The 57,671-nt window shown below is 45.2% G+C and carries 50 protein-coding genes and 2 pseudogenes (1 of these 52 running past the window's edge); 10 read left to right on the top strand and 42 right to left on the bottom strand.

The features are described 5' to 3' along the window. The 4 genes from carB to D8Y20_RS00260 form a co-directional block, all read right to left on the bottom strand. On the bottom strand, nt 1–2,285 hold the 5' portion of the coding sequence (gene carB / locus D8Y20_RS00275; protein ID WP_121541027.1) for a carbamoyl-phosphate synthase large subunit. 934 nt of this gene lie to the left of the window's left edge; 2,285 of the gene's 3,219 nt are visible here — the first part of the coding sequence; the start codon lies at nt 2,283–2,285; its stop codon lies off the left edge, out of view. A 289-nt stretch (nt 2,286–2,574) separates the two neighbouring features. Further along, a complete protein-coding gene (locus D8Y20_RS00270; protein ID WP_121541026.1) occupies nt 2,575–2,880 on the bottom strand; it encodes a YajD family HNH nuclease in 306 nt (101 codons plus the stop codon). Further along, nucleotides 2,877–3,254: an STAS/SEC14 domain-containing protein gene (locus D8Y20_RS00265; RefSeq protein WP_121541025.1), complete on the bottom strand. Its 378-nt coding sequence runs from the start codon at nt 3,252–3,254 to the stop codon at nt 2,877–2,879. The genes D8Y20_RS00270 and D8Y20_RS00265 overlap by 4 nt, the downstream gene beginning before the upstream one ends. 110 nt (nt 3,255–3,364) lie before the next feature. Continuing rightward, complete coding sequence (locus tag D8Y20_RS00260) at nt 3,365–4,147, bottom strand: endonuclease (protein WP_201265477.1); 783 nt, start codon at nt 4,145–4,147, stop codon at nt 3,365–3,367. Between the two features lie 297 nt (nt 4,148–4,444). Between D8Y20_RS00260 and D8Y20_RS00255 the strand changes: the two genes are divergently transcribed. Next, nucleotides 4,445–5,776 carry a hydantoinase/carbamoylase family amidase gene (locus tag D8Y20_RS00255; protein ID WP_121541024.1) on the top strand — a complete coding sequence of 444 codons (1,332 nt, stop codon included), beginning with the start codon at nt 4,445–4,447 and terminating at the stop codon, nt 5,774–5,776. Between the two features lie 114 nt (nt 5,777–5,890). Here the strand turns inward: D8Y20_RS00255 and groL are convergent, their stop codons facing one another. From groL to htpX, 8 genes are all read right to left on the bottom strand, one after another. Beyond that, on the bottom strand, nt 5,891–7,531 hold the full coding sequence (groL, locus tag D8Y20_RS00250; protein ID WP_121541023.1) for a chaperonin GroEL: 1,641 nt from the start codon (nt 7,529–7,531) through the stop codon (nt 5,891–5,893). 112 nt (nt 7,532–7,643) lie between these two features. After that, entirely contained in the window at nt 7,644–7,940 is a 297-nt protein-coding gene (gene groES / locus D8Y20_RS00245; RefSeq protein WP_121541022.1) for a co-chaperone GroES, read from the bottom strand. Between the two features lie 324 nt (nt 7,941–8,264). Further along, nucleotides 8,265–8,708 (bottom strand): hypothetical protein, encoded by a 444-nt coding sequence (locus tag D8Y20_RS00235; protein WP_121541020.1) that lies wholly within the window; start codon nt 8,706–8,708, stop codon nt 8,265–8,267. 162 nt (nt 8,709–8,870) lie between these two features. Beyond that, entirely contained in the window at nt 8,871–9,131 is a 261-nt protein-coding gene (locus tag D8Y20_RS00230) for a hypothetical protein (RefSeq protein WP_147433998.1), read from the bottom strand. Between the two features lie 75 nt (nt 9,132–9,206). Then, a complete protein-coding gene (locus tag D8Y20_RS00225) occupies nt 9,207–9,527 on the bottom strand; it encodes a hypothetical protein (RefSeq protein WP_147433997.1) in 321 nt (106 codons plus the stop codon). A gap of 342 nt (nt 9,528–9,869) precedes the next feature. Continuing rightward, on the bottom strand, nt 9,870–10,355 hold the full coding sequence (gene rraA, locus D8Y20_RS00220; RefSeq protein WP_121541017.1) for a ribonuclease E activity regulator RraA: 486 nt from the start codon (nt 10,353–10,355) through the stop codon (nt 9,870–9,872). After that, the gene (locus D8Y20_RS00215) at nt 10,352–11,167 is read right to left on the bottom strand and encodes a hypothetical protein (RefSeq protein WP_121541016.1); all 816 of its coding nucleotides are present in this window, start codon (nt 11,165–11,167) and stop codon (nt 10,352–10,354) included. The genes rraA and D8Y20_RS00215 overlap by 4 nt, the downstream gene beginning before the upstream one ends. 159 nt (nt 11,168–11,326) lie before the next feature. Beyond that, the gene (gene htpX / locus D8Y20_RS00210; protein ID WP_121541015.1) at nt 11,327–12,232 is read right to left on the bottom strand and encodes a protease HtpX; all 906 of its coding nucleotides are present in this window, start codon (nt 12,230–12,232) and stop codon (nt 11,327–11,329) included. A gap of 109 nt (nt 12,233–12,341) precedes the next feature. On the opposite strand from htpX, the gene lon reads away from it, so the two are divergent. The 3 genes from lon to pflA all read left to right on the top strand — a co-directional run bounded on the left by lon (nt 12,342) and on the right by pflA (nt 18,364). Next, complete coding sequence (gene lon, locus D8Y20_RS00205; RefSeq protein WP_121541014.1) at nt 12,342–14,801, top strand: endopeptidase La; 2,460 nt, start codon at nt 12,342–12,344, stop codon at nt 14,799–14,801. 280 nt (nt 14,802–15,081) lie between these two features. After that, a complete protein-coding gene (pflB, locus tag D8Y20_RS00200) occupies nt 15,082–17,334 on the top strand; it encodes a formate C-acetyltransferase (RefSeq protein ID WP_255418396.1) in 2,253 nt (750 codons plus the stop codon). Between the two features lie 235 nt (nt 17,335–17,569). Continuing rightward, on the top strand, nt 17,570–18,364 hold the full coding sequence (pflA, locus tag D8Y20_RS00195) for a pyruvate formate-lyase-activating protein (RefSeq protein WP_121541013.1): 795 nt from the start codon (nt 17,570–17,572) through the stop codon (nt 18,362–18,364). Between the two features lie 37 nt (nt 18,365–18,401). Here the strand turns inward: pflA and D8Y20_RS00190 are convergent, their stop codons facing one another. From D8Y20_RS00190 to D8Y20_RS00170, 5 genes are all read right to left on the bottom strand, one after another. Continuing rightward, nucleotides 18,402–20,897 (bottom strand): fatty acid cis/trans isomerase, encoded by a 2,496-nt coding sequence (locus tag D8Y20_RS00190; RefSeq protein ID WP_161957544.1) that lies wholly within the window; start codon nt 20,895–20,897, stop codon nt 18,402–18,404. A gap of 74 nt (nt 20,898–20,971) precedes the next feature. Further along, a complete protein-coding gene (locus tag D8Y20_RS00185) occupies nt 20,972–22,906 on the bottom strand; it encodes an EAL domain-containing protein (protein WP_121541011.1) in 1,935 nt (644 codons plus the stop codon). 40 nt (nt 22,907–22,946) lie between these two features. Continuing rightward, nucleotides 22,947–23,573 carry a transglutaminase-like cysteine peptidase gene (locus D8Y20_RS00180; protein WP_236075152.1) on the bottom strand — a complete coding sequence of 209 codons (627 nt, stop codon included), beginning with the start codon at nt 23,571–23,573 and terminating at the stop codon, nt 22,947–22,949. 245 nt (nt 23,574–23,818) lie between these two features. After that, complete coding sequence (locus D8Y20_RS00175; protein WP_121541009.1) at nt 23,819–25,483, bottom strand: CHASE2 domain-containing protein; 1,665 nt, start codon at nt 25,481–25,483, stop codon at nt 23,819–23,821. A gap of 49 nt (nt 25,484–25,532) precedes the next feature. After that, the gene (locus D8Y20_RS00170; protein WP_121541008.1) at nt 25,533–25,844 is read right to left on the bottom strand and encodes a hypothetical protein; all 312 of its coding nucleotides are present in this window, start codon (nt 25,842–25,844) and stop codon (nt 25,533–25,535) included. A 447-nt stretch (nt 25,845–26,291) separates the two neighbouring features. Between D8Y20_RS00170 and D8Y20_RS00165 the strand changes: the two genes are divergently transcribed. Together D8Y20_RS00165 and D8Y20_RS13995 are read left to right on the top strand one after the other, a co-directional pair. Next, on the top strand, nt 26,292–27,197 hold the full coding sequence (locus tag D8Y20_RS00165; RefSeq protein ID WP_121541007.1) for a FecR domain-containing protein: 906 nt from the start codon (nt 26,292–26,294) through the stop codon (nt 27,195–27,197). A 546-nt stretch (nt 27,198–27,743) separates the two neighbouring features. Continuing rightward, a pseudogene (locus D8Y20_RS13995) lies at nt 27,744–28,025 on the top strand (DUF4372 domain-containing protein); the annotation flags it as partial. A gap of 127 nt (nt 28,026–28,152) precedes the next feature. Here D8Y20_RS13995 and D8Y20_RS00155 read toward each other — a convergent pair. Continuing rightward, a pseudogene (locus tag D8Y20_RS00155) lies at nt 28,153–29,305 on the bottom strand (IS3 family transposase). 409 nt (nt 29,306–29,714) lie between these two features. Between D8Y20_RS00155 and D8Y20_RS00145 the strand changes: the two are divergent. Together D8Y20_RS00145 and D8Y20_RS00140 are read left to right on the top strand one after the other, a co-directional pair. Then, complete coding sequence (locus D8Y20_RS00145) at nt 29,715–30,509, top strand: hypothetical protein (protein WP_121541005.1); 795 nt, start codon at nt 29,715–29,717, stop codon at nt 30,507–30,509. An 87-nt stretch (nt 30,510–30,596) separates the two neighbouring features. Further along, complete coding sequence (locus tag D8Y20_RS00140) at nt 30,597–32,018, top strand: O-antigen ligase (protein WP_121541004.1); 1,422 nt, start codon at nt 30,597–30,599, stop codon at nt 32,016–32,018. A 24-nt stretch (nt 32,019–32,042) separates the two neighbouring features. On the opposite strand, the gene D8Y20_RS00135 is transcribed toward D8Y20_RS00140, so the two are convergent. From D8Y20_RS00135 to vapB, 7 genes are all read right to left on the bottom strand, one after another. After that, nucleotides 32,043–32,765 carry a hypothetical protein gene (locus tag D8Y20_RS00135; RefSeq protein WP_121541003.1) on the bottom strand — a complete coding sequence of 241 codons (723 nt, stop codon included), beginning with the start codon at nt 32,763–32,765 and terminating at the stop codon, nt 32,043–32,045. Beyond that, nucleotides 32,752–33,483: a tyrosine-protein phosphatase gene (locus D8Y20_RS00130; RefSeq protein WP_121541002.1), complete on the bottom strand. Its 732-nt coding sequence runs from the start codon at nt 33,481–33,483 to the stop codon at nt 32,752–32,754. Before D8Y20_RS00130 ends, D8Y20_RS00135 begins: the two co-directional genes overlap by 14 nt. 167 nt (nt 33,484–33,650) lie before the next feature. Continuing rightward, a complete protein-coding gene (locus D8Y20_RS00120; RefSeq protein ID WP_161957542.1) occupies nt 33,651–35,612 on the bottom strand; it encodes a polysaccharide biosynthesis tyrosine autokinase in 1,962 nt (653 codons plus the stop codon). Nucleotides 35,613–35,624: 12 nt separating this feature from the next. Beyond that, on the bottom strand, nt 35,625–36,335 hold the full coding sequence (locus D8Y20_RS00115; RefSeq protein WP_121540999.1) for a polysaccharide biosynthesis/export family protein: 711 nt from the start codon (nt 36,333–36,335) through the stop codon (nt 35,625–35,627). Between the two features lie 150 nt (nt 36,336–36,485). Next, entirely contained in the window at nt 36,486–38,099 is a 1,614-nt protein-coding gene (locus D8Y20_RS00110; protein WP_121540998.1) for an outer membrane beta-barrel protein, read from the bottom strand. Between the two features lie 373 nt (nt 38,100–38,472). Beyond that, nucleotides 38,473–38,871 (bottom strand): type II toxin-antitoxin system VapC family toxin, encoded by a 399-nt coding sequence (locus D8Y20_RS00105; RefSeq protein WP_121540997.1) that lies wholly within the window; start codon nt 38,869–38,871, stop codon nt 38,473–38,475. Further along, nucleotides 38,872–39,105 (bottom strand): type II toxin-antitoxin system VapB family antitoxin, encoded by a 234-nt coding sequence (gene vapB, locus D8Y20_RS00100; protein ID WP_121540996.1) that lies wholly within the window; start codon nt 39,103–39,105, stop codon nt 38,872–38,874. It abuts the gene before it with no gap. Between the two features lie 364 nt (nt 39,106–39,469). On the opposite strand from vapB, the gene D8Y20_RS00095 reads away from it, so the two are divergent. Beyond that, nucleotides 39,470–39,715 carry a type II toxin-antitoxin system ParD family antitoxin gene (locus D8Y20_RS00095; protein ID WP_121540995.1) on the top strand — a complete coding sequence of 82 codons (246 nt, stop codon included), beginning with the start codon at nt 39,470–39,472 and terminating at the stop codon, nt 39,713–39,715. After that, nucleotides 39,708–39,998 carry a type II toxin-antitoxin system RelE/ParE family toxin gene (locus D8Y20_RS00090; protein ID WP_121540994.1) on the top strand — a complete coding sequence of 97 codons (291 nt, stop codon included), beginning with the start codon at nt 39,708–39,710 and terminating at the stop codon, nt 39,996–39,998. Before D8Y20_RS00095 ends, D8Y20_RS00090 begins: the two co-directional genes overlap by 8 nt. A gap of 501 nt (nt 39,999–40,499) precedes the next feature. On the opposite strand, the gene D8Y20_RS00085 is transcribed toward D8Y20_RS00090, so the two are convergent. The 17 genes from D8Y20_RS00085 to D8Y20_RS00005 all read right to left on the bottom strand — a co-directional run. Beyond that, nucleotides 40,500–40,964, bottom strand: coding sequence for a hypothetical protein (locus tag D8Y20_RS00085; protein WP_121540993.1), 465 nt, complete (start codon nt 40,962–40,964; stop codon nt 40,500–40,502). Next, nucleotides 40,961–41,269 (bottom strand): nucleotidyltransferase domain-containing protein, encoded by a 309-nt coding sequence (locus D8Y20_RS00080; RefSeq protein WP_121540992.1) that lies wholly within the window; start codon nt 41,267–41,269, stop codon nt 40,961–40,963. Before D8Y20_RS00080 ends, D8Y20_RS00085 begins: the two co-directional genes overlap by 4 nt. Before the next feature lie 646 nt (nt 41,270–41,915). Beyond that, a complete protein-coding gene (locus tag D8Y20_RS00075) occupies nt 41,916–43,622 on the bottom strand; it encodes a glycosyltransferase family 4 protein (protein ID WP_121540991.1) in 1,707 nt (568 codons plus the stop codon). Nucleotides 43,623–44,528: 906 nt separating this feature from the next. Then, nucleotides 44,529–44,696, bottom strand: a complete 168-nt coding sequence (locus D8Y20_RS13695; protein ID WP_201265476.1) for a hypothetical protein — start codon at nt 44,694–44,696, stop codon at nt 44,529–44,531. A gap of 132 nt (nt 44,697–44,828) precedes the next feature. Then, complete coding sequence (locus tag D8Y20_RS00065; protein WP_121540990.1) at nt 44,829–45,104, bottom strand: type II toxin-antitoxin system RelE/ParE family toxin; 276 nt, start codon at nt 45,102–45,104, stop codon at nt 44,829–44,831. Further along, on the bottom strand, nt 45,097–45,324 hold the full coding sequence (locus D8Y20_RS00060; protein WP_121540989.1) for a ParD-like family protein: 228 nt from the start codon (nt 45,322–45,324) through the stop codon (nt 45,097–45,099). Before D8Y20_RS00060 ends, D8Y20_RS00065 begins: the two co-directional genes overlap by 8 nt. A 170-nt stretch (nt 45,325–45,494) precedes the next feature. Next, nucleotides 45,495–46,469, bottom strand: coding sequence for a UDP-glucose 4-epimerase GalE (gene galE / locus D8Y20_RS00055; RefSeq protein ID WP_121540988.1), 975 nt, complete (start codon nt 46,467–46,469; stop codon nt 45,495–45,497). Next, nucleotides 46,469–47,233 carry a WecB/TagA/CpsF family glycosyltransferase gene (locus D8Y20_RS00050; RefSeq protein WP_121540987.1) on the bottom strand — a complete coding sequence of 255 codons (765 nt, stop codon included), beginning with the start codon at nt 47,231–47,233 and terminating at the stop codon, nt 46,469–46,471. The genes galE and D8Y20_RS00050 overlap by 1 nt, the downstream gene beginning before the upstream one ends. Continuing rightward, a complete protein-coding gene (locus D8Y20_RS00045) occupies nt 47,234–48,379 on the bottom strand; it encodes a glycosyltransferase family 4 protein (RefSeq protein ID WP_236075151.1) in 1,146 nt (381 codons plus the stop codon). 53 nt (nt 48,380–48,432) lie between these two features. After that, entirely contained in the window at nt 48,433–49,002 is a 570-nt protein-coding gene (locus tag D8Y20_RS00040) for a serine O-acetyltransferase (protein WP_121540985.1), read from the bottom strand. A 4-nt stretch (nt 49,003–49,006) separates the two neighbouring features. Next, nucleotides 49,007–50,200, bottom strand: a complete 1,194-nt coding sequence (locus D8Y20_RS00035) for an O-antigen ligase (RefSeq protein ID WP_121540984.1) — start codon at nt 50,198–50,200, stop codon at nt 49,007–49,009. A 29-nt stretch (nt 50,201–50,229) separates the two neighbouring features. Beyond that, nucleotides 50,230–51,057, bottom strand: a complete 828-nt coding sequence (locus D8Y20_RS00030) for a glycosyltransferase family 2 protein (protein WP_121540983.1) — start codon at nt 51,055–51,057, stop codon at nt 50,230–50,232. Between the two features lies 1 nt (nt 51,058). Beyond that, nucleotides 51,059–52,333: a glycosyltransferase gene (locus D8Y20_RS00025; protein ID WP_121540982.1), complete on the bottom strand. Its 1,275-nt coding sequence runs from the start codon at nt 52,331–52,333 to the stop codon at nt 51,059–51,061. Further along, a complete protein-coding gene (locus tag D8Y20_RS00020; RefSeq protein ID WP_121540981.1) occupies nt 52,330–53,634 on the bottom strand; it encodes a hypothetical protein in 1,305 nt (434 codons plus the stop codon). Before D8Y20_RS00020 ends, D8Y20_RS00025 begins: the two co-directional genes overlap by 4 nt. A 153-nt stretch (nt 53,635–53,787) precedes the next feature. Next, complete coding sequence (locus tag D8Y20_RS00015) at nt 53,788–54,711, bottom strand: class I SAM-dependent methyltransferase (protein WP_161957541.1); 924 nt, start codon at nt 54,709–54,711, stop codon at nt 53,788–53,790. A 47-nt stretch (nt 54,712–54,758) separates the two neighbouring features. Continuing rightward, nucleotides 54,759–55,646: a hypothetical protein gene (locus D8Y20_RS00010; RefSeq protein WP_147433996.1), complete on the bottom strand. Its 888-nt coding sequence runs from the start codon at nt 55,644–55,646 to the stop codon at nt 54,759–54,761. A gap of 73 nt (nt 55,647–55,719) precedes the next feature. After that, the coding region (locus D8Y20_RS00005; RefSeq protein ID WP_147433995.1) for an acyltransferase family protein at nt 55,720–57,671 on the bottom strand (1,952 nt) is incomplete at its 5' end.

Here is a 57,671-nt window from a genome sequence, read left to right as displayed (position 1 = left end):
TCCACATCCAATTCAATGGCAGCGTTCAAGAAGCGATCCAATAGTACTGGATGATCGGGGGATGCCTGCACAGCCTCTTTCATATAACGCAGCAGACCCTTCTCATTGTGAACGATTTGCATCGCACGGCCACCGAGCACATATGATGGGCGCACAACAACCGGATAACCGATTTCACACGCAACAGCGACAGCTTCTTCGGTTGAACGGGCAGTGCCATTTTCAGGCTGCTTCAATTCAAGATCATGTAACAGTTGTTGAAAACGTTCACGGTCTTCTGCCAGATCGATCATATCAGGACTGGTGCCGACAATTGGTACTCCGGCAGCTTCCAGTGATTCTGCTAATTTCAATGGTGTCTGACCACCAAACTGCACAATCACACCGACAGGCTTCTCCACATCAACAATGGCCATCACATCTTCAAATGTCAGCGGCTCAAAATAGAGACGATCGGATGTATCATAATCGGTAGAGACCGTTTCAGGGTTACAATTTACCATGATGGTTTCATAGCCATCATCAGAGAGTGCAAATGCTGCATGTACACAGCAATAATCAAACTCAATACCCTGTCCAATACGGTTGGGGCCACCACCAAGCACCATAATTTTCTTCTTATCGGTCGGTGCGGCTTCACATTCATCTTCATAAGCTGAATAGAGATATGGTGTTTTCGCTTCAAACTCAGCTGCACAGGTATCGACACGTTTAAAGACAGGGTTCACACCGGCAGCAGATCGTGTTGAACGCACCGTACTTTCATCACAGCCAAGCAACATAGCCAGACGCATATCAGAAAGACCTTCTCGCTTGAGATGTTTCCACTCAACAGCAGAAAGCTCATCCACCTTACGACCTGCCAATGATGTTTCCATGGCAATCACAGTAGCAATTTCACGCACAAACCATGGATCGATATGGGTTACATCAAACACTTTCTCTTCTGACCAACCCGCTCTGAGTGCTTCACCGACCCACCACAAACGTTCGGCACCCGGTACTGCTAACATCTCCTGAAAAAAAGCAGCCGCATCAACATCATCCGGCACCTGTTTATCAAAACCACAAGAACTTACTTCCAAGCCACGCATGGCTTTACCAAGGCTTTCAGTGAATGAACGGCCAATGGCCATCACTTCACCCACTGATTTCATCTGGGTAGTCAGACGCGCATCTGCACCGGGGAACTTTTCAAAGGCAAAACGCGGTAGTTTGGTAACCACATAATCAATCGTTGGTTCAAATGCTGCATAGGTTTCACCGGTAATATCATTACGGATTTCATCCAGGGTATAGCCAACCGCCAACTTGGCAGCGATTTTAGCAATCGGGAAACCGGTAGCTTTTGAAGCAAGCGCTGACGAACGCGACACACGCGGGTTCATTTCAATGATAATCAGGCGACCATCTTTAGGATTGACTGCAAACTGCACATTGGAGCCGCCTGTTTCCACGCCAATTTCACGCAGGATCGCAATCGAAGCATCACGCATACGCTGATACTCTTTATCGGTAAGGGTCTGAGCCGGAGCAACAGTAATCGAATCACCGGTATGCACGCCCATCGGATCCAGGTTTTCTATGGAGCAGATGATTACGCAGTTATCGGCGTGATCGCGCATCACTTCCATCTCATACTCTTTCCAGCCAATGATCGATTCTTCAATCAGAATTTCATCAGTCGGAGAAGCATCCAGACCGGATGCCGCTATCTGTTCAAACTCTTCAGGATTGTATGCGATACCACCACCGGAACCACCGAGCGTGAAGGATGGGCGTATAATAATCGGGTATCCAATATTTGCCGCAATCTCACGCGATTCCTGCATCGAGTGACCAAAGCCACCGCGCGCCATTTCAAGTCCAAGATCATCCATAGCCCGTTTAAAACGTTCCCGATCTTCGGCCTTATCAATGGCATCAGGCTGCGCACCAATCAGCTGCACACCAAACTTTTCAAGAATACCGTGCTTATTCAACGAGAGTGCGCAGTTCAGTGCGGTCTGTCCGCCCATGGTTGGCAGAATCGCATCCGGCCGTTCTTTCTCAATAATACTTGCGACTACTTCCCAAGTCACCGGCTCGATATAGGTAGCATCGGCAAATTCCGGGTCAGTCATAATAGTCGCCGGGTTAGAGTTCACCAGAATCACCCGGAATCCCTCTTCTTTGAGGGCTTTACAGGCTTGGACGCCTGAATAATCGAATTCACAAGCTTGACCAATAACAATTGGACCAGCCCCTAAAATCATAATGGATTGAATATCATTTCTACGTGGCATGCGTTTAATTCAACTCCTATACATGGAAGGATTCGGTTGCAAACACCTCATTCAGACAAGCTATCTAAATAATCTATTTCCAAACAATCTTATTTCAAACAATCTGTTTCAGACACAAAAAAAGGGTAAGTTCGCAACTCACCCATCAATTTTGCGGATACTAACGCGATAGTATTCATGGGGAAAGACAGATCTCAAAATCACATCGTTTCAAACGCATTTATGATGCAATCAACCAATCTCATCAACACACATTTCTCTAAGGACAACAGTAATCGTCAAGTCAGCGTCATTTATCGGAACTGTTTAATAGATCCTTGAGCCCGGCCAGCCCTTTAAATGTCGACCCCGTTCCCTCATCTCGCTGCAATGACCCCTGGGCATCTGCCTCCATATAACGCTGATGTTCATTATCATGGCAGTAGATACAGAGCAGTTCCCAGTTACTACCATCCGGTGGATTATTGCTGTGATTATGGTCCTTATGATGCACTGTGAGTTCACGTAGCTGCTTGCCAGCAAAATCCCGACCACAGCGACCACACACCCATGGGTAGAGTTTTAATGCCTGCTCCCTGTAACTCTCGTTGCTCATGCTCCCTCCTCATCAACAATAATCCATGCCATGGCTTCATCATATGCGTCAAAGTGGAAATGTTTGAGTTCAGCACGGATAAAGTGAGCAGCAATATGGGGAAAGATGGTCAACACACTCGAATCTGACACCACAGCAACTTTTTTGACATGCTGATGATGATCCCGAATAAATTTAAAGTGCTCAAGCAAGGCGGCAAAATCATGCCAACCGGGAAAAGATTCTGCCTGAATAATTATGCCGGTCAGATCACCGTTTTTCGCAATAAGCGGATCAACCAGCACGGCAGCTTTAACAAAATCATGTTGGCTCAATGGTCCCACCGGCCTGATAGTGAGCACCGAATGTTTAATATTCATTTCAACTTCGATCATGTTTGCCTCCCTGGTCGATTCATTTTTTTGCACATTACAGTATATGCACAGCCTTCACATGATCAATCAGTGGTTTCAAGGAAAGCGCATAGATCAGATAATAATTTGAATCACTCAGTTCTTTTTACCGTTTTCACACTGGCAGCAAACCTAGCTACAAATGGATTGCTATTACCCTGAAGTGCCATAATTTTTTTATTGCGCCACACTTCCCAGGCATCAACCGGATCTTCTCTATTCCACACATCAAACAGGCGACGTTGTTTTTTACTGATATTCAAACCATATACCTTTTCCATATAGAAATAGGTTCTGGCAATATCACCGCGCACATTCATTGCAGGTTCAGCAACGCGATGTTTGAAATCCACCTCAAAATCTACATCCCCGTAACGCCGCGATTCACCACTGATCATGCCATAACGAAAGTTTGAACGATCACCGTTTAACTCACCAATAGCCGGCACCAAATTATGCATATCCGACTCCATAGCACGGAATGTATCATTAGAACGCCCGCAACATTTGCGCCCCTTATATGCTTTACCTTTGGATGTCGTGCAGACCGTGTTTTGCCAGCACTGCAAGGCATGGCCAAAAGCCCAGGCGGGCACCACATGCTCCCATTCAATTTTCTTACCGCGTTTTTTGTTTTTTCGCGCCTTATATCCGCAGGAACTCGCTTTGACATGTCCTTTTTTTCCATATGCACAGCCAGCATAAAAGCTTGTACGGTGATCGGAATAGACATGCACCAACTGCTTTTTTGCTTGCCTGAAACTGTTACCGGACACATTGCCCGATGTATCAGCAAAAGCAGTTATCGGCATCAAACCAATGATAGCGAGCAGCATGCACGCTTTATGCAATAAGGAGACTTCCCTGTCGTTCATACATCACTTCCATGTGGTACAGATTCACCAGCTCTGTGGCAGGTACGAAGATTAGCGTATCATCATGAACTCTGTCTGTTTTTATGTGATGCAGAGATTCCCTAAAAAAGTCAGAGGATCCGCTTAGGCCATGGATGGCCTGCCATAATCATACCCACAAGTGCTTGATGTTTGTGAGCAAAGGGAAAATCGCACTTTTTCCCTTGTGTGCTGAAAAACTACATGGACGTAGTTTTTCAGAGCATCTTTAGATCTCTGCTTCAATAATTGCATGCCATGCATAGGCTCTGAGATCCTATGACAAACGACATGATCATCTCAGCACAAAATATTGCAGACCATTATGCTGTGCTTAACCGCATAGGTGCACTGGGCGATCATCCGGGCGCAGGCTTTCATCGTCCCGCATATTCCGATGAAGAGACAGCCGTCATGATCTATTTTGAAACGCAGGCTAAGCGAGCTGGCTTGAAGGCACGCTGGGATGCAGTGGGAAACCTGTTTATTGAAACAACGGATACGCAGGAGCAGTGGATGGAATGCGGTTCACATGTTGATACCGTGCCCGACGGTGGCAACTTTGATGGTCTTGCAGGAGTAGTAGCCGGATTCACAGCCATTGCGGCATTGCATCATAAACCACGTTCACATGGCCTCAGGTTACGCATCTGGCGTGGTGAAGAGTCTGCCAGTTTCGGCATCACCTCTATCGGTGCCTCCGCTGCTTTGGGAACTCTAGCTGCATCTGCATTAGACAAACGCCATGCAGGGCGCTCTTTACGCCAAGCCATGCAGGAACAAGGTGCAGATCCAGATATCATTGCATCAGCTCAGCGCACCATCGAACAAGATGAGATAGATCAGATATCAGCCCATCTGGAACTGCACATTGAGCAGGGTATCGTACTGGAAAAAAAAGGCGTGGATATTGGTATCGTCACAGGTATTCGTGCAGCCAGTCGTGACTGGATCTCGCTACACGGTGAATTTGATCACTCCGGTGCAACACCGATGGGCAACGAATACCGACGTGATGCCAACCTGGCTTTGGCCCATATACTGGTAAATCTGGATGCGTTATTTCTCAGCCATCAAGAAGAAGATTGCGGACTTGATCTGATCCAAACCATCGGCCATATCAACAGCAACGCGGAGAAAAACAGCCATGATAGCGAGCTGTATAGCAATGCCATATCCAAGGTTAGCGGTTATGCATATTTCTCTTATGAGCTACGTAGTTGCAATGATATTCTACGAAACAGATACAAACAAAAAGCCATCCGGGTTATCCAAGAAACAGCTACGGCCTTTGGAGTAAGTGCCAGGATTGAAAGTATCAGCAATAGCAGTGCTGTCAAAGCTCTGGATCAATCATTACAGACAGACATGCAACGCATTTGTGACACATTAGGCTACAGTTATAGCACCCTGCCCTCCGGCGCATGGCACGATGCCGCCCTCATGGCACAACAAAGCCATAGCAATCAAACACCTCTGCCCGTCGGCATGATTTTCATTCCCTGCCAACATGGCAAAAGCCACTCTCCTGAAGAGTTTGCCTCCAACGAACAAATCGCCAAAGGCACATCGTTATTGGCAACTTTGATGCAACAGGGGCTAAGTAAATAACCATTTAATCTACGTTCTCTTTAAAGATCAAAAAGGGCGGCCCTTTCGGAACCGCCCTTCTTTAATCATCAGCAATAAAACGACTGATATAAAACCAAACTCGGAAGAGTTGGTTTACATACCCATGCCGCCCATACCACCCATGCCGCCCATATCAGGCGCGCCACCAGCAGCTTCTGGTGCCGGGATATCAGCAATCATCGCTTCAGTAGTGATCAACAGGCCAGCAATAGATGCAGCATATTGAAGTGCTGAACGGGTAACCTTAGTTGGGTCAATTACACCCATTTTCACCAGATCACCGTACTCTTCAGTCTGTGCATTGTAACCATAATGGCCTTCACCGTTAGATACTTCATTCACAACTACAGATGCTTCACCACCACCGTTGGAAACGATCTGACGCAACGGCTCTTCGAGCGCGCGGCGAATGATTTTCACACCGGTATCTTCGTCATGGTTAACACCAGTAACGTTATCCAGAGATTTGCGGGCACGTAGTAATGCTACACCACCACCAGCAACGATTCCCTCTTCAACAGCTGCACGTGTTGCATGCAGTGCATCATCAACGCGATCTTTCTTCTCTTTCATCGCGACTTCAGTTGCAGCGCCAACCTTGATGACAGCAACACCACCAGCCAGTTTGGCCAGACGTTCCTGCATCTTCTCTTTATCGTAATCAGACGTGGTATCTTCAACCTGTTTGCGGATCAGCGCTACACGGCCTTCGATTGCTGCTTTGTCGCCAGCACCGTCAACAATAACAGTCGCATCTTTACTGATCTTCACGTTAGCTGCAGTACCCAGATCTTCCAGAGTAACGTTTTCCAATTTCAGACCAAGGTCTTCAGAGATTACTTTACCGCCAGTCAGGATAGCCATGTCTTCCATCATCGCTTTACGACGATCGCCGAAACCAGGTGCTTTCACAGCAGCTACGTTTACAACACCACGAACCTTGTTCACAACCAGTGTAGCCAACGCTTCGCCTTCGATATCTTCAGCAATGATCAACAATGGTTTACCGGTACGTGCAACAGCTTCCAGGACAGGCAGCAATTCGCGCATATTAGAGATTTTCTTTTCAAACAGCAGGATATATGGGTGATCCAGAGATGCTTCCATACGTTCTGTATCTGTTACAAAGTAAGGTGAGAGGTAACCGCGGTCGAACTGCATGCCTTCAACTACGTCCAGCTCTGTTTCCAGACCTTTTGCTTCTTCAACAGTGATGACGCCTTCTTTACCGACTTTATCCATCGCATCTGCAATGATTTTACCGATTTCAGCATCGCCATTGGCAGAGATAGTACCAACCTGGGCAATCTCTTCCTGGTTCTGTACTTCTTTAGACAGCTCTGCCAACTCAGCAACCACAGCTGCTACAGCTTTATCAATACCGCGTTTTAGATCCATTGGGTTCATACCGGCAGCAACAGCTTTTACGCCTTCTTTGGCAATAGACTGAGCCAAGACGGTTGCAGTAGTAGTACCGTCACCTGCGATGTCTGCAGTTTTAGAAGCCACTTCTTTAACCATCTGTGCGCCCATGTTTTCAAACTTGTCTTCCAGTTCGATTTCCTTAGCAACAGAAACACCATCTTTAGTGATCGTTGGTGCGCCCCATGATTTATCCAGAACTACATTACGGCCTTTGGGACCTAATGTTACTTTTACAGCATCGGCAAGTTTGTTTACACCAACCATCATTTTGGCGCGTGCATCTTCGCCGAATTGAATGTCTTTAGCCATTCTTAAATCTCCTGTTTTATCTAATAGTACTAATTTTTTATATCAATGCGTTCTCATTGAAAAAACGCTAAATCTTTTCTAACCATCCAGATCAGGATAGTTCATCAATCCATTAAGATTCAATGACACCCAGGATGTCATCTTCACGCATCATCAGGAAGTCTTCGCCGTCTAATTTAATTTCAGTACCAGCATACGTTGAGAAGATTACTGTATCACCTTCTTGCACGTCTAACGGACGAACTTCGCCGTTTTCAAGACTTTTACCTTTACCTGTTGCAATCACTAGACCCTGAACTGGCTTCTCTTTAGCCGAATCTGGAATAATGATGCCACCAGCAGATTTTTCTTCTTCATCCAAGCGACGGACGATTACGCGATCATGTAAAGGACGGACCTTTGTTGTCATCTTTGTTTCTCCTTCAATCTAATTGTGGGGCTTTAACTCTGAGACTGATATATAGGAGTCAGCATTCAGGCTTTCAACCCCCAATCAATAATTATTTATGAATCAGGTTCAGTCGCTGATGGCTTATCTTTGTTAAGCCTATCTTTTGTTTGACCGACCCAACCGAACAACCTCACGACAAAGAGTTGCCTAGAATATTTAAGCATCCCGCCAATTCCTTTCAACAGGATAGATATCACCCATATATGAACTGGTATATTACGCATGATAGCAATGGATTGACCATGCATAGGGCTACAGAAAAAGCACCCCAATCAAGCATCGTTAATCTTCCGTTTCCATCAGTCTATCCCACACAAGCTGAATGGCATCTCCGGATAATAGAAAGGTCTCTCGTATCCATTTGAGCGCCTGCTCATCGGGTCTTCCCATATAGGATTCATTGTGACCAATATATGCATCAGCCCACACAAGGAGAGCTTCGGGGGCTTCAACACCAAGCATGAATAAAGGCTCAATTGCATCAGCAAGTAGCTTGTCCAACATCTCTGGGCGACGGGCGCAGATTGATGATAGCGCGGCCATTAGCGCCTCTGCTGCACCTTCACAGTTCGTCTGAATGCTTTGTTTGTAAACGTGCCACACTTCTTCAATACGTGCATCCGTGACGCTCTCAGGCTTACTACTCAAATCATCCAGCAGTGCCAACATAGGCCGCCAGTGCTTCATCGATGACAACACATCTCGAAAAGATTCAAACTGATTCAATACTTCCTCCTCACTGCATGGATATTCATATGATTACACTTCAGCACCAAACTACTTAATCAGCATCTGCTTTTAATATGTTTGCAATTGTTGACCTTGTAGAAGTCTCGTTCCTGCTCTGAAACGATAAGCTGATTCAAAAAAGTTAAACCTGAACCATTTCTATAATTGAGAATCCGTGAATAAAACTCTGAACGACCGTCTTTTGAATAATATGCCAAAACCGGATAGACCTGTTTCCAGAAGCCACCTCTCCTCTTCTACACATAGCGAATAATTCTTCATCTCAAAATGCGGTACACCTGGCCGCAGGCCAGCTTTCGCATCCTGCAGCGCTTTAAAGCTGTATTTACCCTGCAGGGAGCTCCATGCTTTAACTGCATCTGTGCATTCAATCGCATAAGCAGGAGATGCCATTATCATCACACAGATCATAATAACGTTTCATAATCATACCCTCTCCCATATTGGAGTGGAGTCATAAAGGTTTAGCAAGCCTCATTGGCGCGGCATTGACCGTAAAAGGTAGTCATATTTTCGCTCCAAACAATCAATCGCAGCGTAGGAATAAAATGGAATGCGGCTTGTTTCTGAATGATCAAATGTATATCTAACGGTATCTTTTTTTATTGTTGGCTCTTTACACATATATCGATCGCCAACATAAACCCAGCCATCTCCCTGTTTGTGAAGCTCCCGATACACTTTGATTTGATTGAGGACGCAAATGATATTTTGATTGTTTGTATTATCCCAGTGCACCCAACCCTCATTGAAATTACGACACTGAACCCGTTCAGCTTGAGCCAGTCCAGACACCAACGACAACATTATTATACAGATCGACATGAAAAACCTGGACATAATCACCTCCCAAAATAAGTAAGTTCAAACGACAACACCTACTTTAGATCAAACTGAAACCTTTGGAAGGCGAAGTATTTACGCTGCGTGGGACTAAAACAAATAAAACAAGGCACCATTGGAATGAACTGCTTCTGCTCAACGCACGTAACAAAGGTATTCCTTAAAGTGTTGTAATCAGCTTGTCAGCGATGACAGGGACACCTGCCTCGAAGCCAAAATTCAGGTTATCGCAAGGCACATCATATTTATATTTTACTTGAAACTTTTAGTCCTAGTTTTTTTTAAAGCAGGCTACTAAGCAATTTTAGTTTTCGATATAACAATACCATCTTCATCGGCATATAGGTATTCACCGGGATTGAAGGTCACATCGGCAAAATGAACAGGGATATCCATTACACCCTGATTCCGTTTAACTGTTTTGCGCGGAATCGTGGCCAGTGCTTTCGCACCTATATCGACTTTCCCGACATCGGCTGAATCCCGGATGCAGCCGTGGATAATGACGCCTTCCCAACCGTTGGAGGCTCCGAGGGCTGCCATCACATCCCCCATCATGGCACAGCGCAAAGAGCCGGCGGAATCGACCACCAGCACCTTGCCTTTGCCATCTGTTTCAAATGCTGCTTTGAGGAATGTATTATCTTCAAACGCTTTCAGGGTGACGATCTGGCCGTGAAAAGAAGAGCGTCCACCAAAATCACGAAAGATGGGCGCTGCTACTTGTAATGCTTCCAGGTAATCATCGTACAGGTCTGTCGTTTTAAATTGAGCTCTCACTTACCGAATAGACCCTTCACAGCGTTACCGGCACCACCTGCTGCACCACCAAGGCTATCGGTAACCGCAGTCCCTGCAGAGCCACCGACTTTACCGACCTGATCCATTGCACCTTTCTTCAACAGGTCTGCAGATTTACCCAGGTATTTATTCACACCCAATGACGTTACTGCGCCCTTCACATTACCAACCAGTTTGGATGAGAGAATTTGTGCCACTTCCGCAGCTGTCGCACCACCGCTCTTTTTACCAACATCTGTAAGTAGAATACTAGGAAGCTTAACGGTCTGCTCTGCATCACCAAGGGCCGCAATACGTACTTTCGCCTGGCTTCCTTCAACCACCAGTTTACGGATAATCATTTTCAGTTCTTCACCGCCACCCGCTTTGTCAGCTGCCGGTTTTGCTTTTGTACTACCGCCACCAAGATTCTGTTTCAATACATCTACATTGGATGTGCCGGCTTTATTGATTTCATAGATAACAGCTGCTTCGCTGATAATAATCTCATCAATCACAATCGGGTTTTGACGGATCGTAGAGACATCAATTTTCGTAGCAATGTTACCAAGTGAAAAGATATTGGGATCTGTAAACCCAGATGGGTTACCAACAGTCAAACCGGAGATTGCCGCTTTACCCGCTTCCAGTTCCAGTTTCACATCTCCAACACGAACCTCAGTTTTGGTGGCTTCTGAGCCATAGGTCTGGATTGCATCTTTTACAATACCATCAAGATTCGACCATACAAATGCCAATCCTCCAACAATGATAACAGCCAATGCGGCTACTCCGATCAATACTTTTTTCATTATCCAGCTCCTATTCTTTCAATATAAAGAGAAACGCTTTCATGACGCCAAGCCAATCAGCCTCCCTCATCAATAACTGTTACCTTATGCCAGCCAAACAGGATTTGCACGTTGCTTGTACAAAACTGATTGTGCACCACGGCTGTTTCAACATAGACACTATTTGGGCAGATTCTTCAATGCCGCGATACGCGCTTCTGTAGGTGGATGCGTAGAGAACAAGTGCGAAAAGCCCTTCGACTGGCCATGAATTTTCATGGTCGCCAAGGCATCCTCACTCATGCCCTCTTCTCTATGTTCAGAAGAGAGGGTGCGCTGAGACAAGGTTTCAATCTTCTGTAACGCTGCTGCCATGGATGCTGCACCCACTGCCTTGGCAGCATAAGCATCTGCACGAAATTCGCGCCGACGTGAAAACCAGCAGATGGGAATCATCGCCAGAATCGACAGGACAAACTGTAAAACCATATAGACCGCAAAACCCATCCAGTAATTACGCTCCATCAATGGGCGTGAAATCATGCGGGCAATGAAATAGACAAAGGTATTCATTAAGCCTTGCAACAGGGTGGTTGCCATCATATCACCATTGGTAACATGACCCATTTCATGCGCAACCACAGCTCTCAATTCATCATCAGAGAGACTCATAGCCAAACCGGAAGACACCGCAACCATGGCATTATTGCGTGTTGGCCCGGTGGCAAAGGCATTCGGCACATCATCCCAATAAACCCATACTTCCGGCATTTTGATGCCTTCACGCTGTGCCAATTCAGCCACGGTATTGAATACAACCTTCTCTTTCTGCGTAGATGGAGAGGTCACCTGCTGCATGCGCATACCACGTTTGGCCAACCATTTGGACATAAACAAGGAGATAAATGCTCCACCAAACCCGAAAACCATAGCCCAGGCAAACTCATGCGTGGCAACTGAACCACGCAAATCGATACCAAAGTTGGGTAAAACGTAATCAATAAGAATAGTGCCGGTGATCGCTAATGTGAAAAAAATCAGTAGATTGGTAACGATTAATAGAAAAATGCCTTTGAACCACTGCATTGAAAACCCCTTTATGGTAACGTTAGTATTTTAGTATTGCTAAATGTGAGGTCACAAGTGTGCAAATACAAGCCTTGAAATCAGATGAAACATACCTTAAAAAGCACTCATGAATGCTGATACCGAACACGACACTGAAATTCTTGATGACACAATAGTTGCTCCTGAAAGCAAAGAGGGGCATCTGGTTCGTTCTGATGAAGTTCTGCCAAAAGAGTTAACCCTGCTACCTGTCTCCAACAGGCCGCTGTTTCCGGGTCTGGTTGTGCCGCTGATTTATGAAGGCGATGAGATGAGCAAAATCGTTCGTGATCTGGCCGATAGCCATGTGCAACATATTGGTTTGGTACTGGTACGCGATGAAGATCAGCCCTACGCGCCTGAAAATGTATATAGCGTCGGTGTAGTCGCCCGTATCGCTAAAGCCATAGAGATTGAAGGCCATGGTCTGCATCTGGTGGTCGAATGTCTGCAACGATTCAGTATCGAAGGTTTCCTCACCAATAAAAATCCAATTCGGGTGCAGGCCAAATATCGCAGTGAAACCACCTATGAAGATAACATTGATCTACGTGCTTATACCGTGGCGGTGGTTAATACCATCAAAGAACTACTCAAACACAATCCGCTCTATGAAGAAGAGCTACGACTGTTTGCATCGCGTTTCGATGTCAATGAACCGAACCGTCTGGCCGATTTTGCCGCCAGTCTGACCACGGCCAGCCGTGAAAACTTGCAGGATATTCTGGAAACCTACCCCATCTTTGATCGCCTGAAAAAAGTACTATCCTTACTGAATCGGGAACTCGATGTCAGCAAGGTACAGACAAAAATTCGCGAGAATATTGATGAACGTGTGAGTGAGCAGCAACGCAAATTCTTCCTACATGAACAGTTGCAGGAGATTCAACGCGAACTGGGTATGAATGAAGACCCGCGCGAAAAAGAGATTGATGAGTTCAGCAAAAAAGCCGAAAAGCTCAACTTCAGTGAAGAGGCGGAAATAGCTTTTGATGAAGAATTGAATAAGTTAGTGATGTTGGAAACATCGTCACCCGAATACAGCGTAACACGCAATTATCTCGACTGGATGACTTCCCTGCCCTGGGGCAAGACCTGCCGTGAACGCTACAATCTCAATTCAGCGTCGCGCGCCTTAAACAAACACCATTCAGGCCTTGATGATGTGAAAGATCGTATTCTTGAATTTATTGCGGTTGGGGCGCGGAAAAAAGCCGTTGGTGGTTCCATCATTCTGTTTGTCGGCCCACCGGGTGTGGGCAAAACGTCATTAGGCAAAGCCATTGCTGAAGCCGTATCGCGCCCATTTTATCGTTTTTCAGTGGGAGGCATGCGTGATGAAGCGGAAATCAAGGGTCATCGCCGTACCTATATAGGAGCCATGCCGGGTAAAATCGTGCAGGCACTTAAGCGGGTGGACGTTGCCAACCCTGTTATCATGATTGATGAAGTCGATAAAATCGGCTCCGATTTCCGTGGTGATCCGGCATCAGCACTATTGGAAGTACTGGATCCGGAACAAAACTCTGATTTCATGGATCATTACTTGGATGTGCGTTTTGATCTCTCGCAGGTACTCTTTTTATTGACCGCCAATCAACTGGATACCGTGCCTCGCCCCCTGCTCGATCGCGCCGAAATCATTCGTTTACCCGGTTATATGATCAGTGAAAAAGTAGAGATTGCGCGCAAGCATCTGTGGCCAGCACAACTTGAAGCCCACGCTCTGACAAAGCAGGAGGTATCACTGACTAAAACAGTGATTCAGCATCTGGTGGAAGATTATGCCCGTGAACCGGGTGTACGCCGCCTGGAAGGCTTGATGAAAAAAATCCTGCGCAAAGTGGCACGCAATCTGGAAGATGGATCGGCCAAAGCACCGGTACGCATTGCTGTCTCTGATTTGGCCGACTACATCGGTAAAGCACGTTTCCGTGAACAGGCCATCAAACAGGGCGTGGGTTTAGCGACAGGTCTGGCATGGACCGCCATGGGTGGCACCACACTGGTACTGGAAACTACCGTCATCCATCATGATCGCCGTGGCATGAAAATCACCGGTCAACTGGGTAAAGTGATGCAGGAATCTACTGAAATTGCATACTCCTATATCACTTCTAATTTGGAACGTTTTGTTGAAAACAAGACTGAAGTAGATCTTACATATTTCGATAAAGCGTTTGTGCATATGCATGTGCCTGAGGGCGCCGTGCCCAAAGATGGCCCATCAGCAGGCATCGCTATTGCCACAGCGCTGCTATCACTGGCATTGAATCAAGTACCTGCCCGCATCGCCATGACCGGTGAAATGACCTTAACCGGTGATGTGCTACCGATTGGTGGTGAGCGTGAAAAGTTATTGGCAGCCAAACGGCTTGGTATTCAGGAAGTCATTCTACCGGCAGCAAATGAAGTCGATGTCGATGAATTACCGGCCAGTGTAAGAGAAGGTATCACTATTCACTACGCCAAACACTTCAAAGATGTAGCCAAATTGATGTTCGGCATTCGTATGAAACCGGCTAGAAAAAAACGCACGGTGAAGTAATCACTACTCACATTTATTAAGAAACGCTGATTTATTCAACGGTTCCACGCAGGCCAAGGGTGGCCGGCCAAACACAGGCTCTTAACATTCTATACCTACATACATTCAGTTTAGTAACTTACCTCAGTCTGCTAGCGGGAATGGCAGCCAATAACATGCCTCTTTATTTTTTTAATGCATTTCAGGTATTGACCCAGCCACGATCAACCGTGAGAATGCCATTGCAAAATTTTTTTCAGTTTCAAGCAATACAAATACATTTACACACAAAGGTATTATCGTGAATTTCTCAGAGAATATTTCAGAGCTACAAGCATGGTCCGGGTTTAACGGTCATCAGTGGCAACAACGCATTGATGTGCGTGATTTTATTCAACAAAATTACACCCCCTACAAAGGCGACGATAGCTTCCTTGCATCTGCCAGCGATCGCACAAAGCAATTGTGGCTAGAGGTTTCAACACTATTAGAACAGGAACGTCTCAAGGGTGTGCTCGATGTATCCAGTGAAATTGGTACATCTATCACGGCCCATAAGCCCGGTTACATCAATAAACCGCTTGAGCTGATTGTTGGTCTGCAAACTGATGCGCCGCTGAAGCGTGCCATCGTGCCAAATGGCGGTTTACGCATGGTTGAAGCAGGACTCCAGGCATATGGTTTTGAACTCGATAAATCGGTTAAAGAGGCCTATGACCGCTACCGTAAGGATCATAACCAGGGCGTATTTGATGTATATAGTCCTGACGTTCTGGCCTGTCGCCGTTCCGGCATCATTACTGGCCTGCCTGACGCGTACGGACGTGGCCGCATCGTTGGTGATTATCGCCGTGTCCCGCTTTATGGTATCGACTATCTGGTTGCGGATAAAAAACGTGAAAAATCTGAGCTTGATAACGTCATGTTCAGTGAAGATGTGCTGCGTACTCGCGAAGAACTGTCCGAACAGATCAAAGCACTGGAAGAACTCAAGCAGATGGCTGCCAGTTACGGTTTTGATATCAGCCAAGCTGCAATCACAGCACAGGAAGCAGTGCAATGGCTCTACTTCGGTTATCTGGCGGCCATCAAAGAGCAGAATGGTGCTGCCATGTCTATTGGGCGCATCTCGACATTCCTCGATATTTATATCGAACGCGATATGCAGGCTGGCCTCCTGGATGAGTCCGCAGCACAGGAGTTGATTGATGATCTGATCATCAAACTGCGCATCGTGCGTTTTCTGCGGACACCGGAATATGACCTACTCTTCTCGGGCGACCCTGTCTGGGTTACTGAAGCCATTGGTGGCATGGGCGAAGATGGTCGTACACTGGTCACCAAGGGTAGTTTCCGTTTCCTTCACTCGCTCTACAATCTAGGCCCTGCTCCTGAACCGAATCTCACCGTGCTATGGTCCAACGACATGCCCAAAGGTTTCAAGGATTTCAGTTCAAAGGTGTCCATTGAAACCAGTGCGATCCAATACGAGTCGGATGATCTGATGCGTGAACATTGGGGTGATGATTATGCTATCGCCTGCTGTGTATCAGCTATGCGCATTGGCAAACAGATGCAGTTCTTCGGAGCGCGTTGTAATCTCGCAAAAACCATCCTCTATGCCATCAATGGTGGGGTGGATGAAAAGTCCGGCGTTAAAGTTGTTGACGGCTTTGACCCGATCACATCTGAATACCTCGACTATGATGAGGTCATTGCGAAATTCGATGCCATGATGGAGTGGCTGGCCACAACCTACATTAAAGCCCTCAATGCCATCCATTTTATGCATGATAAATACCATTACGAGCGTATCGAAATGGCGCTGCATGACCGCGATATTCTGCGCACCATGGCTTGCGGTATTGCCGGCCTGTCAGTGACTACCGACTCACTCTCTGCCATCAAACACGCCAAGGTACGCGTGATCCGCAATGATGCAGGCATCGCCACCGATTTCGCTATTGAAGGTGAGTACCCGGCCTATGGCAACAATGATGATCGCGCCGACAATATCGCCGTATGGTTGGTAGAGACCTTTATGGCCAAGATCCGTAAACACAAAACCTACCGCGACAGTGTGCCTACCCAGTCTGTATTGACCATCACTTCCAATGTGGTTTACGGCATGAAAACCGGTAACACACCGGATGGTCGCCGTGCTGGTGAACCCTTTGCACCCGGTGCCAACCCGATGAACGGCCGCGACACCAAAGGCTTTATCGCCTCAGGTGCATCGGTAGCCAAGCTGCCCTACCACGCCGCACTCGATGGCATCTCATGGACCGCAACCAGTACGCCGGACACTTTTGGACACACATTAACGGATCGGGTCAATAACCTGAGCAACTGTATTGATGTGTTTTGCAACGCCAACGGTTTTCACGTCAATGTTAACGTGCTCAATAAGGATACCTTACTTGATGCCATGGAGCATCCTGAAAACTACCCGCAACTGACACTGCGCGTATCAGGATATGCGGTAAACTTCATCAAGTTGACACGCGAACAACAGTTGGATGTCATCAACCGCACTTTCCACTTAAGCTTTTAACCTTCTGCCTAACGCTGCCTTACCATGATGATAAGGCGGCCGGCAGGTCACACGTCCTCACACATCATGTAGCAACCAGCCGCCGTTATTGCGGTGCATGGCGACATGCTACTATTGACGCTACCATGCCGCGCATCAAAACAGGCGTACACAAACCGCTGTATTGTAACAACGATCTTCAACGCCCTTTGGCTTAAGATCACAATATACAACGATGCACCACACAAGGATTTCAATGACTGAGCACAACACAGGGAAAACAAGTGGCCTTATCGCACCTGCCTGTGTGGATGAACAGGGGCGGCTTTCAGGCTTCGTACACTCCTTTGAATCGGGCAGTGCTGTCGATGGTCCCGGCATGCGTTTTGTAGTGTTTGTCTCCGGTTGTCAGTTTCGCTGTCTCTATTGCCATAATCCAGATACCATCAAAATGCATAACGGTAATATCATGACCGTTGATCATGTACTCGAAGAGATCGCCGAGTTTGCTTCATTTTTGCGTTTTGCAGGTGGCCTGACAATATCCGGCGGTGAACCACTCATGCAGGCGGATTTTGTGAAAGAGATTTTCTATCTTGCTAAACATGATTATCACCTGCACACCGCACTCGACACCCAGGGTTTTCTGGCCAGCCAACTGGCAGACGAATGGTTTGATGATATCGATCTGGTACTGCTCGACATTAAACATATCGATCCTGAGAAATATCTAGCCCTGACATCCAAACCACTGCAGCCCACATTGAATTTTGCCCGCCGTCTATCCGACATGGGTAAAAAAATATGGATACGATATGTACTCCTGCCCGGTTACACCGATGCTGTTGAAGATGTGGAAAAACTGGCCGACTTTATCACCACGCTTAAAAGCGTTGAGCGCGTAGAAGTATTGCCGTTTCACAAAATGGGTGAACACAAATGGCAGGAATTGGGCTTCACATACCACTTGAAAGATGTGCACGCTCCCTCCCAGCAACAAGTGGAACGCGTCATTAATCAATTCAAAGCGCGTGGTCTGACTGCCTGCTAAGAATTAGTCTCTCTTTATTGATGCAACAAAGACCACATCAGCGATCTTTATAACGGCTCAGATCAAACAAACCGGATTCAACCGGTTCGGTTCTGGCATGTAAATCTTGAAACCAGTCTGAAACCGACCAGAAGGCAGGGTTTGTGCGTCGGATTCCAAACCGAGTCAGCATAGATTCATAATCATCTTTGTTACGAATTGCGGCGCATGTATCCACGAATCCATCAAGATCTTCAGCTTTCACATCAAAAAAGAAGTTCGGATATGAACCGGCCAAGCCACGCAATACCGTCAACGTATCCAGCTGCATATCCGCTTCGCTGCGATCATTTACTTCTTTGGCAAAAGTATCTTCCCGATACGATTTATTATGGATCAGCGTGTAGGCTGTGCCCTCTTCACCACCCACTCTGAGATAAGAGACTTCGGGAAATATCTCCAACATTTCACCGTGCAATGTGTTGCCTAATCGATGCACCGCCCTATCGCTGGCCGATGCGAAACAGTCATTCTGATCACAGCGGTTCAGATCTTCTTCATCGGGGCGTACCGATTGCACATAATGCTTGAGCAGATCATAAAGTTCCTGCTGCGGGTGGGCCGTATTGAAACCACTGACAGACTCTACACTTAACCAGGCTTTACTTGCCTTGCGTTGATCAGGCAAGGTTTTGCGATCAATGTCATGCCACGATTGATATAAAGTCTTACGCGCCTTGGTAGGTAAGAAGTAGAGGAAGTTATCCTCACCTTCGATGCGCAAGAAATCCATATAGAGGCGCGCCCCCAACTGATGTCCTACTACTCCGAACGGATTGAACCCTGCTACCAACAAATAGTGCAAACGCTCAAGTACCGGATAATCGATCACCCACGCAGTTTCAGGAGCCTCACCAAGCAAGCCATAATGCACTGAAGCACTATCATAGTGTCGGAAAACAGTCAGTGCAGCATTGTTGTTGATCCGACCATCATCAGCTTTGCCATCCCAAATGAAGTAATCCAGCGCTTTCTTGATCGGCAGCACAGGCAACAACGGCTGCTTACCTTGTTTGGATTTATAGTAGTCCAGTTTAGCCTGCATATAACGCTGTTCATCCGGCCAGTACGTGATCCAGGCTGTAAACAGTCGATTGGTATCATCCAGCTCTGTCGGCAAATGCAGATATTCATCCATATCATTGAGAAATGCACCATCCAAACCATGCTGAGTATATGGCGCAGGTGGATGTTCAGGCTTCAGGAAAAACACCCAGAAATGATCTTCAATGGAACTCAAGGCGCTCTGCCCACGACACACGGGCCCCTTGATGAAACCATTGATAAAGAAGCGGGCATCATCGAGCAGAAAGGCATAACGAAGCTTGGCCGGAATGGCTGCAAAGGTTTTAAATGGCGTAATCAATTGCTCTTCATACAGGCCAAACAGCTTTTTAAGTTTCACCATGTTCCTATCAAAAAAACCTGTCGCCTCACCCTTATTATATCCCGGCAATGTTGCCACTGTATAATCAGGCTGCATGAACAGTTCCTGATACCGCTGCATACGTTGTGGCGAAAATTCATACACAATATGATTTTTCTCTACCACGCTGGGTTTATAGAGCCGCAGGCGATAATAAAACGGGCTTTCTGGATCATCATACGGGCGAACTGTGGCTATCTCGTCAACAGGCTGCCCCGGCCCACTACGCGAACGCACCAAGCGGAAAAACACACGATCAGGGCCACCCCGAAAATGGATATGGCCAAGCACCAGATGCTCATAAATATAACGGCTGACCAGCTGTTGTTTGTTGCTACCACCATTAAAAAATGTTTCCCACTGCTCGACCTGCTTTACGATTTCACTGCTCTGTTGAATCGGCTTGTCAGCCCTGGCTCCCTGCGCCAGCCACTGTATCAGAATATTGTACTCGGCATCGGATAGCCCCGGCAGTGCATAAGGCATACCCCACATCGGGTGATCGCCGGCAAACTTATCGAACGCATTGAGTCTGCTACAACGCTGTTTCCGATCCAGGCTCACATCCAGATCATCGGGCAACATCCCCGTTTCCGGCAACGGATGTTGACGTTTCAAATTCAACATCTGATAAAGCAGTGAGTTCCGCAAATGATCTTCAGATGCGTGCTGTTCTTGTTGTTTGTCAATCACACTAAAAAAGCCCATACCGCGCCACTGTTCAGTGGAATTGGCATCTATAAACAGGCGCGTAGGCTGCTGCCAGGTGACCCGCGTCTTACTATATATCGGCACCTTGCTTGCACCTCGATCCAACCCTTCAAAGGAGGAGAGTTTAAGCTGACAGGGTGCATCAAAACAGCCGTGACAAACAATGCAGCGCCGCTCCAGTGTAGGTCTGATATCGTCAAAGGTAAGTGTCTTTTCAGGTAGGGTCTGTATCAACGCAAGATCCTGATCTGCCACACTGAGCCCTGCTAATGCGGAGAATGGTACCAACGAACACAGACCAATAACTACTGCGGCCCCTCGCATATGTGACCACAACGGTGTCATTATATTTCCCATCAACATCCCTCTCTCACCTCAACACATTCCCTACATCATGCCCTTAAGGAGCCATAGGTCATGCAAGCTTCCTTTTATTTAAGCTCGGTCGGGGCCCCAAAGAGATAACCCTGCATGGCATTGATGCCAAGTGCTTTCAAGCTCGTCTTATCCTCATCTGTCTCCACATGCTCAGCAATCACTTGAATATCAAGCCCATGTGCAATATCAATCACCGTTTGAATAAAGAACCGGTTGTCCCTATTTTCCGATATATTGCGAATATAACTGCCATCGAGTTTGATATAATCGAGTTTCAGCTTCCTTAACGTTTTAAATGAGCTCAGCTTCGTGCCAAAGTGCTCCATGACCATTCTTCCTTGATATGTATGCACCATTTTAATCAGCTCTTCAGCCAGACCCTGATCATGTAAAAATGCATGTTCGCTGACTTCAAACAGCAGCGATGAAGCTATCGATTGATGCGTCTGAAGATGAGAATCCAGCCACTGGATAAACGCTCTATCATGCACCGAGCGCGTAGAGAGCTTAATGGCAATGGCATGGTTGCTGAATCCTGGCAATTTAAGCAGTGCCGTAACCTGCATAATAATATAGCGATCCAGATCACTGTTCAGCTCAAGCCTGTCGGCCATGGATGCAAATGCGCCCGGTGGAATATCCTTGCCATGCTCATCTTTCACACGGATCAGTATTTCCCAGAAGATCGTTTCAGCCTCCGACGTAACAACAGGTTGATGCAGAAAACGAATATGTTGCTGCGCCATAGACTCTGTAATTAATTTTTTCCAGGCAATATTGCCTGAAGCAATGCTTTTTGTATGACTGATGAAATAGCTATTAGGGCTTTGATGTTCAGCCGAGGCAAGCGCCATGTCTGCATTGGCAAGCAGATCAGACACAGACTCCTCTTCTGAGAAAGATGTAATACCAATATGAGCGATCTCATTGACGGGCAATGTTTCAGCCAAATCACTCAGAGCATTTGCACACTGCTCACCAAATGCTTTCACGTCATCAGATGCAAGCAGCGGAAAGAGTACTCCGAATTCACCACCTTCTGAGCGCGCAACCGTAGCATTATCAAACGATTCCGCTCTCTGTTTTATCAACGTTGCAACATCCATCAACAACGCATCACCAGCCTGAAAGCCAAACTGCTTATTATAGTCGGCAAAATGACTCAATCGAATCAGGGCAAGAGATCCGAAGCCTCCCCCCTCCCGATCCTTTACCGTATTTTCCAGCACAGCTAGAAACCCGCGCCTATTCATCAACGCCGTCAGATCATCAAAATGGGCTTCCTTTTGCATCATTTCTGCTCGCGCTGTTAAATGCAGAATAATACTTTGCACCTTCGCCGACATCTTGTTCATGGCCAACACCACCCGCTGCAGCTCCCGTGTTTTTGGAATGCGCGCAACAATAGGAAACTCCCGTTCGCAGATGGCAAGTGCTTGCTGCTCAACTGCGGTCAGTGGCCTGAGAATCGCCTTCAGAACAAGAAATGCGAAGAGGAATGAGAGTAGAAAAACCAATACAGCCAGATAGAAGGTCTGGATTGATGTCTCCCACAGTTTTTTATAGGCATAACCCGGATGTGCTTCGAGTGTCAGTGTCCCCGATTGGGTCCAACCAGTGGTAATAACCGAGTTTGCAATCGGTGTTTCCAGCGTCAGATTGTTGATAAACCACTGCGGTACACCTTCGATACGTGATGTGTTTTCTCGTTCAATCAGGCTCTCTCCGCTCATGCTCTTCAGTTTTAGTGATTTATAATAACCGCTGTCAAACACAGCATTCACCATGGTGTCCATCACAGCAATGTCGCGCCCTTTCATGTGTGGAACCAGAGATAGCCCGAGTGAATCGGCGGCGTTCTGGGTCTGGCTGGCCAGCTGAAGTATCAGGTAGGAGCGGGTGTTTTCTACACTGATCACCAATGTGCCCACCCCCATCATCAATGCGATAATAAAAATCAGTGCGTACAGTTGCTTGGCTAATGTCATGATTATTCCCTCGGCCTAATGGCTCATCTATTTTGCAGCATTATCTATTGTTCGGTTGTTTTTCCTGGCGCATGCGATTATTGAGATCGCGCCACAGGTTGATTCGCTTTGCGCCCCCCTCAACGATGCGGCCCTGCTGCCCTCTCTCTTTGGACATCCAAAGGTTGTTACCGTTAAAACTGTAAACGGGTACAAGATCTGTTCTTCTTGAAGCGCGCTCAATACGAGGAATCAGATTATCGAGAATGAGCGGCTCATCTTCAGGGTTTTCATAATACGCCAGTACCATATGGGCCTGATTCAACTTTATGGCTTTAACATAGGTAATACGTAAGCGTTCATCAGACACACCAAGCTCTCGCAAGGTGAAATATTTGGCGATAGAAAAATCTTCGCAGTCGCCACCATAGGTGGCGAGAAATTCAACAGGGGTCGCCCAGTAGTCAGCCTGGCCCCAGTGCTTTTTGTCAGAGACAAATTTCACCCGGTTGAAGAAATCATTGACCACGTGAATAAGCTGCCATTCATTACCACCTCTCTCCTCATCAATAAGCCTCTGCCACGCAATAACGCGCAACTTCGCTCTTGAACCATATTGCTTGGCAATGCCATCGAGAAAGGCCGGAGAGAATCCGGGATTGTCGGCAGTCGTTATGGATACTGACATCACAATAAACAAAAAAGCCAAATATTTAAATGACTTAAACGTCATGAATTCTGCACGTTAACAATCATACGCTCAGCCCTACTCCCCTTCATCCATCTCAGCTCAATCATACATACCTGAACCTTGCAGCACAAAAGAATCGATTTTAAATATGGATGAAGATTTTTCAAAAAGCCTCTTTCCCTTCCGCTGCCTGCTGTGAACAACAATTATCCGATTCCATCACGGAACTATACATCGGCGTATCATTCATCCTCGTGGTAGTGATAGGGAAGCTGCGTCATCACAGCAAGGGTTTTTATCGCGATAAAATGTGGAATAAGCGCTCTGTCATGCATGATCGCATGAGGGAATTTGAACGTTTGGACAACATGTTCTTCTAATCCCCGCTGCTGCATTTTAGCCAGCAATTGTTGCTGCATTTCAAGCTGCTTATCTGCACTGGCAACTACCACTGCGCAGCAGATATAATTCATCTGCTCAAGCAACTTACTATCTTCAAATGAACTGTTGAATGTAAACACTCTGCCAGCATCGAATCCACGTTGCATGGCAACCAGTTCGTTCCTGCTTGGCAAGACATGATAATCATCATCGCTGAATGCCATGATCGCTACCGAATCCAGTTTCTCATCCAACACAAAGCGGGCCAAATACGCTTCCGTACCCGTAAACACACTTTCGCCTTTTTCATGATGAAACCTTGCAATCGAATAAAATATCAAACCGAATGTAGCCGTTGGCATAAAGTCCATAAAAAATGTCGTATAATTTATTGCCAGAACCATAACCAACATAGCCACCACTTGCATGACAATAAACATACGGTCCAGTATTTTTTGCGAACGTCCAAACGTGAATAATAAAGCCATTCCCCAGACATACACAACCGATACCAGAATCACGATCCATTTAGGTAATTTCTTCAAATCGGTGCCATTGAGGGCATCATCCATGGCTGTCGCCAGAATTTCGCCATCATCAATCAAGCCGAGTGACGTCGATTGTTTAATGGTCAATCCCGGTGCAGATGAAGCGATAATGACATGTTTATCTTTAAAATAATCCGGGGCAACCTGCTGGCCACCATCCAAAGCGGCCATATAGTCAGCCAGGGATATTCTTTGATAGCTATTTTTCTTAATGCGCCAATTGATAATGTATGGATTGTTCGGATCCACCTTCGGCTTAATATGCGCCAGAGACAGTGCCCCTCCAACCATTGAAGGCATTTTCCAAGCCTCCTCATCCCACAACACACTCCATTTTCTCAAAATCCCATCTGCATCAATATGATTATTCATGATCGCTAAATCATGCTGCATGCCGGGCAGTGCAGGGAGGATTGCTGCGACAGTCGCGTCCGTATTGCACCTTAGCACACCTGCCGGAATCAGATCACACACCTTCAATTTACTGTACTGATCATTTTTCTGAGGCAGCCTGACAACCGGATAGACTGTCACAAACGACTCACTTGCCACATAGCTGAGCGCATCATCACTGCGTGGATGTTCCTTATCCGGTTCGGCAATTAACACCGTAAACATGATCGATTTGGCTTCAACATACTCAAGCTCGGCCAACACCCGTGCAAACACATCTCGCTTCCAGGGCCAGCGCCCATATTCAGAAGCCATCTCAGCCAATGACTTCTCGTCAATATCGAGAATCACAATATCTTTCGATGCAGACGGTGAAGCCCAGCGCATTTTCATAATGGTATCGAATGTGCCTTCATCAAAGGAGGCGAAATCGGACTCGAAAAAACTTAAGATGGCAATAACAAACGATAAAATAATTGCCAACACCAAATAAAAATAGCGCGAGCTTCTATAGCAATAATTCGAAAAGGATTCATTCCATCGAGGCAGCGTATCATGTGTAAGGCGATGAAGAGGCCCACTCATGCGGTCACCTCATCAGCAGTGTGGTGTTCGGAATACGCTATCATGGCTATCAACGTGCTTTCCCCAAGCGGCCTGTATCACGCAATACATCGATTGGCGCCATCCACTGCACAGTCTCATCCATTTTGACATGGCCCAGTTCGGTCCAGCCAACCACGTTTCCCGCTTTCAGCTTCACCCAATAACCTCTGCGTTCAATGACCGAAACAACGCCCTTAGCCCCAATACCAACACTGACAGATTTTTTACTGGGCTCTTCAAGCAGCACCTGCTCAGCGTAGAGTTCGGCAGCGACTAATAGCGCGGGGGAACAGAAACATACCACCGTGACACAAATCAGTGGGATCAACCTTGTAAACATCAAACACCCTCCATGCTATGCAGCAGCCATAGCCATATGCTCCTCTCCAGAACAGTGCGCAGCATGTACTGCTCCTGTTGAAATTACCAGCTTTTGCAATCGCATAACTACCCGCTATTAAACCATGCGGTGGATTACCCATGCACGCACAGAATCACTTCATTCCAACAGCGATCACAAGCTCAAATTCGAATGGGCCATACCCGCTTGTGCAGATAGGTTTGAGTTCTGCTATTTTTAGTCTATAGTAGGCGGCAAGAGTTTGATTCCATCCACCCATTCATGCATATCTATGGACTGGGTTATGGAGCAGCTTTTATCTCGGCAGGATGTCGCGAACAACGATACGTTTAGACAGCAGTGCGTTATACGGATTTACGCTTTATTATGATTGTCTTTTTTGCACTGTTCTTGACAGTAGCCCAAACAAACAGGTGATTTTTAAATATGTTCTCAACTAGACTAGCAATAGCCTTTACCCCAACAGCTTTACAAAAAATAGGCATCTTGATGCTGTCGTTCTCTCTACTTGGCGGCGTCAATCTCGCCCATGCTGAAGATAATCCATCGGTTGCCAGCTTCACCACGGTGACCGGTTCGGTAAGTGCCCTACACAGTGCGACAAAAGCATCACTTGTAGCCTCGGTCGGAACACCTGCGCTCTTGCAGGATACGGTAATCACCAAAAAACGCTCCCGCACCCAGCTGAAGTTCATCGATAACAGTATGTTGAATATGGGTCAGAACTTCGAGATGAATATCAAAGAGTTCACATATGACGAAACAAACAACGTGCGCAAAGCCATCCTGAATGCAGTACAGGGAACAGTTGAAGTTGTCGTAGCCAAACTGGGCAGTGAGACGACCGACTTCACAGTAGAAACCCCGTCGGCAGTTATTTCTGTGCGCGGTACTGCGTTCTATGTAACCATCACAGCAGATGGAAGAACTTTTATTACTGTGACAGAAGGCAGGGTCGCAGTGCGAGGCGCTGGCAACAGCAATGAATCGGTTATGGTTACAGCAAATCAGCAATTCGAAGTACCAGCAAATGGAATACTTAGCAGAAGCTCTAATGGTACCTCGCCCGCCCCGGCAACAACATTAACAGCGACAGAAATGGCAAATACTCGTACAGTTTTAACCAAAGCAACAGCTCCGAATCAGCAGGTTTATACAGATGTTGCAGCCATTTTAACTGCAATGGCTGCGATTAGAGCGGCAAATGCAGCCAATCCAACTGCCGCCCAAGGCAATGGCAACACTGATACCGTTTTAAAGTTTAATGATGGCAAAGGCCCGAATTCTTTCCCGGGCACTTTAGCCGGTCGCAGCTTGCCGGTCAGCCTGTAACAACTAAAAAGTAAAGGGTTCAGAATAAAAGGCTCCCCTTGAGGAGCCTTTTTTCTTGGGCGCTATAGGATCACGCGCTACAAGGTCTTGTTTCGCCCATTGTCATATCTAACCTTGATGAAGCGACTCACTGTAAAATGGTGAATCCCTGCTATTCAGCAATCTACTGTATCGTGCCCCCATGCTCACGATATGCCACACGCATCCAACCTTTTGTCTCTCTGTTCAAACCTGCCAATTCAGGCAAATGTAAATGACGCAATTGCTTCTTTCGTTTCGGAATTTCTTTCGTGTTACTACCAACAGATAATTGAGCTCTGCCTCTCTGCTGACCCACTTATAAGTTTAAAAGAAGCCTGATCCTCTGAATTCTGTCATCATAGTTATATCGAGCAACTAACTACAACAAAAGGAGAGTAGGCCGCCATACATCATCATAAAACCTTTTCACAAATAATTAAATTGATTCCGAGACATCAATTTAATTCATTCAGCAGGCAACACGATGAGAGGCGATGAAGCAATGCTTCACCGAGGTGGTCACAATTTATTCTGGCTACAGCTCACCTTGCTGGTCGTACAAGCTTGCGTGATATCACCTCCTCGCTGGATAGTCAGACCGCTCGCCACTATCATCTGGGCTGCAAGAAGGTCAGTAAACCAGCATTGGACAGAGCCAACGAAAAACTGGATTATCTGGATACAGAAACCAACAAAGAATATACATTCATCACCAATCATTTTCGCTGGTCGGCCAATACCATCGCAGATATTTACAAGCAGCGTGGCAGGTCGAACTATTCTTTAAATGGATCAAGCAATACCTGAAACTAAAAATCTTCATCGCCACAAGCATTTCCGTGTGAGGGAATATGATAGACTGCACCTTCATATTCTATTCGTAATGTTCTTGCTATCGTCCCCCCCCCCCAAAAAAAAACCACCTGATTGGGTTCTACCCCGTTTCTACGGACGGTTTAGAAACGATGTAAACTTCATATCCTGAGCGGCGAGTCTGCGCCGCATTCTGGGATTATGGAACCTCTCCAGATAATCAAACACATCTGCTCTTGCTTCGTTGATTGTTCGATAGCGACGGTGATGGATTCTTTCACGTTTCAGCATGCCAAAGAACCCTTCGCAGGCAGCATTATCACCACAGTGGCCAACAGCGCTCATACTACTTACCAGACCATGTTGCTTGAGCAGTTTCTGGTAGTCGCCACTGGTAAACTAACAGCCCCGGTCTGAGTGCAAAACAACGTTAGCCGCGCCTCGTCGCTGCCATACAGCCATTTCCACAGCCCGCATGACCATGTGACGGTCTTGCCTATGATGCATGGACCAACCAATCACTAATTTGCTGTGCAGGTCTAGTACCACACACAGGTATAGCTTGCCCTCCTGCGTTGCGATCTCCGTAATGTCGGTAACCCACTTGGAGTCAGGTTCCAGGGCGGTGAAATCTCGCTCCAGATGATTTTTTATCCCCGCAGGTCGAACCGTCTGCCGCTTTCGTCCCCGTCCCTTCTTGCGAGGCCAGCCCTGAATGCCGTGTGCTGCCATTAGCCGGGCCACACGATTCAAGCTGATGCTCTCGCCTTCAGCCTGCAGATCCTCGTGCATCCGGGGAGCGCCAATAATACCACCACTGTCGTCGTGAATATCCCGAATGCGTTCTAACAATCGGGCGTTCTCAGCCTCACGGAGACTCGGACTACGCGATTCCCAGGCGTAATAACCGCTGGGAGATACCTTCAAGCAACGACACATAAGACGAACCGAGAATTCACTGCGACAACGTTGAATCGCCTGATACCTCAGGACGATCCCTTGGCAAAGAACGTTGCCGCTTCGCGCAAAAAATCACGCTCCTTCTTCACTCGGGCTAGTTCCCGCTTCAAACGAGACAGCTCCTCGTCTCGTGGGGTACCGCTGCCTGAGAATACTTTATCTGATGAGCCTTCCGCTTCTCGTTTCCAACGTGACAGCAGGTTGGGATTAATACCTATCTCCAAGGCAATTTGACGACAGCTAACTCCTGGCTGTTTGGTAAAGGCTATGGCTTCGCGCTTAAACTCTGCGCTGTATTTTCTTCGCTTGGTCATGGACACTCCTCATGGGCATTGTATGCCTCTTTTTAGATGTGTCCGTAAAAACAGGGTAGAACCCGATCCCTTTTATGTTAGGGAAGCCCCATCATCACCGCAAGGGTTTTTTATCCCGATAACGTATAGAATACAACAGCATTCTCTTCAAGGCTCATAGCTCAGGTAAAATCAGTCAAATGGGTTTTCTCAAGAGGTCAAAAGCCTGATTTTCTACCAATGAAATAGCTCCAAAAATTGATGTGCTTCAATCATGCCAGGGTATCTAGTTGTGTGGTAATATTTTTCTTACGCGGGGGAATGCTTGCGATTGATCATTCCTCTGCTATAATTGAGTAGCATATATGCTTCGAGCAGGATGCTTTAGCCATTACAAATCACTCAAACTTAATTAGAGAGGAACAAACCAATGAAAAACTTCATGATGTTTATCATAGCTATGATCATCAGCATCTCTGCTGCCAACGCCGTGCCCGCCAACCAGACCGCCGTTGCAACGGCTCTACAGACTCAAACAGAAGCAGCTGTGCTGGCTGACCTGATCACCAACCAGGGACTCAGCGCAGAACAAGCCGTTGCCCTGATGGTAACGGCCGCTCCAGCCAAAGCAGCGGCGATCACCACGGCAGCTATTACAAGCAATCCAGGCATGGCTGTAGCCATTACAGCTGCTGCTGTAACTGCCTCCGTAAATGTAGCTAAAAGCGCAGCCGCAGCAGCACCCGGAGCCACACAAGCATCCATTGATGCAGCAGCAGGAGCTGCTGCCGCTACAGTTACTACTGCGGCCGTAACAACTTCTGTAGCTCTCGCCACAGCTACAGCCGCCGCTGCACCAGGAGCCACCGCAGCTACAATTGCTGCGGCCACTGAAAATGCAGCCGCTACCACAACTGCAGCGGCTATCACTGCTGCCCCTACAGCCGCAGCAGCAGTAACTAATGCAGCTGTATCAGCTGCCCCAGCAGCAGCCACCGCTGTAGTCGCTGCCGCCAAACAAGCGGCACCCGCACAAGCTGCTCAAGTCACCGCTGGCGCCCAACAAGCAGTAGATTCTGGCGCAGTAAGCGACCCGACAGCTACACTTGCTGCAACAGCAGCAGGTAATTCTACTGCAGTTACGACTGCTGCAACTACAGCCACCAATACAGTTGCAACGCTACCGACTACAGTCGGAGGACGTACTCTCCCTGCAAGCGTTTGATTAAATGCAATGAACAAAAAAAAGCCTCGGAAAGTCCGGGGCTTTTTTTGTATCTGAATAACCGGTTTCGTGTACTATTTGGCATCTATGATGCAACAATCAATGGCACTCGAACGCTTAAACACACTGTTATTTTTCGCCTATGCAGCTCTATTTATCTGGCTACCTATTCCGCTAGGCAGTAAATTCCCATGGGCCATTTCGGTCATGGAGATATGGATTTATCTGTTAACCATAGCCACGCTGTTGATGATCACGACCGGGTCAATGAAACTCCCCACTACAATAAGTCAAAGTCGTTTACCTGTTGTGCTGTTACTACTAAGCACCTTATGGATCGGATTTCAATGCCTGAATCTTCCTGAAAATATACTCTCACTATTATCACCTGAAGCATACAAACTTCATCAACAAAATAATTCAGGGTCCATGAGCATATCACTTGATCCTATGATAACGTGGCTACAGTTCCACAAAGCACTCGCTCTTTTTTTACTATTTACACTTACCTTAATCTTAGTGAACACACATAAACGTTTACGGTTGTTTGCTTATAGCATTCTCTTGTCTGCTCTCATTCAGGCTGTCACCGCCATACTATTAATCCTCTCTAACTATCAATTTCAAATCAATCAATACACCTACTCTATGGCAAATGCATTATTACTAATACCCACAGGCCGCGCCACAGGCTTTCACTCTAATCCGGACCACCTTGCAGGGCTTATGGAGATGTCATTGGCTATTGGAATAGGTTTACTTATCGCCTTATTACATCGCCATCATTTTAATAACTGGCGACAGCGCATTCTACACTACACCGAAACAGTACTAGGCCCCAAAGCGCGGATACGACTTTTACTTATTATCCTCTGTATTGCTCTAGTCATGACCCATTCACGGATGGGTAACACAGCCTTTTTTGCCAGTCTCGTGATTGCAGGCATCGCGTTTATCGCTCTCTCTCGTCACGCCTCCAAATCTGTAATCATCTTTTTATCCAGCCTGATCATTCTGGATATTCTAATTATCGGCTCATGGTTCGGCTTCTCAAAAGTGGTCGACCGGATTGAACAAACGAGCGTGATTAGTGAGGCTTCGAGAGGAGATGTCTATGCCGACACGTTAACAATGACAGAATCATTTCGCTGGAGTGGTATTGGTGCGGGCAATTATTTCAGTGCGTTTCCAGCCTATAAGGTAGAAGGGCCAAGCTATTATGTTGATCATGTCCACAATGATTATTTAGAATTTTTACTCGAACTCGGAGTCATTGGTACCGCACCACTACTTTGCCTGCTACTCATATTTTACACGCTAATTGCAATCAACCTTATCAAGAGGCGCAATGCTCTGATTCTCGGAATGAATTTTGCTGCATTGATGGGAGTCACATCTATTCTGATTCATTCTACAGTCGACTTTAATCTGCAAGTACCATCCAATGCGGCTCTGTTTACAGCCTTAATGGCCATTCCATTTGTAACAAAGCAGATCAAGACACATTAAAGAAACACACTCGGCAGAGCTGCATTAATAACACACTTTTTCATAGCTAGATCCACCTATTAATCGATACAGTTGATTGCAGATGACATCAATGCGTCCAGATGTTGCATAACTATTTCTGAGGTATTCACCTTTTATATCTACGACACGATGTATATATTGCACAACCATATTCCACTGTGCTGGATCGACTGATCCATACGCTCGCATACCCAGTTCAACCGACAAGGCCATCGTATCAGCTTCCCACGGTCCTAGTTGGATAACGTTTAAAGTTGCCTCTCCAAACTCGGCATCCATCTGATTAAGGCGTGCCTTGGTCAAAGCCAGGTTGATCCATGGATAGACCCACGCAGGGCTAGCGTGAGTGGCCTGCCTGAACAGTGACAGCGCGTTCAAGCCATTTGATAGCTGATCATGAACGGCCTCCATGCGAAAGGCCCGAAACTCATACAGTCGGCCTAATGTATTGAGAAACGCTGCATTACCCGGCATTAATGCAATGGCGTTTTTCATACGCTTTTCCTGTACCTGCCACTGCTTTACAGTTGGAGCTGCTACAGACGATTTGTTCCACGAGGCTAGCTTCATATAAACACGGTGCTGTGCAGCGTACGCTTCAGCATAATGCTCTGCCTGATACGCCATAAAAAAGAGCATGCTCACCAGCATGACTAACAACGGCCATTTCAACATGCCTACCACTGAATCATTTATCTGGCCCGAAAGCTGTTCATCTTGGGGCAAACATCCCCCCTACCAGTGACCAGGGTCCCTCATTAACCAGCATATTTGCAAGCTCTACACCAACGATGGATTCACAAACACTGCGCCCTTCATGCATGACTGGAGGTCTACGATTGGTATTGTGTGCATCAGTAGCCAACAATGACACCCAACCCCGCTTTAATAATTCAATGGCAACTATTTTAGACAAGTCACCAAAACGACCTACTAAAGAAGCCGCTGTCAGTTGAAGCTTACAACCCATATTGATAAATGGTAATAGTTTATCCACATTACGCATCATCTCTTTATTGCGTTCAGGGTGTGCAATGAGCACACCGATACCCTGCTCTCGTAACCAACGTACCATTTTATCACTGCCCGGCGGAATATGGCTATGTGGGAACTCCAACAACATAGTCATCTCGCCAGTTGGCGCTTTAAACATGGGAATATTACCACTGGCTATCATCGGCAGGATTTCAGGACAAATACGTACTTCTGCTGCCATGGCAACATGCAGTGGAATCTCATGTTCGACAAGCGCATACGAAAACAGAGAGAAAGCAGAACTGATTGTGTTCAGGTTGTTATTGTAGGTGCCCGGCTGAATATGCGGCGTGCAGACCAAATGGGTAATACCATCAGCTACGGCTATTCGGGCTAAAGCAAGTGACTGCTCAAGCGTGGATGCTCCGTCATCAATACCGGGCAATAAATGACAGTGAATATCAAACATGAGAGGATCGTAAGACGCTAGATGTGAGATGCAAGATGCATGTGTAATCGGCGCAGTTCATCCGACATCCGACATCCGACATCCGACATCCGACATCCGACATCCGACATCTGACATCTGACATCTGACATCTGACATCTGACATCTGACATCTGACATCTGACATTTTAAGCCTTATCGCCATACCCGTATTGATCGTAATAACCACCATATTCATAACCGTATTTTTCAGCTTTTTTAAGATCTACCTTATTCAACACGATGCCTGCAAGTGGAGCATCATGTTCTAACAAACGTTGAAGGCTTTTACGAACAATCTTCTCATGCGTTTTATCAGCCTCAACCACATAAACCACCGCTTTTGCATATGTCGATAGTACTATGGCATCACTTACCGCCTGAACGGGAGGAGAATCGATCACGATACGATCATAATGTTTCTCAATAGCAGCCAATACTTTGGCAAAGCGTTTCGAGGACAATAATTCCAGTGGATTCGGTGGAATGATACCTCCCAACATAACATGCAAACCGCTCTCTTCATGCACTTGAATACAGTCATCAAAACCGGCAGTACCTGCTGCCAATTCAGACAAGCCTGCTAAAGAAGAATCCAGAGAGAACAGACGATGAAGCGACGGGCGGCGCATATCAGCACCAATGAGTAGCACTTTCTCCATCTGTACCATCGACATGGCCAGATTAGTAGAGACCGTTGATTTACCTTCTCCCGGTACGGATGAGGTAACCAGAATAGTTTTATGTGGATTATCCAGGCCCGATAAAATCAGGCCTGTTCGAATTGTGCGAATTGATTCGGCATATCCGGTCAAGGTTTTATCCAGAACAGGAAATGTAGCTATAGCGCCTTTTTTCCCCTTTGGTAACAGGGGCAAGATACCCAGATTAGCCTGACCCAGCTTGCTTTCCACCTCTTCTGTGCTTTTGATTGTTTTGTTTAACGTTTCATTCAGAAAAGCAAGTAAAATACCGACAAACAATCCACCGATAAAAGCCAGTAGAATAAATCGTTTTTTATTGGGTGAGAACGGAAACTTGGGCACCAGTGCTGTATCCAGTATACGAGCATTGGCTTTTTTGTAATCCACTGCTTGGCTGGACTCTTTCATGCGCTTCAGAAATATGTCATAGATCTGCCTGTCACTTTCAACCTGACGCTTGAGTTCTCGTAATTTGACTTCCTTACGGCCTATATTACGAATTTCAGCCTTATCTGATGAGAGTGCCGATTGCGCTGCTGACAGTTCTGATTTTGCCTGAATATATTTAGGATGTTTATAACCATAACGTTTTTTTACCTGATCAAATTCAGCTTTTGCATGTACCAAACGACCGGATGCAGCCGACAGCCCTTCTCCACTTGCCGATTTTCCACCCGTACTGAGTAACTTCTCTTCATCCATATACAACTGCATGCGCTTTTCAGATTGTTGAAGATTTGATTTCAACACTTCCATACGTTCGAACAACCAGCTGGTACCTTGTTTGGTCAATTCAATACGTGAACCCAACTGATCTTCAATGTAAGCTTGGGCAAATGCATTGGCTATCTGAGCGGCAACTACAGGGCTATCAGACACAAAAGCTATATCGATAATTTGTGTTCGCATCACCGGTTTAATGCTCAGGTTATTTAACAGTTGTTGCGTTTTCTGTTGCTTGAGATTAACGGCTACTGTTGGTTCTTGATTCGAACCAGAGGGAAACAGCTCCTCAAACCAGCTAGGTTCATCTGCCACCTCTTTAACAAGCAATGCCGGATCATTATGAGCTGTTTCATGCTGATTATTCAGATTTGGATAGAATTTATCAACAACCAAACCTGCAATACGTCGGGAGTGAAGAATCTCATACTGAGTTTGCATATATTGTTGATTATTACCATCTACCCCATACAGCTCTTCAATCGAAGAAACCTTGGGCATTTGAGATTCAATCAATAACTTGGTTGTAGCCTTATACATCGGGGTGATTGAAAAAACGACCAGCGATACCAACAGTGTAGTTAGCAAGCTCAGCGTCAGAATACTCCATTTATATCTATTGATAATGGCCAGATAATGGCTGATGTCCATCTCTGACATATCGGAGTGCGGTTCTGTTTTCATATAATTCATAGCCTAAAAAAAACTCTCTTTCACAGTAATGATATCTCCGGCCAACACACTATTTTCCAGTTTTGTATCTTGCGGTTTTTTACTCTTATTAGATTCATGCTGCACAACCACATTGCTCTTTGATGCTCTCTCAGTAAACCCACCAGCCAGAGACACAGCCATTCTGACTGTCATGCCGGGCTTATAAGCATATTTCCCAGGCGATTCCACTTCCCCATTAATAAAAAAGAAACTCTGCTCAACGGCAACAATATCGCCGGGGAGAATGCGTGCATTCAGTTTTACTTTCTGCTCAACATTATCACGAATCACAAATACCTTATCTTCATCAGCGTTATCATTAAATCCACCAGCCAATGAAATAGCCTTGCGTACCGTCAACCCCTGTTGATAAGGATAAGAGCCGGGCTTTCTTATCTCACCGTTCACATAAAAGGGCCGATGTTCTTCAATGCGTACACGCACCTGAGGATTGACCAGATAACCATCTTGTAATTTACGGGTTATTTCGTCATCTAATTGGTCAACACTTTTACCCTTAGCAACAAGTAGTCCAAGAAAAGGGAACTTAAATGAGCCAGCTCCACCCAAACGCACCTCTACATCCATCTCTTCACCATAGACATTAATAGATATTTTATCGCCGGAATCCAACAAATATTCTGTTTCAGCCAGTGCTGCAGTTAAGCCAACAAAGTTCAATATGATTGTCATACATATAATGGTAGTCCAATTATTCAATGTCACTCCATCCCATCAGGTTCTTCTTCCTGATATTGATCTTCTCAACAGACAAAAGAAGCATGACTGATTTACAGCCATGCTTCCAGTAGTCTGTTAGTACCAATTAGATAAACCTTTGTATTAAAGCTTACCCATCAATGAAATCCCGTACACATTACTCTTATAACTGGAGTTCGCCGCACTGGAATTATTATTCGTATAATCATAAGAAGCAGACACATTCAACCATCTGACAATTTGATAAGCAATGGACAGACCTGCTGTAGTACGGTCATCCTGACGAGGAACAGCCAAGCCTATATATTTGCTCTTAGCGAAACCCACGCTAGCAGTATGTGATAGTTTGCTGTTCCAATCATGATTCCAGCCTAGTTTTACGTTTTGAGCCTCGATATGACTGCCTGAGCCATCGGCTTCATTGATCGTCGATTCGGTCGACAGATCAAATATTGAATAACTCTCCGGCGCCCAATTCATACCCAACTCCCAACTAAAGGAGCCCGAGTTAGGACCATTGAGCAGGGAATCATCAAAACTCTTGACCATATAACCTAAGCGCAATTTACCCGATGTTTTAGCAGTCGCTTCCCAATCCAAACCACCGAAATAACGCTGCTCTTTACTGTCCAGGTTAGTAGTTGCTGAGAATGTTTTATAGTCTACTTTCTTGTATCTGGCTTCTACGACAGCCTTAGTCTTCTGCATAATGGGCAAAAAGAAGCTTAGTCCGCCCCCCATGTTATCGAGATCCCGATCTGCCGTTCTGAACCGGTTATTTTCATAACGCTTCGCGGAGTAATCTCCTTTGAGCTCAACACGACTACGTATACCATAAGCGATCATTGCAGATGCAGATGCTGTATGGAATTTATCCGGCTCAATCACTGCCGTTGCAGGCCTACCAGTAAAGGTAGAGCCACGCGGATCACTCGATTTAAGATAACCAGCCTGCAGAGAGGTCTGTAAGCGACGGCTCAAATCAGCACTCACATTCAATTGCGCATCATGCGTGAGATAATTATCTGCACTACTACTGTGGTAAATACCATCATCCAACTGATACGATAGAGAAGAAAGATGCGTATCGCTTTCAGATTTCAATTCAAGCCTAGGCGAGATAACGGTAATCAGACTCTTGGTCTTAATAGCCTCTGCCGAGAAAATATTATCATTGTATTTCTCATCGATCTTGATGCTTGGAATAAGCTCAACGCCACCTGATTTCAAACTAAAACCATCATCTGATGAGGCGGCATCTGATTTATCAAAGCCATCATCAGGTGAAGTAACGACTGGTGCCGGAGCAATTGCACCGAATGGCTCAGGTACAACTACAGGTTCAACTACAGGTTCAACTACTGCGACAGGCGCAGGCATAGCAACAGGTTCAACAACGACCGGCTCAACTACTGCAACAGGTTCGGGCACAGCTACAGGTTCTGCAATAACAACCGGTGCGGGTGCGGCATCTATGCCAAACAAGGAGTGATGCGCCCAGGCTTCGGTGTTGTTGATATTCACAAGCACCCAGTCACCTTCCTGCTTCAGTGCAAATACTTTGGTTCCCTTCTTTAATCTAAACAATACATTTGAACTGGTATTGGCTTCGCTTCTGATATTACCAATATTTACGGTGACTGGCAGAATGCTATTTTCAACAGCCAAACCAGGTTGAGCAAATGATGTCAGTGTAGTTAAACACATCAACGCCGCTATTATAAATTGTTTCTTCATTTCTTTCTCCACACACACACACACACAGATTTACTTGCCAAAATTTTGGCGCATCATACATTATTAACATATAAAAGACATAAAAAAATCATCCACTAGTGGATGAAATATATTTCTAATATCATTTATAGCAGAATATCCAATTTTAGCAAGTCACTTCCGTGACAAGCGCCACATTACACTGGGGAGGTGGGCCGCTCTTGCGCAGAAGGTGAATCCTGCTTGCGGGAGAGAAGCTTACACTCTCAACCCCCCCCTTTTTTCCGGTTATGCAAAAAGCAAACCTCATGGCCCTCGCCTGTACCTTCTGACTCGCTTGCTGCCTCTTAGCCCCTCAACTCATCACCAGTTACAAATCACTGCCTCTCTCATCTTACGCCCAGTTTTCAACACGCAACCCATCCACGCGGTTGAACTCCTTTTCATTGTTTGTGACCAGGATGAGCCCTTCACTGCGGGCATGCCCGGCAATATGAAGGTCATTCACACCAATAATTGCACCCTTACGCTCTAAATCTGCACGAATACTACCATAATGCGCGGCTGATTTTTCATCATAACTGAGCACTTCCAGCCGGGAAATAAAGTCTTCAACCTGATTCTGGTTATGTTCTTGCCGCTCGCTCTTCTCAACACCATGCAACAGCTCAGCAAGCGTGATAGAGCTGATACACATATGCCCCACATGTTCATTGAAGATATCCAGCAACACAACCGGGCGGCGCTTGATGACGTAAATCACAATATTGGTATCAAGCATGTATTTAAGCATTCAGAATGCTTCCCTGTCCGGCTGCTGCTGTGAAGGCCGCTCCACCATAAAGTCATCACTCGCCCTGTCCGAAGACAAAAAGAAGCTATCCCAACTCTTATCAACAGGTGACAGAATTCTATCTTGTCCCACTACACGTACAGAGACTTTTTTAATCGTGTCTGGGAAACGGGTGTCCGCAGGCAAACGAACAGCCTGTGTCCGATTATTTACAAATACAGATCCAATAGACATGGCCGTCACCTCTCTTGTTTCGACAAAGCTAATGATACAAAAGCCCGTGTATATAGCAATGACATATACCTTTCACCACGAATTAGAATTCGTGACTATTTCTGCCCAAGCCAACGCCTCTGGCTGCGCCCGCACCTTCTGGCTCGCTTTTTGCCTTGTGGCCTTTCAACTCATCACCAGTTACAAATCACTGCCTTTAACTCTGTTCCGTGCCTTCCGTGGTTCATGTCTTTGACCTTATCTCTCAAAAGATGAATGCGACAAGGAGAAAATATTAACAAAAGGATTGGCGGGCGGGCGAACGGACGCTATATTGCGTAGATAGTATGAATATTTGCGCGACTTTACGCTTTCGAGGTGATATATGACTACCGTTCGCAAGACTATTACGCTAACCGGCCAGCAAGATGCCTGGGTCAAATCACAGATCGATGCAGGGCATTACACCAACGACAGCGAGTTTATCCGGGACCTCATCAGACGCGAACAAGAACGCAACGTCGAAATTGAGGCGATACGTGCAGCACTGGTGGCGGGCGAAGAGAGCGGCGAACCCAGGGTGTTTAACAGTGCGGCATTCAAGCAACGTATGCATACCACATATGGCTGAATATCGACTCACCCCTACCGCAGAACGCGACCTTGAGAACATCTGGCTCTACACTCGACAACAATGGAGTACTGAGCAGGCTGATCTCTATATCGAAATTTTAGCGAATGCATTCGCTGAACTTGCACAGGCACCGAAAACAGCACCTGGTTGTGACCATATCCGTAATGGCTATCGCCGCCTTAGTGTTGTGCGACATATGATCTATTTTCGTGTCACTCATTTCGGCATTACCATCGTTCGCATCTTACATGACCGAATGGATGCTCCACGTCACTTGTAGCCTCACTACTGCTTCCACCACTGCACCAGCCACGCTGACAACCATGTGATGTCAACGATCACCCTCACACGAAACCGCATCACCTAATCTCTTCCGTGGTTCATCCATTTAATCTTAAAACATCACCACCACGGAATACTCGGACCACAGAAGGTGAATGCGCTTGCGCAAAGAAGCTGCCCTGGGGCACTGAAGATATCAAAATGACTTCAACTGACATAATATATTTTTTCCGTGTATTCCGTGTATTCAGCGTCTTCCGTGGTTCATGCTTTTAACCTTAAAACCTCACCACCACCGAATACACCGATCACAGAAGGTGAATGGCGCGCGTGGCAGATCAGCTGAATCGCAAAGCGAGAGAATATCCCGTGGGGGAGAAGCTGCCCTGGGGTACGGAAGTAGACAAAGACATTAACTTATTCGCTGTTCTCTTTGACTGCTCCGGCACTTCCTCCGGCCACAATCCACCGTTAGTGAGTGCGTGACCCAGCTGGGGGATCATATATATCGATTAGCAAATATTTCCAGATAAGTAAGCGTAGCAATCAGTCCCCTTGCAAGCACAAATGCCTTATTGAGAATAGCTACCTGAATTTCCGGATCATCAGGGTATTCATGCGAAAAAGCATTCCGCATCTCCCTTAATATCAACCAATCATTGACAGATGGGATAGCTCCGATTTTTTCAAGCCGGTTCAGTTTATCCACAAATGCATCAAGCGACCCCTGCTCTTTAGTCAGTTCTAATACAGCAGAAAATAACTTCGCACCCATCGCATCCTGAAGTCTGGAAAATCGCGAAGCAAACTGATCCAGTACAGCAAGCTGTATATCAGACACCCCATCAAGTGATTCCACAGTGAAAGGCAGGCACGCTTCCAGTTCATTCATTGACCACTGCAAACGGTCGGCGTGTCTCCGACAAATCTTTAATGTTTCAACGTACGTAACCACAGCACTCATAACAATCGTTCTCCTGTTTCCCTGGCAAGTTGATAAACAGGTAAATTCTTCTTGCAACGAGTACGGCGTAACACCACATCAATTTTCTGATCACCCAGCTGCCGGTGGACTTCACTCAGGAAGTGTAACTTCGCATCTACAATCGCTGCTGCATCCTGAATAGAAGGCTCAATATAAAGATCTATATCTCCTCCTTTTTGGTGATCATCCACACGAGAGCCAAATAACCACACACGGGCACTACGGCCAAAGAATCTCAGGGATTCAGTACGAATGCATGATAATTGATAATCTGTAATCCGCATGACAACGACAACCTCCTACTATTCTGCTGGGCTTACCAGACACGAAATACTAGAACCATAAACACTGCCCTTGAATTACGCCAGCGTATGAGTCACAGGGGCCAACAAGACTATGGACTAAGCTTAGCTTCTGTCTACACTTCTACAGTCAGTCGCCTCCAGATGCAAAAAAACACCGACCAACTCTATAGACTATTTTCCGTGTATTCAGTGTCTTCCGTGGTTTATGCCTTTGACCTTACAACATCACCACTACGGAATACTCGAACCACAGAAGGTGAATGCGCTTGCGCAAAGAAACTGCCCTGGGGTACGGAAAAAAGCAAAACTATGTCTAAAAGTATTCAGCGTATGAGCCCCCTGCTCGTAACTCCACCGCTCGCCGTATCCACAAATCACACACAATATTATAGACTATTTTCTGTGTATTCTGTGTGTTCCGTGGTTATTGCCTTTGACCTTAGAATCTCACCACCACAGAATACTCGGAAGACACGGAAGTAGACAAAGACATTAACTTATTCGCTGTAATATGTAGCTGTTCTAACACTGGATCTGCCCGGAGGAACCATCACATCACTTGCATATAAATTCCGTGCATTCTGTGTCTTCCGTGGTTCAGCCCTTGACCTGACAGTATATAAAATCAATCACTTGTTTTGGGTTCTTCGTGCCTATGCCGTTTTCTTCTATCAGCATAACCGAAACTCAACATTGATAGCTTAGAGATCAACAGATGAGGAAGACTATAGATACAAGCGAGTCTCATATTTACAGCGACGTCCTCCAACCCTTCAAACGTGGGCAAAAGAACAAATGCCACAAACCATGAGACGAGAATAAAAAGCGTTTCCACAGAATGAATACTGAGCTGTCTTCTCATATGCCCAACGAACAGGCTTAGAATAATCCAAGCCAGCGCAATGGAGGTCAGCATCAACAGATAAGCACTCCATATTTCAACAGTTAAGACTGTATTATAGGCAAAGGCCAGACAAAAAATAACCAGATACAACAGACCATGTTGCATGGCGAGAACACGCTTATTATAGGTTTTAAAAATAATGAGCAGAATCACACAAACGATGGGCAATAATAAAGCGGCAAGCAGCCACTCACCCATAAAAAAGATAGGCAACAGATAAAAAGCCAAGGCAATATTTGGCATAATTGCACCAACAGCATGCCATACGCGCAATAATCGTTGATGCTGTTCATGCTCAAGTTTAAGAAAGAACTTGGACAGCGAAAGCATATTAGGTACAAACTTCCATGGGTTGTTTGCGAGATAAATGATAAACCTGTAGAAAAAAGCAGTGACTATGCATGCAGTAAGCAGTTGCCAATATTCCGGCACTTTAAATTTCAATGCCAACAAAGCGAAAAAACAGAACGTAAACATTAACATATATACGATGGACACAGCCTGATTCTGAGAAACACCCGTATCAAGCAAGCGATGATGCAGATGTGTCTTGTCCGGTGCAAAAGGACTTGTTCCTTTCACTATGCGCACCGTCATCACTATCAGCGTATCAAGCAGAGGAACCGCAAGTATCAAAGCAATCGTAATAGGATATGCCTGAAACGGTACTGTTGAATTGGCCAGGCTCAAAGCAATGCAAGCACAGGTGTATCCAATCATCAGACTGCCAACATCCCCCATGAAAAGGCGTGCAGGAAAGGAGTTATATGCCAGAAAACCAATCAAGGATCCAGCCAAAGCCAAAGCAATCACCAGCGTACCATGCTGACCGCTTTTATATGCAAGAATGGAGAAGAAGAGTAAGGAGATCACCGCCATTCCGCCTGCCAAACCATCAAGACCATCGGAGAGATTCATGGCATTAATAAGCCCTACAATACAGAATATTGAGATGATAAATGAGAATACACCGAAGTTGATTTCTCCAAAACCGAGCACATTCCCTATGCCGGGCAGTTCAACGCCGGAAATAGCCACAAATGCGACAGCAGCAAGAATTTCACCGACAAATTTTATCCGATGAGACATAGGATTGAGATCATCAAGCAGGCCGGTCACAACAATAATGAGCAAGCCTGTTAAAAAACCATAGGTAAACCTGTCAAAGGGTAAATAGAAAGAGGCCGCAATCAACATACTCAGGCAGATGCCAACGCCACCTAAGCGTGGCGTTATAGCAGCGTGTACGGAGCGATGATTAGGGGTATCCACAGCTCCTAGCCTGAAAGCCATAGACATCGATAGAGGGGTCAGAAACACTGAAAGAATCACTGCCAGCGCCAGCACGAACCATCCGGTGGATAATACACTGGCATAATGCGGCAGCCTAAGTATAAACTCAGCCCATTGCGTGGTGATCACTTCCATATAGTGTAAATACCTGTTGCCCAGTAAAAGTTGAGTTGATTATAGACGATAATTTAAAATATGCGAACAGTAGTCTTTTCCAATATGAAGTACCTCTGAAACCTCAGCTCATCTGTTCATTCAACTGAAACACTTAGCCGAATGGATGAAAAAAGGCTTAAAACGTTTACATCCTCAAGACTGCTATGGTTGGACTAAGTCGGGCTGAACTGAGCCTGTAAGCATTATAGCTGTTTGAAATATTTACACAGTTGGATTTACAGGCTCTAACCGATTGGATGCGCCACCACGTCACTTGTGGCCTCGCCGCTTCTCACCATCTCAGAAGGTGAATTGAGTTTACTCAAGAGAAGCTCCCCTGGGGGACATCCAGCATCTCACGTTCACACTGCCCTTCACTTAGTCCTAAATCTCTGCCTCCCCCTCTTGCGCCCAGGAAAAAACTAGAAAATAAAGATCCTAAGTCCTTTATAGCTGAAAATCCTAGATGGCACTTAGATATTTTCTAATTCGTGACTATTCGTGGCTAGGCCTGTGAATAGCGCTTTTCATCTAACATCTCATACGGTGAATTGAGTTTACTCAAAAGAAGCTCCCCCTGGGGGACAGCTCACTTGTTGCATTGCAATACCTAGCCCTCGGCAGTTCCAAACTAAAGAACTGACCCTAGGCATTCACATTTTAAACCATTAGCCACGAATTTCACTAATGCACACGGATTTAAAATCTTTATTCGTGCTCATTCGTCCCCCAGGGGATATTCTCTGCAGTAAACTGCATTCACCTTCTTTCACGAATCTACACGAATTTAGAACCATCCAGTTGTGCCCTTTTCTAGCCTCACTTCTAACATCTCACGGCCTCTCTCTCACCGCCCTTCCCTCAGTCCTTAGTCCTGAAGTTAACTCAGTCCTGTGTTTTAAAAAACTGCGGCAACTTGCTGAGGTTTTTCCAGACCAGCGCCCAGACACCACCAACCCCGTTCCCTTTGAGTGCCCGGTAATCCTCTTTCGACTTGCGGATGATATTGTTCACTGGGCGATTGCTCTCGCCACCCAGACGCATCTTTACCATCACATGAGGGATATGCACATCGAACCTTTGCGCGCCTCGGAAAGCGCAGCATGCAGTCGTAATCGGCGGCATACGAATGAGGTATCGAATCCGCAGTACTGTTCGTGAGAGTCAAGCCTGACACCTAAATTATCAATGCTTGAGGTTGCGATAGAAGTTTTCGTGAGTCCCAACCAACAACAGTGTACGTGTTGCCGGGTCAAACTCATAGGCCAGAAGAAATAGTTGACCTACGCACTTGAATTTATGCACATAGATGCCAGCCAGATCACCTTTTTTCTGTTCGCCAATAACCGGATTCAGAACTATATCAGTGACGGCTTGATCAATTGCATCCTTTTGATTGTTATGAAGTTTTTTATAGGCGCGTAAAAATGCATTGGTCTGCAGAACAACTATATCAGTCACGTAAAGAACCGGGCTTGAATGTGGTGAGTTGGCTACGGTCTTCCATTCTTGCGATCAACATCTCACGGACAAACTCAACAGGTAAGTCGGGATTATCCAACGCTGCTTTACCAATCTTTGCCCAGAATTCAAGCTGGCCTGCGATAGTGCGGCATTCGCCCTTGGAAACGCTTTTTGCCTGCTCATACAGGTTGTCATCGATGCGTACTGGCATGCTCATAATTCACCTCGTTTGCTACAATCGTAGTGAAGTGTAACTTATCTGTAATTAATGAACAAGGTGATGCCGGATACGGCAGAGAGGGTGCCCTGGGGTACAAGGTGAATCCCCCGGGGCACGTCTGTCATCTCACGTCTCACGTCTCACTGCTTCTTAATAAACTTTGGCAGCTAGCAGTGATTCTTTTCCCACTCCCAGGCATGAGATACGATCGACTTCAGATCATTATATTGTGGCTCCCAACCCAGTTCTGAACGGGCCAGAGTTGCATCTGCCACCAGTACGGCCGGATCCCCTGCCCTGCGTGCGCCCTCAATAATGGTAATCTCTTTTCCTGTAACGTCACGGCAGACATCGATCACCTGCTGTACAGAGAAACCATTGCCGTTACCGAGATTGAAACGACCGCTCTTACCATCGTTCTGCAACTGCTTAATCGCCAGCCAGTGCGCCTCACAGAGATCGTTCACGTGAATATAGTCGCGAATACAAGTGCCATCCTCTGTATCATAATCACGCCCGAATACCGTGATCGCATCACGCTTGCCAGATGCTGCCTGCAGCACTAGCGGAATAAGGTGGGTTTCCGGATCATGACGTTCACCCAGTTCTCCTTCGGGATCAGCTCCGGCTGCATTGAAGTAACGCAGGCAGACCGACTTCAGACCATAAGCACGGTCATAATCTTCCAGCATCTGCTCCACCATCTGTTTGCTGTGTCCGTAGGGATTGATCGGGGCTTTCGGATGTTTCTCGTCTATCGGCGTGTATTCAGGTTCTCCGAAGATGGCGGCTGTGGATGAAAAAATGAATTGCTTCACACCATGTTTAATCATGGCATCCAGAAGATTCTGAGTATTGCTGACATTGTTACGATAATATTTGGCCGGGTCAGTGACCGACTCACCCACCATAATACTGGATGCAAAATGCATCACCACATCATAGTTATTTTCAGCAAACAACTGATCTAGCATTGCTACATTGGCTAGATCACCCTCGATGAGCTGACCTGCTGCAAGCACTGCATCAGCATGCCCTGAACTAAGGTTATCAAGCACAGTGATATTACACCCTTTCTCGCCTAGAGCCTTAACCATATGCGAACCAATGTAGCCAGCTCCACCAACAACAAGAATATTCATCACGACTTCCCCGACAACTTCTGACGCATCACCTTCAAAAGAAACAATGGACTGGAAACAAAGTTCCTTCGCCACAGTCGCCTTGGTTCCTGTAATAGCCTTGGCAGCCACTCTAACCCTAGCTTCTGAAATACAGGGTGTGATCGTTTTACATTACCCACATAAAAATCAAAAACTGCGCCTATTGCCCCGGCAAACTTCACATCCAGCTTGCCAATATTGTCATGAATCCATTTTTCCTGTTTCGGTGCTGTCATACCCACCCAGAGTACATCCGGCTTGGCCTGATTGATTGCAGCGATCATGGCTGCATTCTCTTCTTCGCTGAATTCCGGTTTGTATGGCGGAGAGTAGGTTCCAGCCACTGTTACATTAGGGAAATCTTCTGCCATTTTGACTTTGATTTTTTCCAATGTCTCTTCACTGGCCCCGAGAAAAAAACAGCTGGCTCCACCTGATTCATTCAGAGATTTGCTCAACCCAAGGAACACATCAGTTCCTGTCACCCGTTCACAAATAGACCCACCAAGTATTTTCGAGGCCAATAAAATCCCACTACCATCAGGGGTAACCATATCCGCTTCTCGAATCACCTGGCTGAATGCCGGATCGCTATCCGCGACCACGAGCGAATGAGGATTGGCGCAGACAAAATAACGCCCCCTCTCCCCACTATCGATCCAATCACAGATTTGATTCAGATGCTCTGTAAGAGAGGCTACTGAAACTGAATAACCAATAATATTTTCTGTGGTGATTCCCACTCAAATAACCTCGCGCCGTCTGGATATGGCTTGCTCATAAATGTTAATCAACAATCCATGGTTGGTTTCCGCCGTATACTCCTTATCGAATATGGCACGGGCTTTTTTTCCCATCCGCTCCAGCTTCGTTTGATCAAGCCAAGCTGAACGTACTGAACGAAGCAGATCATCAGTACTTCCTGGCTCAAAAAACACACCATTTTCGTCATCTCGCACCAGACTGGCCATTGAACCCAATCGGGATGCTGCAACTGGAACCCCAAGAGCAAAGGCCTCACGTATCACCATGGGAAACCCTTCAAACCAAATAGAAGGCACTACCAATAATTTTGCATTGGCTAACTTACGTTGTGCTTTCTCAAACGGAATTTGTCCAAGGAAATGAATGTTCGAAGATTTGGAAGCGAGGTCTTTCAACATTTCTGATTGAGGCCCATCGCCAATAATTTCCAGTTCCGGGGCTGAATCACCCCATTGGGACCATGCATCAATCAGGTATCGGACACCCTTTTCTTCACCCAACCTGCCAATAAAAACCACCTTGTCTCTTCGCTTACCCCAAGGCTCAGGTTGCGGTGGATCAGCATAAAATTGTGGTTTCACATGTACTTTTTCTGATGGAAGACCTGCATTTACCATTGTATCCCGCTGGAACCCCGTTAGAGAGATAAAGGCGTCCACCTGATTATCCCATGTTCCTATAGCACGATGTAGAGCGATTGATGCCGCCAAAGGAAGTGTTGCCATTCGGCTACCCCGGTAACATCCATATTTCATTGCTGGCATAACACTCCGCTGATCAAGACAAAGCGTGCAGGACTGCCCTTCCCGCAAAGGAATCCCTGCTGCACAAAATAGACGGTAGTTGTGCAGAGTCAGCACAGACGCGGTATTTGTACTCTGAGCAGCATAATAAATTGAAGGTGAGAGCATAGGGAATGAATTATGCACATGCATCACATCAGGCTTTTCACGCTTGAGAACTTTTTGAAGGTCACGGGCAGAAAAAGGACTCCAGGGGACACTTGCAGCACCTTTCAACATGCCCCATACACCCTGTCCTCTGATTTCATCGCTGTGACGGGCGTATTCAACCACCTCATGCCCATAGTCTCTTAGCAGAGATTTCTCAGCTTCAAAGACCATATTCTCACCGCTTGGAGCTTCCGACCCATAGAAGTTATGGACAAGTAAGATTTTCATTTTTCGGGTGAATCAGTCGAAGCAGTGGCTGTTTTTGGGATTGCCCTTGCTGGCACGCCAACAGCGACATGGTCATCTGGGATATCAATAAGAACGACAGCATTTGCACCTATGCTAACGTTGTTGCCAATTCTTATTTTCCCCAGAATCTTTGCGCCTGCACCAATATCAACATTATCACCAATGACTGGCACATCATCATCGGCCTGCCTATTACCTATAGTCACGCCATGACGCATCGTGCAGTTGCGGCCAATGGTCACTAGTGGATTTAGAACAATTCCACCAAAATGATAAATCCTTAGTCCGGGACCAATTTCACATCCCCGAGGGATCGTAATCCCAATGAATACAGTAGATAAGAAAAATACAGGTAGAAAAATAAGATTACATACAAACCTCAATGGTGAGAAAGTAATCGCACGAATTGATTTCCCAAGGCGATACAAGAACACAACCCAAATAGAAGGTTCACTGATATCAATAAATGAGCCTTTTTTGTAACGTGTCAGATCTGCTTTAAAGTCACCCATCATCGAACGATTTACATCAACAGAAATTGGCATGCCGCTAGCCTCTCGCATATAATAATCGGTCGTTGGCAGTATTCATTTTGGTTCTACTCGCACTATAAGCAAGACCAAGTGATGCAAAGTGCATGTTCCCAAAGAATGCCGCATACATAACAATATTGTCCGTAAACATGAATAGGAGAAACAGTATAAATGCCGAGCTACCCAAGTAAAACAAGGTGCTCTTGTCCCCTGAATATTTTTTAGCCTTTTTGTATGAATCTATAGCTTGAACTGACAGACAAGTAAGAAATACTAGTAGTCCTAAAATACCATAATCAAACAAGATTCTAACATAATCGTTATGAGGGTGGGTCATTTTTGTAAAACTTAAAAGGAATGTCTCAGAAGCATTGGCTCCGTGGCCCAATAGAGGCTTTTTGTCAATTTCATACATCATCATATCCCACATATAAGTTCGACCACTGGTGTTAATATCAGAGCTACCTGAAAACACATCAGAAATGGTTCCATGACCAGTATAAAACATCCTTTGCTGAAATCTGTCGGTATAAAATACAGCTGTGCCTATAGCCAGAATTAAACATGCAATAACGATTCGTTTTCTCTTACCCAATGGAGCAAGCGTAAGAGGAAGACTTATGAGGGCAACAAACATCGCGGCCCTTGTGTAGGCTAACAGTGGAATCAATGGAGTCACCCCCCACCAATAAATCATTTTTTTTTCACCCGCCACATATTTTACAATAAAAAATGCTGCTAAAAATGAAGCAAAGGTTACTTCTGCAGCGGCATGTCCGAAAGTAGCCATATTTCCCGTCAGCAAGAAACCAGTTTTTAAAGCAATAACCAAAAGAAGGGTTACACCTAAATATTTAATGGATGAAAAAAACCATCGCACTTCATTTCTACTAACCGGTTTAGAAGCAATCGCCATCCCGACCAAGATAGGACATATAAGCATCAAACTTCTTTGGAGCGCATTGGGATCTTCACTAACTAACACATAAATCAAAACAACCAATATCCACGGAAACCAAATTCGAATTGGGAAAAAGGTTTTCCCCCGAGATATGATTATCTGAAGCAGCGAAAGGACTACACAAATAACCCACGCAAGACCACTCAACTGTATTCCTGCGATATTAACATCGCCGAACACCAGAGCCATTCCCGTAGTCATAACCACAACCCATAACATTGGGAATCGTTTCAATATATTAAGAGACATTTTCTATCTCAGCATTTAACTCATACATATTAGTGAAAATCATTCTCCAAATACTTGATAGTCTTTTTTGGAGGAAAAGAAGAAAATAAAAATTGTCTGAAATAATCTCCTGAAAAACATTTCCATGCCCTGTAAAATAACCGTGTTGAATACGCTATGCCTGAAAGACCTTTGCAATGCTTAACCCTCAACATTTGTCCCTCTCTCTCAAAAACATCCTGGATATTAGTGCTTTTGGTATCCTCGTGTAGCCGGATAGCGGCTGTGCATTGACGTAAGTTCAGTGATTTCCCTTGCTGCAACACTATTCGATACCATAGGTCATGATCCATAACTCCTGCCAATGAAACGTCTATCAATCCATCAGAGCCCAGAAAACTTCTTTTCCAGAACGTACCCGGCTGATCAATATATATGAGTCCGCGCTCTGCAAACCATTCAGTCTGCCTTGGCACGGAGTGCCAAGCCAAAAACTCATTCTTTGGACCTATTCGTATGCAATCTGCGGTAAGAAGAGCCAGATCAGGATTATCCGTCCATGCTTGAGCTGCGGTAAGGAGTGAGCCAGGCATCAACAAGTCATCACTGTTTATCCATGTGACAATATCACCTTCAGCAAGTCTCAAGCCTTTGTTGATCGCATCACTTTGCCCCTCATCCTTTTCACTGACCCAATAATCGATGTCATCGGAATATTGCTTGATGATGTTAACACTATCGTCTGTACTACCGCCATCCATGATAATGAACTGCAGGTTTGGGTATTTTTGATTAATCACTGATTGAATTGTTTGAGACAGGAACGATGCCTGATTGTACGAGGGTGTGATAACAGTGATTTTTGGGAAGTGATTCATATTATTTGTAACTATCCATGTTTACTGATTTGTTTATCATCTCTTGATACAAAGCCAAATACCCCGATGCCATCAGATCAGTGGTAAATTTCTCATTGATCCGTTTAATAGCGTTTTCCCTAACCTTTGAACATTGAGCAGGGTCATTGAATATCTGTTTTATTTTTATTGCCAGTTCTGCAGCGCTTATGCTTTCTTTAACAAGAAAACCGCTATCCCCGTCCTCGATGATCTCTGCCACTCCGCCAACGGCTGTAGCCAGAACAGGGGTTCCACAAGCCATCGCTTCCGCAACAACCAAGCCAAAAGTATCAGCTTTGGTTGGATAGACCAATAAATCGGCAGCCGCATAATAGTCCCTAAGCACAGACACATCATTTATGTGGCCAACTGATAACACCTGGGAGGAGGATGTTAATGAAACATCCAGATCGCTGCTGCCACCTATGATAACAACTTTAAGGTCAGACATATCACGCAGTTCTTTTAAAGCCGACACAACCAATGATATATTCTTGAACGGGTTATTAATTCCCCCTGCTGCAGAGCAAAGAAGAATTTTAGAGGACGAATCAAGGCCCAGCCTACTTCTGGCCTCTTGTTTAGGAACAGGGTAGAAAATGTCTTTGTTAATACCATTGTTTATGGTCACAAGCTTTCCTGGCCAAATGCCAGAGCGACTAACTCTATTGGCTGTCCAGGAAGAAACTGCTGCCAATATAACGCCATCCGCCGCCAGTTTTCTATAAATTCCTTGTCGTAAGAGCCAATTCTTCCTTGTCGTATCTCGAATCAATGGGACCATGGAACCTAAATCTGGACACTTCCCACAACCGGATGTGAATTTTTCACAGCCTAAGGTGTACACGCAATGACCAGTATATGCCCATTCGTCATGTATAGTCCAAATGATAGGTGCTATTTCTGAAAGAGTCTCAAGAAGAGACAAGGGAAACCACCCTCCATGAATATTATGGATGTGAAAAATATCTGCCTTGGTTTCTAATAGTGTATTGAGCATTCCGCTTAGGCCAAATGCACGGGTATCTCCTAAGAGTTGGTTACGCAATACTGAGAGCTTATTTACTAACTTGGCAGGCAGATCAGCTTTACTTCCTACTCCCAAATATTTGCTACTTGGCAAAGTTGGTCTTGCACAACATGCAAAAGCAATATGGCCAGCTCTGGTTTGAGAAGCGATGAGTTCATTCATAATCATCGCAGCTCCACCACCCGAATCTGTAAAATTAATATGCACAATAGTAAGCTGATTCATAAATGCGTTTTAACCATTGAGGCAATCAATAACTCATACTGATTAATAATGTTTTTTGGAGAAAAGGCTTCTTCCAATCTGGCTGAATTAAATTTCTGATAAAGTGATTTATTTTGCCATTGTTGATACAAGGCACCTATCGCATTTGAAATTTCATCCGATGATTTGCAATCAGCAGCAATTCCACCACCATATTCATGCAGGTAATCTGCAACCGTACTTTCCCTAGGAGAAACAGCCAACATCGGCTTTCCTAATTGAACATAGTCGATAAATTTTGAAGGTAAAAAAATACCTTCTTCTGTGGGAGCCTCAACAATTAGCAACACATTACACTCTTCAAGGTTTTGCTGACACATTTCGTAGCCCAATGACCCCAGTAGTTCAATATTTTTCTCCAGCCCATTATTTCTGGCATTTTCAATTTCACCAGTCGAATCACGTCCGATAAAGATAAACTTTATAGGCTCAGAGTTATCAACCTTACCAAGGAACTTTTTAAATCCTCGCAAAAAACTCTTGGGACACCTCTCAGATGTGATATTTCCAGCATAAGCAATTGTAAACCCATCAGCTTTGATCTGACCGGCATTTCGAGCCTGATTAAATGCAACATGAGGAATCATCGAACTTTTATTGACAAAGTTCGCCCCAAGGTACTGGTTCATATATCGCCCTTGCCTTTCGGAAGGGAAGGTTATCCATGAAGCAGACTTTACCACAGCCTTTAAAAACCTCTCATGCCAAAACCCAAGTGACTCACAAGGCCCTTTTCCATAAGGTGGTGGCATTTTGGATGGATCATTCCAATTTGCAATCCATGGTGTGCCAGTTTCCTTCGATAAAGCCATAGCAGGAAGGTGAGCTGCGTCCGGCTGAGATCTTGACAAAATAAGGTCATAATGAACTTTCCCATGCAGTGCCTTAGCTTTTTGATAGGCATGTAGTCCCCATCGACAACCTAAAATCGGATAACCAAGCGTTACCCCACCCCACAGAGTTTCAATCAATCGTTTAAGCCTTCCTCCATGAGGGTAACTGACTTCAAACGTATGTTTTCTTAGAGACTCCCATGGATATTCCCATCGTTCGCCATATTTATAATCGGTGATATCAGCCATTCGGCGGGAAACAATATCTACATGCCATCCGTGCTCAATAAATGCCAAAGCTAGTTTTGCATTCACGATGGCTTCCGGGTTCACCAATGGAACAAATGCCGAGGCAATCATCAATATACGCGGCTTCCTCCCCTCCCCTTCATGCAATCGTTCAATCTGTGTGGTTGCTTGGGATCTCATTCCTTATCCTCAAAAATTGTAAACATTTTTTTAATTATCCTATTCCTATATCTCGACCGAACAATGGAACATACTTAGTTGATTCTGATAAGTGCACAAACTTCTCTGCAATCCAATTACTGAAGAGGCTTGTCGCAACTTCGTTTCTTCAAATCAAATCTTTCTGGCAATAATTACCAGCTCATAGCTCCCAGAGATATGTGGTTCAACAGCCTGCTGAGCGCCAAGAATCCTATTGAATAATCTATTCAAGCGGTGATTAACGAGACTTGATAGGGATTGAGGCTCAGCGCCCCTTACAACACATGGCTGATCGCGTGTCCAAACCTGCTCTAATATCAAACCACATTTATAGAGCAACCTACTCAGAGTTGATACTGAGAAATAATTGACGTGCTCAAAATCAACTCTAAAACCTACCCAAGTTGGGCCAAAATCATTGACTTCCCCACCATTTGGAAGCGCCAATAACAGTCTACCATCCTTAACCAAGCGATTAGACATACTCTCAATAAATTCAATGGGGTTAAGCAGATGTTCAACCAAATGAAAAGCACTAATAATATCAAACTTCAAGTCTTTTGGAGGCTGGTTAAATACAGGGATATTTAAACTAGATAAATATTTTTGAGCATGTATATCCAATTCCACACCAGAAACATTAGCTTTTGCAAACCGAGCTAATTGCAAAAAATATCCATAGGCACAACCAACATCCATCAATGACTTTCCTTTAATCCCACCTGTCGATTCGAGAATTTTAATATAGGGATTCGTGGACACATCTCTGAAACATCGAAATGAAGAGAGTCCTCTCGAAGAAAACCCTTTAAATGATCCATAATCACTATAAAATTCCTCGAGTTTAGCAGATGATGGAACCTGTGCTAGGTACATCATCCCACATACATGACAACAGGAAACATCCATTTTATCTGGTCGCCGCACAAAATGCATAGGATCATCATTGTCGCAAACTGGGCATGGGCGCATATCAAGACCCGAAGAACCCCAATCCGTTAATTTTCCGGCATTCACACTTGAGGGCAAAGGTGGAAGAGTAATAATATCAGTCATTTCCAAACCTCTTTCATTTATTAAACTCCCCGTCATTTAAAGTCATATTAATACTTGATACCGTATTTAAGCAAAGCATGCGTTTCTTTTTGAAGGTGGGTGCGCAATTCATTCTTTTCATAATCGGATAGTTTATTTATCTTAGCTTTCCCTATTATTAACTTCTTCATCAACCATATTATGGGAGAAAAAAACTGCCTGACTAAATAATAATATTTAAAATTCATGAAATTGACTTTAATCGCCAAGCTTCTGATAAAATCAGACAGCGAAAAGTTATATCCAGCGTAGCAATAACGATCAGATTTTTTCTTTGAATTCCGATCACCTAATTTAATGTTTGACACTGGCGTTGATATTTGAAGGAGATGACAGACATCGTCAAGCTCACCCTCAATAATATCTTCAAATTTTTTAATAAATATACGATCACTATGAAAATGGCTTTCAAGTTCATTCAACAGTTTTTTATAGTGGTATATATGCATCTTTGGATCGTTCTTCGCAATATCACAAAACGTATTTCTTTCTAGCGAAAATTCACGGTAACGCTCGACATAACAGGAAAACAATGCGCTTACCGGTTCCCTTACTGTCAGAAGGATTTCATAGTCAAAATCTTTTAATATTAATGCAAGGTTCCTGAGTTTATTTTGCCAGCTACCATCATCATCCGTGACTGTTATTATTTCTTCCGAGAAAAGAAGTGAGCACCCCTTATTTATGTGTTCTGCAATGTCAGACCTAATTGATGCACAATTGCCAGTTTTAATAGCATGAAAGAACTCAATATATAAATCACTCTGATCTCCAAACCTTGGTTGATTTAGGCCTGCATAATGCAAACAATTATTATTGAACAATGGAAACAAATCAGCTTGTAAAGTAGTAGTTGCCGTCTTCGGCAATCCAATATGAACAAAAATCTTTGGCATTCCTTCCCTCGTTAACGAACGTCTATTTTCAGATGTGAACTTACAGTATTTTTTGTTCATTATAGAGCAACTCTCATAATCCGCGGGTAATTATATTGTAAAAATCATACTTTTCACCAAGGGCTGCTGATCCTTCTCTTGATAAATGCCCCACATCTCTATATATATAATTAGAATCTAAATGTGTTTTGCATATTTCATTATCGCAAAGAAATTCCTCTAGTCTAATCACGCGATATTCTTTCTCTATAACCGTCAGGAATTCATACACTTTGATCCGGTTCTCAGCAATTGCTTCTTCTTGATAATTGCACTCATCTAAATTTAGGTCTCTCCAATCAGCAAGTGCCAAACATCGGCCAAGGTTATATCCATTAGCTGGTGGCGGTGAAAAAATGATTGGATTAAGTCCCATTGACTTCAATTCATCTAAAGTCTTTTTAAACTCCACGATTACTTGGTCAATTTTTACCCTTTCTATTTTTCCATTGCGAAATAAAAGTTTATTATGGGCTCCAATGTATTGGGTAAAAGGTGATGATAGAACAACGTATTGGACTGTATTATTTGTCTTTAGCCAATCACGGACTTTGCCATTAAACTCTAAACAGCCATTAGCCCATTTTTTTGTGCATATTGAATTAATTTGAGCAATATCAAAAAATGGACCACACATACTTTTGGTCATCTGAATTATTTTAGCATCTGGATTTGATGCTATTATTCCTTGCGTCAAATGCATAGCAAACGAGTCACCCCAAATTAGCACTTCTGGATTATCGCTAGTTCTGCAATCAGGTGATAATGTGAATGAATCCACGCATGTATCACTTAATCCATCATTCACTTCCAGCTTCTTCTGTATAGCACCTGTCGTTAGTTTGCCCTGATTACTTCTTCCATCAAAACCATTTGTCATATGCCCAGTTAGGCCAATAATAATGAATAGAGCGGTCCCGACTGTCGAAAAAGTAAAAACTGCCTTTCTACTAAATCTATTCTTTTGTCTGAATGGCTTTTCAACAAACCTCCAACTCAGATAAGCAAGCGGCAATGAAAGTGCTGCCATGACAGCGAGAGACAATTCACTAGGCTCAGTCAAACTTCTGTGGCGAGCAAATGTCAATAACGGCTGATGCCATAGGTATGCGCTATAACTGATTAGCCCAATGGCAACAAATGGTTTTGTACTGAGTAATCGTCCAACCAATGTTTGAGACGATGCAAAGATAATAATTAACCCTGCTCCTATGGTTGGAATCAATGCATAAAGACTTGGGAAAGGAACAGTTTCATCAAATTCAAAAACTGAGTACCCAATCATTAACAGACCGATAAATGCTAATGCCTCGTCAATAGATTGGTGGGACAAAAGCGTTCGCATTTCTCGTTTGCGATAGAGGAAATAGAAAGCAATAGCCGCACCTATTGCGAGCTCCCAGCCTCTAGTTGGCAACAAATAAAAGGTGGCGCTTGGGCTACTATACGCTCCCCATTGTGCAACGGAGAGACTAATAATTGCCACCACCATGAAAGAACTTAGAATCCAACGCTTTCGAAAACGCCACATCAGCATCAGAAACAGTGGGAAAAGAACATAATACTGTTCTTCGACTGCTAGGCTCCAAGTATGCAGGAGAGGTTTTAACTCACTTGCTGTTTCCCAATAGCCTGTTTCCTGCCAAAAAAGAATGTTTGATGCAAAGGATGAAACAGCAACCAGACTCTGAGAAAAATCCTTCATATCAGCTGGTAAAAGCAATGCCCATGCGAAGGGTAGTGAAACTAGCATCACTAAAAATAACGCCGGCAGAATTCGTCTGGCCCTTCGTTCGTAGAAATTGATTAGAGAAAATGTACCCTGTTCTTTTTCAGAAAGAATGATTGTCGTAATCAAGTACCCACTTATTACAAAGAATACATCAACACCGACAAATCCGCCGCTGAAGTACTCAAATCCAGCATGGAAAAAAATTACGGGGATGACAGCGATAGCTCTTAGACCATCAATTTCTGAACGATACT

The organism is Mariprofundus sp. EBB-1 (genome assembly GCF_003665155.1).
Classification (GTDB): domain Bacteria; phylum Pseudomonadota; class Zetaproteobacteria; order Mariprofundales; family Mariprofundaceae; genus Mariprofundus.
Note: the sequence above shows the minus strand (reverse complement) of the source record. Positions and strands in the feature narration are given on the sequence as shown.

Coding starts and splice junctions, on each gene's coding strand:
- D8Y20_RS00025 (WP_121540982.1), bottom strand. CDS start 52,333: ATGAATCAGCTTACTATTGTGCATATTAATTTTACAGATTCGGGTGGT.
- groES (WP_121541022.1), bottom strand. CDS start 7,940: ATGACAACAAAGGTCCGTCCTTTACATGATCGCGTAATCGTCCGTCGC.
- D8Y20_RS13695 (WP_201265476.1), bottom strand. CDS start 44,696: ATGGTAAAGATGCGTCTGGGTGGCGAGAGCAATCGCCCAGTGAACAAT.
- D8Y20_RS00120 (WP_161957542.1), bottom strand. CDS start 35,612: ATGAAAACAGAACCGCACTCCGATATGTCAGAGATGGACATCAGCCAT.
- D8Y20_RS00185 (WP_121541011.1), bottom strand. CDS start 22,906: ATGACATTAGCCAAGCAACTGTACGCACTGATTTTTATTATCGCATTG.
- D8Y20_RS00270 (WP_121541026.1), bottom strand. CDS start 2,880: ATGAGCAACGAGAGTTACAGGGAGCAGGCATTAAAACTCTACCCATGG.
- D8Y20_RS00115 (WP_121540999.1), bottom strand. CDS start 36,335: ATGACAATCATATTGAACTTTGTTGGCTTAACTGCAGCACTGGCTGAA.
- D8Y20_RS00095 (WP_121540995.1), top strand. CDS start 39,470: ATGACTACCGTTCGCAAGACTATTACGCTAACCGGCCAGCAAGATGCC.
- D8Y20_RS00180 (WP_236075152.1), bottom strand. CDS start 23,573: ATGTCAGTATCCATAACGACTGCCGACAATCCCGGATTCTCTCCGGCC.
- D8Y20_RS00030 (WP_121540983.1), bottom strand. CDS start 51,057: ATGAATCACTTCCCAAAAATCACTGTTATCACACCCTCGTACAATCAG.
- galE (WP_121540988.1), bottom strand. CDS start 46,469: ATGAATATTCTTGTTGTTGGTGGAGCTGGCTACATTGGTTCGCATATG.
- D8Y20_RS00230 (WP_147433998.1), bottom strand. CDS start 9,131: ATGATAATGGCATCTCCTGCTTATGCGATTGAATGCACAGATGCAGTT.
- lon (WP_121541014.1), top strand. CDS start 12,342: ATGAATGCTGATACCGAACACGACACTGAAATTCTTGATGACACAATA.
- pflA (WP_121541013.1), top strand. CDS start 17,570: ATGACTGAGCACAACACAGGGAAAACAAGTGGCCTTATCGCACCTGCC.
- htpX (WP_121541015.1), bottom strand. CDS start 12,232: ATGCAGTGGTTCAAAGGCATTTTTCTATTAATCGTTACCAATCTACTG.
- D8Y20_RS00130 (WP_121541002.1), bottom strand. CDS start 33,483: ATGTTTGATATTCACTGTCATTTATTGCCCGGTATTGATGACGGAGCA.
- groL (WP_121541023.1), bottom strand. CDS start 7,531: ATGGCTAAAGACATTCAATTCGGCGAAGATGCACGCGCCAAAATGATG.
- D8Y20_RS00175 (WP_121541009.1), bottom strand. CDS start 25,483: ATGAGTGGGCCTCTTCATCGCCTTACACATGATACGCTGCCTCGATGG.
- D8Y20_RS00105 (WP_121540997.1), bottom strand. CDS start 38,871: ATGCTTAAATACATGCTTGATACCAATATTGTGATTTACGTCATCAAG.
- D8Y20_RS00165 (WP_121541007.1), top strand. CDS start 26,292: ATGTTCTCAACTAGACTAGCAATAGCCTTTACCCCAACAGCTTTACAA.
- D8Y20_RS00265 (WP_121541025.1), bottom strand. CDS start 3,254: ATGATCGAAGTTGAAATGAATATTAAACATTCGGTGCTCACTATCAGG.
- D8Y20_RS00035 (WP_121540984.1), bottom strand. CDS start 50,200: ATGTCTCTTAATATATTGAAACGATTCCCAATGTTATGGGTTGTGGTT.
- D8Y20_RS00080 (WP_121540992.1), bottom strand. CDS start 41,269: ATGCGGATTACAGATTATCAATTATCATGCATTCGTACTGAATCCCTG.
- D8Y20_RS00090 (WP_121540994.1), top strand. CDS start 39,708: ATGGCTGAATATCGACTCACCCCTACCGCAGAACGCGACCTTGAGAAC.
- D8Y20_RS00045 (WP_236075151.1), bottom strand. CDS start 48,379: ATGGTCTTTGAAGCTGAGAAATCTCTGCTAAGAGACTATGGGCATGAG.
- D8Y20_RS00255 (WP_121541024.1), top strand. CDS start 4,445: ATGACAAACGACATGATCATCTCAGCACAAAATATTGCAGACCATTAT.
- D8Y20_RS00140 (WP_121541004.1), top strand. CDS start 30,597: ATGATGCAACAATCAATGGCACTCGAACGCTTAAACACACTGTTATTT.
- D8Y20_RS00260 (WP_201265477.1), bottom strand. CDS start 4,147: ATGAACGACAGGGAAGTCTCCTTATTGCATAAAGCGTGCATGCTGCTC.
- D8Y20_RS00215 (WP_121541016.1), bottom strand. CDS start 11,167: ATGAAAAAAGTATTGATCGGAGTAGCCGCATTGGCTGTTATCATTGTT.
- D8Y20_RS00170 (WP_121541008.1), bottom strand. CDS start 25,844: ATGTTTACAAGGTTGATCCCACTGATTTGTGTCACGGTGGTATGTTTC.
- D8Y20_RS00040 (WP_121540985.1), bottom strand. CDS start 49,002: ATGCCAATTTCTGTTGATGTAAATCGTTCGATGATGGGTGACTTTAAA.
- D8Y20_RS00190 (WP_161957544.1), bottom strand. CDS start 20,897: ATGGGAAATATAATGACACCGTTGTGGTCACATATGCGAGGGGCCGCA.
- D8Y20_RS00110 (WP_121540998.1), bottom strand. CDS start 38,099: ATGAAGAAACAATTTATAATAGCGGCGTTGATGTGTTTAACTACACTG.
- D8Y20_RS00010 (WP_147433996.1), bottom strand. CDS start 55,646: ATGCCAAAGATTTTTGTTCATATTGGATTGCCGAAGACGGCAACTACT.
- vapB (WP_121540996.1), bottom strand. CDS start 39,105: ATGTCTATTGGATCTGTATTTGTAAATAATCGGACACAGGCTGTTCGT.
- D8Y20_RS00020 (WP_121540981.1), bottom strand. CDS start 53,634: ATGAGATCCCAAGCAACCACACAGATTGAACGATTGCATGAAGGGGAG.
- D8Y20_RS00085 (WP_121540993.1), bottom strand. CDS start 40,964: ATGAGTGCTGTGGTTACGTACGTTGAAACATTAAAGATTTGTCGGAGA.
- D8Y20_RS00060 (WP_121540989.1), bottom strand. CDS start 45,324: ATGAGCATGCCAGTACGCATCGATGACAACCTGTATGAGCAGGCAAAA.
- D8Y20_RS00145 (WP_121541005.1), top strand. CDS start 29,715: ATGAAAAACTTCATGATGTTTATCATAGCTATGATCATCAGCATCTCT.
- D8Y20_RS00075 (WP_121540991.1), bottom strand. CDS start 43,622: ATGGAAGTGATCACCACGCAATGGGCTGAGTTTATACTTAGGCTGCCG.
- D8Y20_RS00015 (WP_161957541.1), bottom strand. CDS start 54,711: ATGACTGATATTATTACTCTTCCACCTTTGCCCTCAAGTGTGAATGCC.